56 protein-coding genes, 2 pseudogenes and 1 riboswitch (1 of these 59 cut by a window edge) are annotated in these 55,220 nt (G+C 73.7%); of the genes and pseudogenes, 29 read left to right on the forward strand and 29 right to left on the reverse strand.

Annotated features, from left to right (window positions below; genetic code table 11):
* The coding region (locus ABD241_RS11670; RefSeq protein ID WP_344062348.1) for an HNH endonuclease signature motif containing protein at positions 1-1,142 on the forward strand (1,142 nt) is incomplete at its 5' end.
* A 67-nt stretch (positions 1,143-1,209) separates the two neighbouring features.
* The gene (locus ABD241_RS11675) at positions 1,210-1,923 is read left to right on the forward strand and encodes a VOC family protein (protein WP_344062350.1); all 714 of its coding nucleotides are present in this window, start codon (positions 1,210-1,212) and stop codon (positions 1,921-1,923) included.
* Between the two features lie 15 nt (positions 1,924-1,938).
* On the opposite strand, the gene ABD241_RS11680 is transcribed toward ABD241_RS11675, so the two are convergent.
* Together ABD241_RS11680 and ABD241_RS11685 are read right to left on the reverse strand one after the other, a co-directional pair.
* Positions 1,939-2,433: a CAP domain-containing protein gene (locus tag ABD241_RS11680; protein WP_344062352.1), complete on the reverse strand. Its 495-nt coding sequence runs from the start codon at positions 2,431-2,433 to the stop codon at positions 1,939-1,941.
* A 98-nt stretch (positions 2,434-2,531) separates the two neighbouring features.
* A complete protein-coding gene (locus ABD241_RS11685; RefSeq protein WP_344062354.1) occupies positions 2,532-3,026 on the reverse strand; it encodes a DUF4385 domain-containing protein in 495 nt (164 codons plus the stop codon).
* A 241-nt stretch (positions 3,027-3,267) separates the two neighbouring features.
* Here ABD241_RS11685 and ABD241_RS11690 point away from each other — a divergent pair, with 241 nt between their 5' ends.
* The 3 genes from ABD241_RS11690 to ABD241_RS11700 all read left to right on the forward strand — a co-directional run bounded on the left by ABD241_RS11690 (position 3,268) and on the right by ABD241_RS11700 (position 4,705).
* A complete protein-coding gene (locus ABD241_RS11690; protein WP_344062356.1) occupies positions 3,268-3,459 on the forward strand; it encodes a hypothetical protein in 192 nt (63 codons plus the stop codon).
* Between the two features lie 68 nt (positions 3,460-3,527).
* Entirely contained in the window at positions 3,528-4,121 is a 594-nt protein-coding gene (locus tag ABD241_RS11695) for a GNAT family N-acetyltransferase (protein WP_344062358.1), read from the forward strand.
* The gene (locus tag ABD241_RS11700; protein ID WP_344062361.1) at positions 4,118-4,705 is read left to right on the forward strand and encodes a DNA-3-methyladenine glycosylase I; all 588 of its coding nucleotides are present in this window, start codon (positions 4,118-4,120) and stop codon (positions 4,703-4,705) included. Before ABD241_RS11695 ends, ABD241_RS11700 begins: the two co-directional genes overlap by 4 nt.
* A gap of 7 nt (positions 4,706-4,712) precedes the next feature.
* On the opposite strand, the gene ABD241_RS11705 is transcribed toward ABD241_RS11700, so the two are convergent.
* Both ABD241_RS11705 and ABD241_RS11710 read right to left on the reverse strand, forming a co-directional pair.
* Complete coding sequence (locus ABD241_RS11705; protein WP_344062364.1) at positions 4,713-6,269, reverse strand: phytoene desaturase family protein; 1,557 nt, start codon at positions 6,267-6,269, stop codon at positions 4,713-4,715.
* A 23-nt stretch (positions 6,270-6,292) separates the two neighbouring features.
* The gene (locus tag ABD241_RS11710; RefSeq protein ID WP_344062367.1) at positions 6,293-7,393 is read right to left on the reverse strand and encodes an SGNH/GDSL hydrolase family protein; all 1,101 of its coding nucleotides are present in this window, start codon (positions 7,391-7,393) and stop codon (positions 6,293-6,295) included.
* A gap of 195 nt (positions 7,394-7,588) precedes the next feature.
* Here ABD241_RS11710 and ABD241_RS11715 point away from each other — a divergent pair, with 195 nt between their 5' ends.
* From ABD241_RS11715 to ABD241_RS11725, 3 genes are read left to right on the forward strand one after another with little or no spacing between them, the layout of a single operon-like run.
* Positions 7,589-8,221: a PH domain-containing protein gene (locus tag ABD241_RS11715; protein ID WP_344062371.1), complete on the forward strand. Its 633-nt coding sequence runs from the start codon at positions 7,589-7,591 to the stop codon at positions 8,219-8,221.
* Positions 8,222-8,271: 50 nt separating this feature from the next.
* On the forward strand, positions 8,272-9,753 hold the full coding sequence (locus ABD241_RS11720; protein ID WP_344062374.1) for an MFS transporter: 1,482 nt from the start codon (positions 8,272-8,274) through the stop codon (positions 9,751-9,753).
* A gap of 22 nt (positions 9,754-9,775) precedes the next feature.
* Positions 9,776-11,536 (forward strand): AMP-binding protein, encoded by a 1,761-nt coding sequence (locus ABD241_RS11725; protein WP_344062377.1) that lies wholly within the window; start codon positions 9,776-9,778, stop codon positions 11,534-11,536.
* Here ABD241_RS11725 and ABD241_RS11730 read toward each other — a convergent pair.
* Complete coding sequence (locus ABD241_RS11730) at positions 11,526-13,226, reverse strand: metallophosphoesterase family protein (RefSeq protein WP_344062380.1); 1,701 nt, start codon at positions 13,224-13,226, stop codon at positions 11,526-11,528. The two genes, ABD241_RS11725 and ABD241_RS11730, sit on opposite strands and share 11 nt — an antisense overlap.
* A 99-nt stretch (positions 13,227-13,325) precedes the next feature.
* Between ABD241_RS11730 and ABD241_RS11735 the strand changes: the two genes are divergently transcribed.
* Positions 13,326-13,559 (forward strand): hypothetical protein, encoded by a 234-nt coding sequence (locus ABD241_RS11735; protein WP_344062383.1) that lies wholly within the window; start codon positions 13,326-13,328, stop codon positions 13,557-13,559.
* A 69-nt stretch (positions 13,560-13,628) separates the two neighbouring features.
* Here ABD241_RS11735 and ABD241_RS11740 read toward each other — a convergent pair whose 3' ends face one another.
* From ABD241_RS11740 to ABD241_RS11760, 5 genes are all read right to left on the reverse strand, one after another.
* The gene (locus ABD241_RS11740) at positions 13,629-14,270 is read right to left on the reverse strand and encodes a bacterial proteasome activator family protein (protein ID WP_344062386.1); all 642 of its coding nucleotides are present in this window, start codon (positions 14,268-14,270) and stop codon (positions 13,629-13,631) included.
* Positions 14,271-14,359: 89 nt separating this feature from the next.
* Positions 14,360-15,019 carry a hypothetical protein gene (locus ABD241_RS11745; RefSeq protein WP_344062389.1) on the reverse strand — a complete coding sequence of 220 codons (660 nt, stop codon included), beginning with the start codon at positions 15,017-15,019 and terminating at the stop codon, positions 14,360-14,362.
* Positions 15,020-15,107: 88 nt separating this feature from the next.
* On the reverse strand, positions 15,108-16,085 hold the full coding sequence (locus ABD241_RS11750) for an NAD(P)H-quinone oxidoreductase (protein WP_344062392.1): 978 nt from the start codon (positions 16,083-16,085) through the stop codon (positions 15,108-15,110).
* A gap of 10 nt (positions 16,086-16,095) precedes the next feature.
* Entirely contained in the window at positions 16,096-16,812 is a 717-nt protein-coding gene (locus ABD241_RS11755) for a Type 1 glutamine amidotransferase-like domain-containing protein (RefSeq protein WP_344062395.1), read from the reverse strand.
* 10 nt (positions 16,813-16,822) lie between these two features.
* Positions 16,823-17,629 (reverse strand): IclR family transcriptional regulator, encoded by an 807-nt coding sequence (locus ABD241_RS11760; protein ID WP_344062398.1) that lies wholly within the window; start codon positions 17,627-17,629, stop codon positions 16,823-16,825.
* Between the two features lie 100 nt (positions 17,630-17,729).
* On the opposite strand from ABD241_RS11760, the gene hutH reads away from it, so the two are divergent.
* Both hutH and hutU read left to right on the forward strand, forming a co-directional pair.
* Entirely contained in the window at positions 17,730-19,298 is a 1,569-nt protein-coding gene (hutH, locus tag ABD241_RS11765) for a histidine ammonia-lyase (RefSeq protein WP_344062401.1), read from the forward strand.
* Between the two features lie 44 nt (positions 19,299-19,342).
* Positions 19,343-20,998 (forward strand): urocanate hydratase, encoded by a 1,656-nt coding sequence (gene hutU / locus ABD241_RS11770; protein ID WP_344062404.1) that lies wholly within the window; start codon positions 19,343-19,345, stop codon positions 20,996-20,998.
* A gap of 20 nt (positions 20,999-21,018) precedes the next feature.
* Here hutU and ABD241_RS11775 read toward each other — a convergent pair whose 3' ends face one another.
* Positions 21,019-21,396 (reverse strand): DUF3253 domain-containing protein, encoded by a 378-nt coding sequence (locus ABD241_RS11775; protein ID WP_344062407.1) that lies wholly within the window; start codon positions 21,394-21,396, stop codon positions 21,019-21,021.
* Between the two features lie 139 nt (positions 21,397-21,535).
* Positions 21,536-22,027 carry a YbaK/EbsC family protein gene (locus tag ABD241_RS11780; RefSeq protein ID WP_142219544.1) on the reverse strand — a complete coding sequence of 164 codons (492 nt, stop codon included), beginning with the start codon at positions 22,025-22,027 and terminating at the stop codon, positions 21,536-21,538.
* Between the two features lie 29 nt (positions 22,028-22,056).
* On the opposite strand from ABD241_RS11780, the gene ABD241_RS11785 reads away from it, so the two are divergent.
* Genes ABD241_RS11785 through hutI form a run of 3 tightly spaced genes read left to right on the forward strand, consistent with a single transcriptional unit; the run spans position 22,057 to position 25,891 of the window.
* A complete protein-coding gene (locus ABD241_RS11785) occupies positions 22,057-23,346 on the forward strand; it encodes an allantoate amidohydrolase (protein WP_344062412.1) in 1,290 nt (429 codons plus the stop codon).
* Positions 23,343-24,677 (forward strand): formimidoylglutamate deiminase, encoded by a 1,335-nt coding sequence (locus ABD241_RS11790; protein ID WP_344062414.1) that lies wholly within the window; start codon positions 23,343-23,345, stop codon positions 24,675-24,677. Before ABD241_RS11785 ends, ABD241_RS11790 begins: the two co-directional genes overlap by 4 nt.
* Positions 24,674-25,891 carry an imidazolonepropionase gene (hutI, locus tag ABD241_RS11795; RefSeq protein WP_344062417.1) on the forward strand — a complete coding sequence of 406 codons (1,218 nt, stop codon included), beginning with the start codon at positions 24,674-24,676 and terminating at the stop codon, positions 25,889-25,891. The genes ABD241_RS11790 and hutI overlap by 4 nt, the downstream gene beginning before the upstream one ends.
* 4 nt (positions 25,892-25,895) lie before the next feature.
* Here hutI and ABD241_RS11800 read toward each other — a convergent pair whose 3' ends face one another.
* From ABD241_RS11800 to ABD241_RS11810, 3 genes are all read right to left on the reverse strand, one after another.
* Positions 25,896-26,102, reverse strand: coding sequence for a DUF1918 domain-containing protein (locus tag ABD241_RS11800; RefSeq protein ID WP_344062420.1), 207 nt, complete (start codon positions 26,100-26,102; stop codon positions 25,896-25,898).
* A gap of 75 nt (positions 26,103-26,177) precedes the next feature.
* Entirely contained in the window at positions 26,178-27,560 is a 1,383-nt protein-coding gene (locus ABD241_RS11805; RefSeq protein ID WP_344062423.1) for an MBL fold metallo-hydrolase RNA specificity domain-containing protein, read from the reverse strand.
* A complete protein-coding gene (locus ABD241_RS11810) occupies positions 27,560-28,096 on the reverse strand; it encodes a DUF1918 domain-containing protein (RefSeq protein WP_344062426.1) in 537 nt (178 codons plus the stop codon). Before ABD241_RS11810 ends, ABD241_RS11805 begins: the two co-directional genes overlap by 1 nt.
* Before the next feature lie 181 nt (positions 28,097-28,277).
* Here ABD241_RS11810 and ABD241_RS11815 point away from each other — a divergent pair, with 181 nt between their 5' ends.
* Positions 28,278-29,291, forward strand: a complete 1,014-nt coding sequence (locus ABD241_RS11815) for a zinc-dependent alcohol dehydrogenase family protein (RefSeq protein WP_425580748.1) — start codon at positions 28,278-28,280, stop codon at positions 29,289-29,291.
* A gap of 3 nt (positions 29,292-29,294) precedes the next feature.
* Here ABD241_RS11815 and ppdK read toward each other — a convergent pair whose 3' ends face one another.
* Entirely contained in the window at positions 29,295-32,012 is a 2,718-nt protein-coding gene (ppdK, locus tag ABD241_RS11820; protein ID WP_344062429.1) for a pyruvate, phosphate dikinase, read from the reverse strand.
* A gap of 126 nt (positions 32,013-32,138) precedes the next feature.
* Positions 32,139-32,615 (reverse strand): DUF4235 domain-containing protein, encoded by a 477-nt coding sequence (locus ABD241_RS11825; RefSeq protein ID WP_344062432.1) that lies wholly within the window; start codon positions 32,613-32,615, stop codon positions 32,139-32,141.
* A gap of 72 nt (positions 32,616-32,687) precedes the next feature.
* A riboswitch (TPP riboswitch) is annotated at positions 32,688-32,803 on the forward strand.
* An 88-nt stretch (positions 32,804-32,891) separates the two neighbouring features.
* Between ABD241_RS11825 and ABD241_RS11830 the strand changes: the two genes are divergently transcribed.
* The 7 genes from ABD241_RS11830 to ABD241_RS11860 all read left to right on the forward strand — a co-directional run bounded on the left by ABD241_RS11830 (position 32,892) and on the right by ABD241_RS11860 (position 40,561).
* The gene (locus ABD241_RS11830; protein WP_344062435.1) at positions 32,892-33,509 is read left to right on the forward strand and encodes an ECF transporter S component; all 618 of its coding nucleotides are present in this window, start codon (positions 32,892-32,894) and stop codon (positions 33,507-33,509) included.
* The gene (locus ABD241_RS11835; protein WP_344062438.1) at positions 33,490-35,829 is read left to right on the forward strand and encodes an ATP-binding cassette domain-containing protein; all 2,340 of its coding nucleotides are present in this window, start codon (positions 33,490-33,492) and stop codon (positions 35,827-35,829) included. Before ABD241_RS11830 ends, ABD241_RS11835 begins: the two co-directional genes overlap by 20 nt.
* A 61-nt stretch (positions 35,830-35,890) precedes the next feature.
* The gene (locus ABD241_RS11840) at positions 35,891-36,430 is read left to right on the forward strand and encodes a hypothetical protein (RefSeq protein ID WP_344062441.1); all 540 of its coding nucleotides are present in this window, start codon (positions 35,891-35,893) and stop codon (positions 36,428-36,430) included.
* A gap of 1 nt (position 36,431) precedes the next feature.
* Positions 36,432-37,028: a histidine phosphatase family protein gene (locus ABD241_RS11845; protein WP_344062444.1), complete on the forward strand. Its 597-nt coding sequence runs from the start codon at positions 36,432-36,434 to the stop codon at positions 37,026-37,028.
* On the forward strand, positions 37,021-38,604 hold the full coding sequence (gene mptB / locus ABD241_RS11850) for a polyprenol phosphomannose-dependent alpha 1,6 mannosyltransferase MptB (protein ID WP_344062447.1): 1,584 nt from the start codon (positions 37,021-37,023) through the stop codon (positions 38,602-38,604). Before ABD241_RS11845 ends, mptB begins: the two co-directional genes overlap by 8 nt.
* A gap of 99 nt (positions 38,605-38,703) precedes the next feature.
* Positions 38,704-39,258, forward strand: coding sequence for a hypothetical protein (locus tag ABD241_RS11855; protein ID WP_344062450.1), 555 nt, complete (start codon positions 38,704-38,706; stop codon positions 39,256-39,258).
* An 88-nt stretch (positions 39,259-39,346) separates the two neighbouring features.
* A complete protein-coding gene (locus tag ABD241_RS11860; RefSeq protein ID WP_344062453.1) occupies positions 39,347-40,561 on the forward strand; it encodes a pyridoxal phosphate-dependent aminotransferase in 1,215 nt (404 codons plus the stop codon).
* Between the two features lie 36 nt (positions 40,562-40,597).
* Here the strand turns inward: ABD241_RS11860 and ABD241_RS11865 are convergent, their stop codons facing one another.
* Positions 40,598-40,879, reverse strand: coding sequence for a hypothetical protein (locus tag ABD241_RS11865; protein WP_344062455.1), 282 nt, complete (start codon positions 40,877-40,879; stop codon positions 40,598-40,600).
* Positions 40,880-40,894: 15 nt separating this feature from the next.
* On the opposite strand from ABD241_RS11865, the gene ABD241_RS11870 reads away from it, so the two are divergent.
* Positions 40,895-41,353, forward strand: a complete 459-nt coding sequence (locus tag ABD241_RS11870) for a hypothetical protein (protein WP_344062458.1) — start codon at positions 40,895-40,897, stop codon at positions 41,351-41,353.
* 20 nt (positions 41,354-41,373) lie between these two features.
* On the opposite strand, the gene ABD241_RS11875 is transcribed toward ABD241_RS11870, so the two are convergent.
* Entirely contained in the window at positions 41,374-41,595 is a 222-nt protein-coding gene (locus ABD241_RS11875; protein ID WP_344062461.1) for a hypothetical protein, read from the reverse strand.
* A gap of 156 nt (positions 41,596-41,751) precedes the next feature.
* Between ABD241_RS11875 and ABD241_RS11880 the strand changes: the two genes are divergently transcribed.
* Both ABD241_RS11880 and ABD241_RS11885 read left to right on the forward strand, forming a co-directional pair.
* Complete coding sequence (locus ABD241_RS11880) at positions 41,752-42,765, forward strand: LLM class flavin-dependent oxidoreductase (RefSeq protein ID WP_344062464.1); 1,014 nt, start codon at positions 41,752-41,754, stop codon at positions 42,763-42,765.
* Between the two features lie 31 nt (positions 42,766-42,796).
* Complete coding sequence (locus ABD241_RS11885) at positions 42,797-43,225, forward strand: OsmC family protein (protein WP_142180921.1); 429 nt, start codon at positions 42,797-42,799, stop codon at positions 43,223-43,225.
* A 38-nt stretch (positions 43,226-43,263) separates the two neighbouring features.
* On the opposite strand, the gene ABD241_RS11890 is transcribed toward ABD241_RS11885, so the two are convergent.
* The 4 genes and pseudogenes from ABD241_RS11890 to ABD241_RS11905 form a co-directional block, all read right to left on the reverse strand.
* Positions 43,264-44,475 carry a L,D-transpeptidase family protein gene (locus ABD241_RS11890; RefSeq protein WP_344062470.1) on the reverse strand — a complete coding sequence of 404 codons (1,212 nt, stop codon included), beginning with the start codon at positions 44,473-44,475 and terminating at the stop codon, positions 43,264-43,266.
* 96 nt (positions 44,476-44,571) lie between these two features.
* Entirely contained in the window at positions 44,572-45,396 is an 825-nt protein-coding gene (locus ABD241_RS11895) for a thioesterase family protein (RefSeq protein WP_344062472.1), read from the reverse strand.
* Between the two features lie 54 nt (positions 45,397-45,450).
* Positions 45,451-46,188: a TetR/AcrR family transcriptional regulator gene (locus ABD241_RS11900; protein WP_344062474.1), complete on the reverse strand. Its 738-nt coding sequence runs from the start codon at positions 46,186-46,188 to the stop codon at positions 45,451-45,453.
* A 42-nt stretch (positions 46,189-46,230) separates the two neighbouring features.
* Positions 46,231-47,212: pseudogene (locus tag ABD241_RS11905) on the reverse strand (L-lactate dehydrogenase).
* Positions 47,213-47,455: 243 nt separating this feature from the next.
* Here ABD241_RS11905 and ABD241_RS20680 point away from each other — a divergent pair.
* Positions 47,456-47,725 (forward strand): annotated as a pseudogene (locus ABD241_RS20680) (DUF2071 domain-containing protein); the annotation flags it as partial.
* 110 nt (positions 47,726-47,835) lie between these two features.
* Positions 47,836-48,078, forward strand: a complete 243-nt coding sequence (locus ABD241_RS11910) for a DUF2071 domain-containing protein (protein WP_344063504.1) — start codon at positions 47,836-47,838, stop codon at positions 48,076-48,078.
* Positions 48,079-48,097: 19 nt separating this feature from the next.
* Here ABD241_RS11910 and ABD241_RS11915 read toward each other — a convergent pair whose 3' ends face one another.
* Complete coding sequence (locus ABD241_RS11915; RefSeq protein WP_344062477.1) at positions 48,098-49,468, reverse strand: aspartate aminotransferase family protein; 1,371 nt, start codon at positions 49,466-49,468, stop codon at positions 48,098-48,100.
* Between the two features lie 149 nt (positions 49,469-49,617).
* Between ABD241_RS11915 and ABD241_RS11920 the strand changes: the two genes are divergently transcribed.
* Positions 49,618-51,000, forward strand: a complete 1,383-nt coding sequence (locus tag ABD241_RS11920; protein ID WP_344062480.1) for an NAD(P)/FAD-dependent oxidoreductase — start codon at positions 49,618-49,620, stop codon at positions 50,998-51,000.
* Positions 51,001-51,019: 19 nt separating this feature from the next.
* Here ABD241_RS11920 and ABD241_RS11925 read toward each other — a convergent pair whose 3' ends face one another.
* From ABD241_RS11925 to ABD241_RS11945, 5 genes are all read right to left on the reverse strand, one after another.
* Positions 51,020-51,850, reverse strand: coding sequence for a 2-phosphosulfolactate phosphatase (locus ABD241_RS11925; RefSeq protein ID WP_344062483.1), 831 nt, complete (start codon positions 51,848-51,850; stop codon positions 51,020-51,022).
* Positions 51,851-51,859: 9 nt separating this feature from the next.
* Positions 51,860-52,051 carry a hypothetical protein gene (locus tag ABD241_RS11930; protein WP_344062487.1) on the reverse strand — a complete coding sequence of 64 codons (192 nt, stop codon included), beginning with the start codon at positions 52,049-52,051 and terminating at the stop codon, positions 51,860-51,862.
* A gap of 76 nt (positions 52,052-52,127) precedes the next feature.
* On the reverse strand, positions 52,128-52,559 hold the full coding sequence (locus tag ABD241_RS11935; RefSeq protein ID WP_344062490.1) for an MmcQ/YjbR family DNA-binding protein: 432 nt from the start codon (positions 52,557-52,559) through the stop codon (positions 52,128-52,130).
* A 20-nt stretch (positions 52,560-52,579) separates the two neighbouring features.
* Positions 52,580-53,299, reverse strand: a complete 720-nt coding sequence (locus ABD241_RS11940; protein ID WP_344062493.1) for a DsbA family oxidoreductase — start codon at positions 53,297-53,299, stop codon at positions 52,580-52,582.
* 46 nt (positions 53,300-53,345) lie between these two features.
* Entirely contained in the window at positions 53,346-54,185 is an 840-nt protein-coding gene (locus ABD241_RS11945) for an alpha/beta fold hydrolase (RefSeq protein WP_344062496.1), read from the reverse strand.
* 72 nt (positions 54,186-54,257) lie between these two features.
* On the opposite strand from ABD241_RS11945, the gene ABD241_RS11950 reads away from it, so the two are divergent.
* Positions 54,258-55,220, forward strand: partial view of an alpha/beta hydrolase gene (locus ABD241_RS11950; protein ID WP_344062499.1) — the 5' portion only. 753 nt of this gene lie beyond the right edge of the window; the window shows 963 of its 1,716 coding nt (coding positions 1-963); it begins with the start codon at positions 54,258-54,260; its stop codon lies off the right edge, out of view.

Raw genomic sequence — 55,220 nt, forward strand, 5'->3', positions numbered from 1 at the left:
AGGGGCGGATCAGCCTGGACCAGGCCGCGGTCGTGGCCCGGCACACCCCGGCCGCGTTCGACGCGACGGTCGCCGCGTTCGCGCAGCACGCCACGGTCACCCAGCTGCAGCGCAGCGTCACCCGCTACGACTTCACCCTCCCCGAGCCGGTCGTCAACGCCGCCGGAGAGCTCGTCCCCGAACCGGCCGAGGACACCGAACCGGAGAGCGCCGAACCGGTGGCCGCCCAGCCGGAGCCGGTGGAGCCGGCGCGGCTGTCGATGGGCGTCGACGCGGACGGCCGGTTCCGGCTGCGCTACGACGCCCCCGCCGAGGTCGGCGCGCTCATCGAGGCCGCGCTCACCGAGGCCAAGGACCACCTCTTCCATACCCTGACCGAGCCCGGGACGGAGCCGGACCGGCAGGCCCTCAACGGCGACGTGACCGACCCGAACCGGCGCCCCGCCGACGGCGGCACGCCCCGGGTCACCTGGGCCGACGCCCTGCAGCTGATGGCCACCCGCTCCCTCGACGCCACCGGCACGAGCGCCTCGGGCGGTGCGGCGCGGCGGGCGCGGTACCGGGTGCAGGTGCACCTGGACACCGACGGCGGCTGGCTCACCGGCCGACCCCGCCTCCCGCACCACATCGTCGACGGCCTGACCTGCGACGGCACCCTCACCCCGGTCTGGCAGACCGACGGGCACCCCGTCAACGTCGGCCGCACCCTCCGCGTCGTCCCGCACCGCACCCGCGTCCTGGTGCTGGATCGCGACCGCGGCTGCCGCTTCCCCGGCTGCGGCGCCACCGTCCACCTCGAGGTCCACCACCTGACCCACTGGCGCGACGGCGGCCCCACCGACGTCACCAACCTGCTGGCCCTGTGCCCGTTCCACCATGACGGACACCACCGCGGCGAGTTCGCCATCACCGGCGACCCCACCCGACCCGACGGGCTCGCCTTCACCACCCACACCGGCCTGCACATCGGCCCACCCCAACCCCCACCCCCAGCCACCCTCGCGGCCATCACAGATGCCACCACCGAACCCGACCCGCCGCCCCACAGCCGCGGCAGACCGCCCGCACGCCTCGGCCGCAGCTACCCCGCCCCATCCGGCGGACCACTGCACCTGCACCTCGTCGACTTCACCCCCACGTGACACGGTGCGGCTCGCGCCCACCGATAACGCGTTGAGGAGAAGACAGGCTGCGCCCTAGCGTCGAGCAATGGCCTCTCACCTCGTCGAGCTCTGCCACCGGGCGAACGACCCCGACACGCTCGCCCGCTTCTGGGCCGGACTGCTCCGACGAGAGATCGACGGCGACGGCCGGACGGTGCTGCCGAACGAGGACGTCGAGTTCCCGATCCGCTTCGAGCCCGGCGCCACGCCGAGGACCGGACCCAACCAGGTCCACCTGCACCTGACGAGCGAATCACCCGCCGACCAGCAGGCCACGGTGGCTCGGGCGCTCGAGCTCGGTGGCCGCCACCTCGACGTCGGGCAGAAGCCCGAGGAGGGCCACGTCGTCCTGGCCGACCCCGAGGGCAACGAGTTCTGCGTCATCGAGGCCGGCAACGCGTACCTCGCGGGCTGCGGCTTCCTGGGCGAGCTGGCCTGCGACGGTTCGCAGGAGGTCGGCTACTTCTGGAGGGACGCCCTCGGCTGGCCACTCGTGTGGGACCAGGACCAGGAGACGGCCATCCAGTCCCCGCGAGGGGGCGCGAAGATCGCCTGGGGCGGCCCACCGCTGAGTCCGAGAACCGGCGTCAACCGGATGTATCTCGCCGTCACGCCGGCTGCGGAGGAGGACCTTCGTGCCGAGGTCGAGCGACTCGTCGCCCTGGGCGCGAGCCGGCTGGACACCGACGGTGGGGATGCCTCAGGCGTGACGTTGGCCGACCCGGACGGCAACGAGTTCCGGCTCCTGCCACCCCGCTGAGCGGCCCGCCCGCGGTCAGCCGCCGAAGTCCTGCGTCCAGTAGTAGCGGTAGGGCCCGCCGACGGCGGCGCCGACGCCGATCGCGGTGTAGCGGCAGTTGAGGATGTTGGCCCGGTGGCCGGGGCTCTTCATCCAGGCGTCCATGACCGCCTTCGCCGTGGGCTGGCCCGCCGCGATGTTCTCGCCGAGCCGCGACCCGGTGTAGCCCTGCGCGCGGATGCGCTGCACGAACGTGCGCCCGTCGAGACTCGTGTGCGAGAAGTAGCCGCGCCGGGCCATGTCGACGGAGTGCGCCTGGGCCGCGCGCGACAACCGGGCGTCGGTGACCAGGGCGCGGCAGCCCACCCTGGCCCGCTGCGCGTTGACGAGCTGGACCACCTGCTGCTGCACGGTCGTCGTCGCCGCCTCGGCGGACCCTGACGTGGCCCCGAGGGGCGCCAGGCCGAGCGTCGCGGTCGCAGCCAGCACCAGGACGGCGCGCCGTGCGGTGTGCTTCGTGGTCGTCGTCATGGTTCCTCCGGTGACCGGGCCGTATGCCGTGTCGCCACGGTACGAGGGAGGAGCTGCGAATGCGTGCGAAAACGACAAAACGGTCGCGGAAGCGCCGCTCAGCCGTGCTCGGTTCGATGCCTCGACCGCCAGTCCGTGTACGCGCTGACCTGCTCGACGGCGTCCCAGGCCTCCTTGAACACGCGTGCGGCCTCCGCCTTCTGCGCGTCCTCGGGCCCACGTGGGAGCTCGGCACGCCCGTGGGCGCCGCTCCTCCCGCGCTCCTCCGGCGGCACGGGGCCGTCGTACTTCCGGCCGCCGGGGTGGTTGGCGTAGCGCCGGGCCCGCGTGTAGCCCATCTGCAGGAACTTGCGCGCCATGTCCGCACCCACCAGGTCGCCCGCCGCGAGGTAGTCGTCGAACTTCGCCCGGAGCGCAGCCGCGCTCTCACGGGCGACGTCCGGGGTGCGGAAGCGCCACAGCGGCAGCAGCTCGTCCTTGTAGGGCTGGACCCGCAGCACGCCCTGCTCGCCCCGACCGACGCGGTAGAGCTCGGGCTGGGCGCGCAGGTCGAGCGACTCGAGGTCGAGTCCGGCATACGGGTCGCGGGTCACGGCGCCATTCTGTCCCGTCCAGATCTTCCCGAACTTCGGCCGTCGGCGACTGGGTCGCACCACACTGAACCCGTGACAGGGGAGGCGGGCGTCGGTGCCGTCGTCGGGTGAGCGGGGGCACTCGCGACGAGGTCTCGTCGCGCTATGCCTCCTCGTCACGCTCCTGCTCGCACCTGTCGACTGCTTCGTGCTCGCAGTAGCGGTCGGTTTCGGGCCCAGCGGTTTCGGTGGCGACCGGACCATGACGCGCGCCGAGGTGCTGACCTCCTACCTCGGCCAGACGGCAGGAGTGGTGGCGCTGCTGCTGGCCGTTGCGACCTTCGTCGTCGCGGCTGTGCCGGCCAGTCGCGGGCGTGACCGGAGCCTCGTTGCCGTCGTCGTCGCCCAGGCCGCGGCGGTCGCGGTGCTCGTGGCCTCCCAAGTCAGCATCTGAGGGGATGGGGCTGGTGACCGGGCACGCCGGGTCGACGGCCGGTCGGCACCGATGGCTAGCGTGTGCACATGAACTTCGAGGTGCACCCGGCCACGGCAGAGCGCTTCGCCGACGTCGCGACGATGCTCGGCCCGAAGAACCCCACGTCGACGGTCTGCTGGTGCCTGAGCCACCGGCTGCCGGCCAAGGAGAGCCGCAGCCTGCTCGGACCGGCGCGTGGCGCCTACGTCCGCGAGCTCTGCGGGCGGGACGTGGCCCCCGGTGTCCTCGCCTACGACGGCGATGAGGTCGTCGGCTGGGCAGCCGTCGCACCCCGGGCCGAGCTGCCGTTCGCGCGGTCCCGGAAGATCCCGCACGTCGACGACCTGCCGGTGTGGTCGGCGTGGTGTGTGCGCGTCCGCCCCGGGCACCGTGGCCGCGGGATCACCCTCCCGCTCCTCGAGGGCGCCGTCCGCTACGCCGGTGAGAACGGCGCACCGGCGGTGGAGGGCTACCCCGTCGACAACCGCGGGGCGAAGGTCGACCTGACCATGGCGTACGTCGGCACCCGAGCCCTGTTCGAGCGTGCCGGCTTCACCAAGGTCGCCGACACCGACAGCATCTCCGGCGGCTTCCCCCGCGTCGTGATGCGTCGACTGCTGACCGCGGACTCCGCAGCATGACCGTCGTCGGCGCTGACGGGCTCTCCCGCCCCACCTGGGCGTCCGTGGACCCCCTCCTCATGCACTACTACGACACCGAGTGGGGCATGCCCGTCCGGGACGAGCGCGGGCTCTACGAGCGGATCTGCCTCGAGGGCTTCCAGTCCGGGCTGTCCTGGGCCACCATCCTGCGCAAGCGCCCCAACTTCCGCGCGGCCTTCGCCGACTTCGACCCCGACGTCGTCGCGACCTTCACCGACGACGACGTCGAGCGGCTGCTCGGCGACGCCGGCATCATCCGCCACCGCGGCAAGATCCAGGCCACCATCACCAACGCCCGCGCGACGGTCGCGCTGCGCGAGGAGGGCGGACTCGTCGACTTCGTGTGGAGCTTTCAGCCCACCGAGACCCCGCGGCCCGAGTCCCACGCAGACGTGCCGACCGTATCCGCCGAGAGCAAGGCGCTCTCGAAGGCCTTGCGCAAGAAGGGGTTTGCCTTCGTCGGCCCGACGACGATGTATGCCCTCATGGAGGCCGTCGGCATCATCGACACCCACCTGCTCGGCAGCCATCGGCGCGGCAGCTCGGGGGTGTGGCCGGGCTGACGGCCGCTCAGCCGAGGATCGCCGCGGCGGCGTTGTGGCCGGGGATCGCGCTGACGCCGCCCCCACGACGCGCCCCCGCCCCGGCGAGCAGGACGTTGCCGTATGCCGTCTCGACGCCCCAGGTGCCCACCTCGGAGTCGCCCTCGGCCCAGGGCCACTGCAGCGAGCGGTGGAAGATGTTGCCGCCCGGCAGTCCGACCGACTGCTCGAGGTCGACGGGGCTCTTGACCTCGATGCACGGCTTGCCGTCCGCGTCGCGGGCCAGCACCGACTCGATCGGCTCGCCCAGCACCGAGTCGAGGGAGCGCAGGGTCGCCTCGAGCGCCTCCTGCGTCGCCTTCTCGTTGTCGGCCCGGAAGAGCCGCGCCGGCAGGTGCAGGCCGAAGAGCGTCAGCGTCTGCGCGTCCGTCGCGGCGAGGTCCGCGCCCAGGATCGAGCGGTCGGACAGGGTGTGGCAGTAGATCTCGCACGGCGGCAGCTCGGGGATGCGTCCGTCGCGCGCGGCGGCATACGCCTGCTCGAGCTGGGCGTAGCCCTCGTTGATGTGGAAGGTGCCGGCGAAGGCGGCGGCCGGGTCGACGGACGCGTCGCGCAGCCGGGGCAGGCGGGTCAGGAGCATGTTGACCTTGAGCTGCGCGCCCTCGACGTCGGCCTCGGTGTCGACGGGCTCGGCGCCGGCCGCCGCGAGGAGCCGGTTCAGCACCGCCGGCGCGCACCCGGCGACGAGGGTGCCACCGTGGGCGCTGCCGCTGCCGGCACTCCCGCCGGACCACCGCACCTCGCCCGACGACGGGTCGACCGACGTCACCTCTGCTCCGGTCAGGACGGTCGCGCCGGCCGAGGCCGCCGCTGCCGCAAGGGAGTCGGTCAGGGCGCCCATGCCGCCGACCGGGACGTCCCAGTCGCCGGTGCCGCCGCCGATGAGGTGGTAGAGGAAGCAGACGTTCTGGCGCAGGTCGCTCTCGCCGAGCGAGGCGAACGTGCCGATGAGGGCGTCGGTGGCGATGATGCCTCGCAGGGTGTCGTCGTCGGTCACCGACTCGACGAGCTCGCCGAGCGGCCGCGTCGTCAGGGCGTCGAAGAGGTCCTCGTCACCCGAGAGCGCCCGCACCTGCTCGCGAGACCGCAGCGGCTCGAGGACCGTGGGGAAGACCCGGCCGGCCACGGCGGTCATGCGGCCGTAGAAGTCGGTCCACCCGGCATACGCGTCGTCGCCTCCGGTGAGGGACCGGAAGGCGGCGCGCGTCGCGGCCTCGTCGGCGTTGTCCACGAGCAGCCCACGGGCGGGGTCGGACGGGACCGGCGTGTAGGAGGAGAACCGCCGGCGGATGAGGCGCAGGTCGAGGTCGAGGTCGGTCAGCACCTGGCGCGGCAGGAGCGAGACGAGGTAGGAGTAGCGCGACAGCCGCGCGTCGACGCCGGCGAACGCGCGGGCCGAGACGGCCGCACCGCCCACGTGGTCGAGCCGCTCGAGCACGAGGACGCTGCGGCCGGCTCGGGCGAGGTAGGCGGCGGCCGTCAGGCCGTTGTGACCGGCCCCGATGATGATGTCGTCGTAGCGCACGGGGCCACCCTAGGCGGGCGCGGTCAGCGGCGGGCGGCCTCCTGCCGCTCGGCGTCCTGCCGTGCCGACCACAGTCGGTCGGCTGCGTCGATGCTCGCGCGGCTGCTGAGGTCCACCCCGGCGCGGGCCGCCGCCGCGCGCATCGCGGGGCTGTGCAGGTCGGGAGCGACGAAGCGCTCGGGGGTGATCGTGCGGTCGACGGCGGCATACCTGCTCGCGTCGCGGGCCAGCGAGTCGGCGGAGGCGACCGCCTTGGCCTCGGCCCGGGTCGGGGAGAGCGTCGCGGTGATGCCGAAGGCCGGCTTGGTCAGGACGGCATAGCCGTCGCGGTGGCCGGCGATGTTGGGGTGGTAGCTCTCGGTCGTCGGACTCGACAGGCCGTTGAGCCACTCGACGTTGTCGCAGACGGCGTGCCCGACGAACTTCGAGGTCGGGTTGACGAACGTGAAGCCGGCGCCCGCCGCGGCCGTGGCCGTCTTGGAGTTGAGCAGGTCGGCGGTGGCGTTGAGGCGCGACTCCTCGGTGGGGGAGAACCACGTCAGGGCGTTGCAGTCCTCGCCGTTGAAGATGCGGGGGTAGCCGACGACCATGACACGGGCGTTGGGTGCTTTGGCGCGGATCGAGGAGTAGAGCGTCGCCAGGCGCCCCGGGAGCGTGTTGGTGATGATGCCCTGCGCGGTGTCGATGGCGCCGTTGCAGTTGCTGGCCCAGCTCGGCTGCGCGCACGTCGTCAGCACGCTCGCGAAGCCGGCGTCGTTGCCGCCGACCGAGATGGTCACGTATGCCGTGCCGGTCGACAGCGCGGTCAGCTGGGTGTTCGTGACGTCGGCGACGGTCGCGCCGGAGCACGCGCGGAAGGTGAGGGTGAGCCCGAGCGCCGACGCGTCGAGCGAGGGGTAGGCGTAGACCGAGCGCTGGCAGGAGGTGCCGTCACTGATGTAGCTGCGGGTGCCGGTGCCCGAGGAGTAGGAGTCGCCGAGAGCGACGTAGCTCGCGCCGGCTGCGGCGGCCGGCGAGCCGAGGGCCAGGGCGGCGCCGAGACCGGCGACGGCGGAGAGGCCGGCCGCGAGAGCCCGGCGGCGACGGGACGAGGTGGGACCGGGCATGCGGGACCTGCTCTTCACGACACACTCCTTTGTGAGTGGAAGACGGTGGGAGACGAACGACGCTTCGGGCACGAGTCCCGATTCGGACATTAGGGGCGCTTCGTCTCACCCGCGAGTCGAACCGTGCGGCGCTCGCGTGGGCACCCGCTTCCTGTCAGGCTGAGGTGCACGCGAGTGCGAGACGGCGACAGGCAGGGCGACAGGAGGACGACCGTGGGGTTCCCGGAGAACGTGCTGGCCAGGGGAGAGCGGGTGGAGCGGGACCTGCACCCGCACTGGCTCACCGTCGTGGTCCCGACGCTGCTCGGGCTGCTGCTGTCCGCCGCGTGCGTGTGGATCGCCGTCGTGACGCCGGACGACGACACCGGCAACCGGATCCAGTGGGTCGCCGTCGCGGTCCTCGTCGTCGTCGCCATCCCGGCCGTCGTCGTGCCCTACCTGCGCTGGCGCACGACGCACTACGTCGTCACGAGCCACCGGGTCATGGTCCGCCGCGGCATCCTCACCAAGACCGGCAAGGACATCACGCTGTCGAAGATCACCGACGTGAGCTTCCAGCAGACGCTGCTCGACCGGATGATCGGGTCGGGGTCGCTGCACATCGAGTCAGCCGGTGACAGCCCCGACGAGGACCTGGCCAACATCCCGCACAGCAACGAGGTGCAGCAGCTCGTCAACCGGCTCATCGACGAGGACGACCTGCGCCGACGCAGCCACGTCCGGGAGGACTTCGCCGTCGACGAGGACGAGGAGCTCCTGCCCCCCGAGCCGCCGGACCGGCCCGTGCTCGCCGAGGAGCGGCGCCGGCCCCGCCGGCTCGATGACGGGAGCGACCAGCCCCTCTGAGGACCGCGGGGCTTGACCTCAAGCGGGCTTGAGCCTGCACGCTGTCGCCCGTGACCCTCGATGCACCCGCAGACACCGTCTCGCCCCGGCTCCTCTCCCGCGCCAACGCGCCGCTCGCCCTCGGCGTCGTCGCCCTGGTGACCCTCGGCGCCTTCGAGAACCGGGCGATCTCGACGGCCCTGCCGACGATGCTCGGTGACCTCGACGCGGTGACGAGCTTCGGCGTCGTCACCGCCGCCCCGCTCGCCGCGTACCTCGTGTCGCTGGCGACGGCCGGCTGGTGGGCCGACCGGCGCGGTCCGGCGCCGGTGCTCCGCGCCGGAGCCGTGACCTTCCTCGCCGGCATGCTCGCCACCGCCGGCGCCGTCGCCCTGCCGGTGCTCGTCGCAGGCCGGCTGCTCGGCGGCCTCGCCGAGGGACTGCTCGACGTGGGGGTGACGGTGCTCGTCGCCCGCGTGCTCGACCTCCGCCTGCGGCCCCGCGTCATGGCGCTCTTCGCTGCGGCCTGGGTGCTGCCTTCGGTCCTCGGTCCGGTGCTGACCGGCGCCGTCACCGAGGCGGTCGGCTGGCGCTGGGTCTTCGCCGCAGGCCCGGTCGTGCTCGTGCCGGTCTGGCTCGCCCTCCGGCCGGCGGTCGCGTCGGCCGGTACGTCGGCCGGTACGTCGGCCGGTACGTCGGCCGGTACGTCGGCCGGTACGTCGGCCGGTACGTCGGCCGTCGAGAGCCCGGTGGATGCGCGCTCGCTGCGGGACGTCCTGCCGTGGGCCGCCGTCGCCGCCGCGGCGCTGGTGGCGCTCAGTGTCGTCGCCGACCGCCCGACCGGTTCCGGCGCCCACGGTCTCGGCGGAGGACTGGCCGGTCCGGTCTCCCTGGGCATCGTGCTCGCCGCGTCACTGGTGGCCCTCACCCTCTCCGCGCGACGACTGCTGCCGGAGGGGTCGCTGCGCGCCGCGTGCGGGCTCGGCGGCGTCGTGGCGCTCCGCGGGCTGCTCAGCGCGAGCTTCATGGGGGTCGGGGCGTTCCTGCCGCTCGTGCTCACGGTGCTGCGCCACCACGGCCCGCTCACCGCGGGCATCAGCCTCAGCATCACCGGCGTCACGTGGTCGGCCGGTTCGGCGCTGCAGTCCCGGCTGGCCCATCGGCCGATGCTCCTGCTGCGCCTGGGTTTCGGGCTGCTGACGGCAGGGCTGGCCACGACGAGCCTCCTCGTCTGGGTCGACGCCCCGACCGCGCTCGGCCTGACCGGCTGGGCCCTCGCCGGCCTCGGCATCGGCATGACCTCGAGCACCCTGTCGGTGTTGACGATGGCCGCTTCCGGCGAGGCGGAACAGGGCCGCAACAACGCCGGCGGCCAGATGGCTGCCTCCATGGCGAGCGCCGTCTTCCTCGCCGTGGCCGGTGGTGTGCTCGCCGGGTTCGGCGCACCGAGCCGCGCCGCCTTCGGGGTCGTGTGCGGCCTGGCCGTGTCGCTCGCGCTCGTGGCCTTCCTCGTCACCGGGCGCGCCCGTTGCGCAGTCGTTCCCGGGCCGTGATGGCGTGTGGCAAGGTCGGGACATGACCACCACTGTCGACGAAGCCGGTGCCACCGCGTCGTACCGAGCCGCCCGTGACCAGCTCCTCGCCCTGCGGGGCGACCACGACCGTGCGGTGCGGGAGTTCGCCTGGCCCGACCTCGGCGACCGGTGGAACTGGGGCATCGACTGGTTCGACGCCGTGGCCCGTGGCAACGACCGCCCGTGCCTCACGATCGTCGAGCAGGACGAGTCTGCGCGTTCGTACACGTGGGACGACATGGCGCGCCGCTCCGACCAGGTCGCCGCCCACCTCGCGGCCCTCGGCATCGGCCGCGGCGACTCGGTCATCCTCATGCTGGGCAACCAGGTCGAGCTGTGGGAGTCGATGCTCGCCGTCATCAAGCTCGGCGCCGTCGTCATGCCGACGACGACCGCAGTCGGCCCCGGCGACCTCGTCGACCGGATGGAGCGCGGCGCCGCCCGCGCCGTCATCACGAACGCCTCCGAGGTGCACAAGCTCGACGACGTGCCGGGCGACTACGTCCGCGTCGCCGTCGGTGGCGCCGACCCGGCAGGCACGGGCACGGACGGGTGGGCGGACCACGCGGCGGCATACGACCTCGACCCGACGCCGACCGAGCACCCGGGCACCGGCCCGGACGACCGGATGCTGCTGTACTTCACGTCCGGGACGACGAGCCGGCCCAAGCTCGTCGAGCACACCCAGCGCTCCTATCCCGTCGGGCACCTTTCGACGATGTACTGGATCGGGCTGCGACCCGGCGACGTCCACCTCAACATCAGCAGCCCCGGCTGGGCCAAGCACGCGTGGTCGTCGTTCTTCGCGCCGTGGGCGGCTGAGGCCACGGCGTTCGTCTACAACTACAGCCGCTTCGACCCGGCCGCGCTGCTCCGGGTGCTGCACACGCACGAGGTCACCTCCATCTGCGCGCCGCCCACCGTGTGGCGCATGCTCATCAACAGCGACCTCTCCGCGGGGCCCGGCTCCCTCCGCGAGGTGATCGGCGCCGGCGAGCCGCTCAACCCCGAGGTCATCGCGCAGGTGCAGAAGGCCTGGGGGCTGACGATCCGCGACGGCTACGGCCAGACCGAGATGACGGCCGCCGTCGGCAACACCCCCGGCTCGACGGTCAAGCCCGGCTCGATGGGACGCCCGCTGCCCGGCTGCCCCGTCGTCGTGGTCGACCCCGTCACCAACGAGCGCGTCGAGCCCGACCCCAACGGCGAGCACGAGGGCGAGATCTGCCTCGACCTCTCGCAGCACCCGGTGCCGCTCATGACCGGCTACCAGGGCGACGAGCAGCGCAACGCCGACGCCATGGCCGGCGGTTTCTACCACACGGGCGACGTCGCCTCCGTCGACCCCGACGGCTACATCTCCTTCATCGGGCGCACCGACGACGTGTTCAAGGCGAGCGACTACAAGATCAGCCCGTTCGAGGTCGAGTCGGTGCTCATCGAGCACCCGGCCGTCGCGGAGGCCGCCGTCGTGCCCGCCCCCGACCCCGTGCGCCTGGCCGTGCCCAAGGCGTACATCGCCCTCGCTCCCGGCCACGAGCCGGGAGAGGAGACGGCGCGCTCGATCCTCGCGCACGCCCGCGAGAAGCTCGCGCCCTGGCAGCGGGTGCGGCGCATCGAGTTCTTCGAGCTGCCCAAGACGATCTCGGGCAAGATCCGCCGGGTCGAGCTGCGCGGCCGGGAGAAGGAGCTCGACGCGACGGGCGCCGGCCGCCCCGAGAACGAGTGGCGCGACGACCAGTTCCCCGAGCTCAGGGGATGACGCGGGGCGGCACCGCCACCGTCGAGGTGGTCGGCGTCGGGGTCGCCGGCGTGGCGCTGCCGCCCGAGGTCGACGTGGGGCTGCCCTGCGGCGCCGGCGCAGGAAGGGTGCGCAGCGTCGTCTCCTCGACGGCGCCGCACGTGCGCTTGGGCGCGGGGGTGTCGCCCGGCTGGGCCTGGGTGCGGTCGGGTTCGTAGGGGTCGATGCGGGCGCCGCTGATGACCTCGACGCTGTCGTACGCCGGGCGCCCCTCGAGCAGGTTGCGGAAGGTGTAGCGGGTCAGCGAGTTGAGCTCGCACGCGTTGCCGAACGCGAGGATGTCGAACGCGTACGGCTGCCCGTTGAGCTCCTGGCCCGGTCCCTCGGCGTAGTGGGCGACGACGCCGCCTCCGGTGAAGGTGCCGACCTGGATCCGGTTGCCGTCGAGCTTGGGCGTGTGCATGTGGCCGTTGACGAGGATCCGGCCCTTGTCGATGCCTTGGGTGGCGTAGGGCTCGTGCGCGACCACCACGTCGGGCTCGGGCTGGTCGGCCATCGTCGCCTCGTAGCGGTCGACGGCCGGCTTCTCCTTCGCGGTGGGGTCCTGGTTGTCGTCGCCGAACCACCGGGGGTCGTTGAAGCCGGTGATGCGCAGGCCGTGGAACGACAGCTCGCGCAGCGCGCCCTGCGCGTCCTCGAGGAGCACGACGTTGCGGATGCGGCCGAGGCGGGCCACGAGGGCGCGGTCGGTGGCGGAGGACTGGTCGTGGTTGCCGCTGACGAAGACGTACGGCACCCCGAGCCCCTCGATCGAGCGGAAGATCCCGGCCGCCTCGGCCTCCTGCACCCGGCCGAAGTTGATGAGGTCGCCGGTGTCGATGACGGCGTCGATGTCCTCCTCGGCGATGATCGTGCGCATCAGGGCGTACTGGTTGGCGCCGTGGATGTCGGAGACGAGCAGGATGCGCGCCGACACCGGCTCGTTGACCGAGCCCTGGACGTACTTCTGCTGGAGGGCCTGGGTGACGGCGAGCAGGTTGCGGAAGTACGGCGTGACCTGCGCGGCCCGCGCCTCGACGTCGGCGAGCAGGCCGGCGTTGCGCTGGACGACGCCGAGCACGCCGCTCGTGCGGTACTCGGCGAAGCGGCTCGGCTGGTAGGTCAGGGCGATGCCGCCGAACGTCCCGGCCGTCGCGACCACCATGGCCGAGGCGACGAACGCGACGTGGTGCCCGCGGGTGGTGCGCTGGCGGATGTAGTGCGAGGCCAGCGCCAGGAGCACCGCGATGGCGGCCGCCCCGAGGAGGAAGCGCACGCCGACCCCCACGGCGGCGTCGGTGATGGCGCCGGATAGCTCGTCGGACGAGGGCTGGAGGGAGCGGATGTCGACGTTCGGGCGGGTGAAGAGGTTGGTGATCTCCTCGCGCACGGCCACCTGCACGTCGAGCCCCGGCGCGAGGATCGGCGAGGCGAAGGCCACGTCGACGTCACCGATGATGGTCGGCGAGTGCAACACCGGCGTGTGCCTCGGGATCGGGTCGAGTCGCAGCACCGCGCGGTACTGCGAGGTCTCCGCGACCGTCGGCGCGAGGTTGGTCGCCGCGACCCCGCCGAGGTAGCAGGCCACCAGGATGGCCAGCCACTTGAGCACGTGCGAGGCAAGGCGCAGCCAGCGGTTGTCACCGCCCAGCAGCTCCCGCACGCGTGGCACCGCCTCACCCTAACCGGATGGGCAGGCGCCACCCGGGCGGCACCGTCCGTTCACCTGCGCCTGTTGCCATGGGTCGGTCAGCCGTAACGAGGAGGGGTGATGGGGTCGGCTCACCGGCGCAGGACCGTCGTCGTCACGTCGCTGATGGCGTATGCCGTCCTGCTCGCCCTCGGGCCGCGCGTGCTCGGCGGGTGGGCCGGGGCGGTGATCCTCGTGGCGAGCTACGCGGTCGGGTTCGCGTGCCTGCTGCTGGTCGTCGCGCCATGGGCCGTCCGTGGCCGGGGTCGGCGGTCGCGCAAGAACGCGCCACATGGCGGCCTGCCGCGGGTGTGAGGCCGGTTCGGCCGCGACAACCCACCACGTGGCGGCCTGCCGAGGCGCGCCGGGCGGAGGCGGGCCGCGTCAGAGGTACTGACCGGTCGGGCCGCTCTCACCCGGGTGGTGCTCACCGGGCGGCATCCCGGGCGGCGTGCCGTAGGACGCACCGGGTCCCGGCGGCAGCGCCCGCATCTGCTGCAGCTGCTGCTGGGCCGCCATCTGCTGCGCGACCAGCGCGGTCTGGATGCCGTGGAAGAGGCCCTCGAGCCAGCCGACGAGCTGGGCCTGGGCGATGCGCAGCTCGGCGTCGCTCGGGGACTCGTCGCGGAAGGGCAGGGCGATCCGGTCGAGCTCGGCGACCAGCTCGGGGGCCAGGCCGTCCTTGAGCTCCTCGAGCGAGCGGTGGTGCACGTCGGCGAGGCGGCGGCGACCGGCCTCGTCGAGCGGTGCGTTGCGGACCTCCTCGAGCAGCTGCTTGATCATCGAGCCGATGCGCATGACCTTGGCCGGCTCCTCGACGAGGTCGGCCGGGTTGGTGCGCTCGCGCGGCTCCGGGTGCTCCTGCCCGTCCCCCCGGCGCTCGCCGTCGCCCCCCTCGCGGTCGGACCCGGCGTCGTGGTTGGAGCTCGACACGCCCATCCCGTCCTGGGTCACGACCACGATGCGCGGCTCGTCGCGCGTCGAGTCGGTGCTGCCCGGTCCCTGTCGGCTCGCGTCGTCAGTCATGGCCCCCATCCTGCCTCACGGGCAGGCGGGCGTGACGGACGGTCGAGCGACCGGGACCGGGCTGCGGCTCGGCCCTGCGCCGTCGCGCCTCAGCGGGCGCCGGCCGTGGCGAACCAGGGGTGATGCAGGTCGTGGTAGCTCACGTCCTGCATCGCCGAGGACATCTCGTCCATCATCTGCTGGGCGTCGGGTGGGGGCGCCTGCTGCTCGCCCTCCCGGGCCGCGTCCTCCGTGGTGAACGCCATCGTCTGGGTGAAGAAGCCGTCCTCGTCGATGGCGATCGTGCCGCCGATGATCTCCGGGCGCACCTGGCGCAGCAGGTCCATCGGCTGCTCCATCGCGTGCTTGAAGCGGTCGGCATCGCTGAGCCGGCCCTGGATGACCTGCACGAAGCCGGCCTCGTCGCTGCCGCCGTCGAGCATCATCATCACGTCGTCGCAGTCGTGGAAGGTGACCTCGCCGTCGAAGCAGCGGGACGCCTCCTCCCACCACGCACCCTGCTCGGGTCTCGCGGAGTTCGCCTCCGCGGCCTCGCGTGAGTCGAAGCGCACGACCCCGACGAACTCGCCGTCGTCGGTGATGCCGTAGGTCCCGCCGAGGAAGCCGGCCGCTCCCGGCTCGAGCTCTTCGCGCCACCGGTCCATCTGCCGGTGGAGGGCGTCGGCGTCGCTGCACCGACCCTGGATGACCTGGATGAACACGCTGAACCTCCCGTTGCCGTGAGGCCCCTCCGAGCCGAAGAGGCCCATCGCGCAACGGTATGGCGGTCCGCCGGGCCTGTCAGCGGACGAGTCCGACACGGCCCGAAACTCCCGACGCGGCGGAGCCGGCCGCCCCTCAGGTCGTGAGCAGGATCTTGCCGATGTGGCCGGAAGCCTCCATCTCGCGGTGCGCCTCGGCCGCCTGCTCGAGCGGGCGGCGGCTGTGGATGACGGGACGCACGCTGCCGTCCTCGATCAGCGGCCAGACGTGCTCGCGCACGGCGGCGACGATGGCGGCCTTCTCGGCCACCGGACGCGCCCGCAGCGACGTCGCGATGACGGCGGCGCGCTTGGCCAGCAGCTTGCCCATGTCGAGCTCGCCCTTGCGGCCGCCCATGAGCCCGATGGTCACGAGGCGCCCGCTCGTCGCGAGGGCGTCGACGTTGCGGGCGAGGTACTTGGCGCCCATGTTGTCGAGGATGACGTCGGCGCCGTGGCCCTTCGTCAGCTCACGGATGCGTTCGACGAAGTCCTCCTCGCGGTAGTTCACGAGCATCTCGGCGCCGAGCTCACGGCATACGTCGAGCTTGGCCTGGCTGCCGGCGGTGACGGCGACGTGGGCGCCCACCGCCTTGCCCAGCTGGATCGCCATGGTGCCGATGCCGGAGCTGCCGCCGTGGACCAGGAGCACCTGGCCGGGCTGGATGTTGGCGACCATGAAGACGTTGGACCACACGGTGCACGCCACCTCCGGCAGGCCGGCGGCGTCGACGAGCGGGACGCCGCTCGGCACCGGGAGCAGCTGCTCGGCGGGGACGGCGACGCGCTCGGCGTAGCCGCCGCCGTCGAGGAGGGCGCACACCTCGTCGCCGACCTGCCAGCCCTCGACACCCTCGCCGAGCGCGGCGATGCGGCCGCTCACCTCGAGGCCCGGGTACTCCGACGCCCCGGGCGGCGGCGGGTAGTGGCCCAGCCGCTGCATCACGTCGGCGCGGTTGACGCCCGCGGCGACGACGTCGACGAGCACCTGGCCGGCCTGCACCTCGGGGTCGGGCACATCCGCGAGGACGAGGCTGTCGGCGTCTCCGGGCTGGGGGATCGTGATGGCGCGCATGGCCCCGAGCCTATTGAGCCGCCCCCTGCGGGCGCACAAGGGCACCGCCCGGCTGGGAATGGTCGGGCGTGACGTGCCAGACGCGGCCCGAGCCGACGACCGCGCCGTCGGCGCCGAGCCGGGTGCCCTCGTCGATGGCGACCGCCCGGGGCGCGAGCCCGGCGGCGACCACGGCCAGCGCCCGGGAGACGTTGCCCCACTGGGCTGCGTGGACGTCGACCGCGCCCTCCACGAGGCCGAGGCCCTCGACGACCGTCACGGGGTCGAGGTCCTCGTTGCTGTCCTCGGGGCACACCGGGGCGCCGTCGATGCGCCAGCCGCCGATGACGGCGTGGGAGCCCGCGATGGCAGCGCCGGCGGAGAAGCCGGCATACGGCATGCCGGCCCCGACCAGTGCGCGGATGCGGGGGTAGGCGCCCGCGAGGGACGCGTGGTACTCCGGCGTCGGCCCGCCGCCGACGAAGAGGCCGTCGACCCCCTCGAGGGCCGCCGGGTCGAACGGCGTGCCCTCGGCGACGCGTTCGACGACGAGCTCGTGGCCGCCGACAAGGCCCAGGGTGTGGAGGTACTTCTCGTGGTACTCGAGCGAGTCGGGGTCGGTGCCCATGACGACGAGCAGGATGCGCGGAGTGGCGCCGGCGCGTCGGGCGGCCGCCGCGACGAAGTCGCCGTAGAGCGTGGGGGCGATGGCGTCGTCCCAGCCGCCGCCGACGAGGTGCAGGTCCATGACGGGCACCCTAGGAGACGGGGGCCTCCTTGGTCGGTCGATTTCGGGGAGACGACGCCGGGCTGGGACTGAGCCGTCGGGCGATGTCCGCGGCGGCGAGCCGGGCGCGTCCGACGAGGTCGGTGACGTGCTCGGGGCTTGCGTCGGCGGTGCGCAGGGTCAGCGCGATGGCCGCGAGCGGCCGGCCGGCCCGGTCGAGGACCGGTACGGCGACCGACGACAGGTCCACCGTGACGGTGCCCTCCTCGCGGGCGTGCCCGTCGGTGCGGGTCCGGGCCAAGAGGCTGCGCAGCTCCGCGAGCGAGCTGGGCCCGGCGCCGTTGCGCTGCACGAACGCGGACCGGTCGGGGTAGAGCGCGCGGACCTGCGGCGCGGGGAGGGCGGACAGCATGGCCAGGCCGCTCGCGGTCAGGTGCGCGGGCAGGCGCACGCCGACGTCGGTGACGAGCATCGGCTGGCCGGGCGCGCGCTCCTCGAGGAGGTAGATGACGTCGCGCCCGTCGAGGGTGGCGAAGTGGGCGTTGCGGCCACACTGGTCGACGAGCCGCCGCATCGGGGCGCGGGCCACGCGCGCCAGCGGCGCCTGCCGCTGGTACGCCGACCCGAGCTCGTAGGCGGCCTGGCCGAGGCCGAAACGACGTTCCTCGACGTAGTGGGTGACGTAGCCACGGCCGTGCAGCACCTTGAGCAGGTGGTAGACGGAGCTGCGGGGCAGCCCGAGGTCGCGGGCGATGGACGCGGCAGGGAGGGGCTCCGCGTGGCGGGAGAGGTGCTCGAGCACGTCGAGCGCGTTGGCTGCGGCGGGGGCGTTGGACACCGGTGGCCCCTTCCTGTGCGATCGGCGACGTCTCGCATGCGAGACAATTGTCCCGCATGACGGACCTCGGCGCCACCCCTGCCGCGGTTCGATGGGAGCCATGAACCAACTCGCCCCCGCCACCGACGTGTCGGCCGTGACCGTCGGCACCGGGCCCCTCACGATCGACGACGTCGTGGCCGTCGCCCGCCACGGCGCGCGCGTCGAGCTGTCCGCCGAGGCGGAGTCCGAGATCGCCCGCAGCCGCGCCGTCATCGAGGCCCTGGCCGACGACACGGTGCCCCACTACGGCGTCTCCACCGGCTTCGGTGCCCTCGCCACCCGCCACATCCCCACGCCCCTGCGGGCGCAGCTGCAGCGCTCGCTCGTCCGCTCGCACGCCGCCGGCACCGGCCCCGAGGTCGAGCGCGAGGTCGTGCGCGCCCTCATGCTGCTGCGCCTGTCGACCCTGGCCACCGGCCGCACGGGGGTGCGCCTCGAGACGGCGAGGGCGTATGCCGCCCTGCTCAGTGCCGGGATCACCCCGGTCGTGCACGAGTTCGGCTCCCTCGGCTGCTCGGGCGACCTCGCGCCGCTGTCGCACTGCGCGCTCGCCGTCATGGGCGAGGGGCCCGTGCGCCTCGCCGACGGCACGTTGACCGACGCCGCAACCGCACTGCGGGACAACGGGATCGAACCGGTCGTCCTCGCCGAGAAGGAGGGTCTGGCCCTCATCAACGGCACCGACGGCATGCTCGGGATGCTGGCCCTGGCCATCCACGACCTTCGCCACCTGCTCAAGGTCGCCGACGTCTCGGCCGCGATGAGTGTCGAGGGCCTGCTCGGCACCGACGACGTCTTCGCCGCCGACCTGCACGCCCTGCGCCCGCAGCCCGGACAGGCTGCCTCGGCCGCGAACATCCTTGCGATCATGGCGGGCTCGCCGATCCGTGAGTCGCACCGGACCGACCAGTGCACCCGCGTGCAGGACGCCTACTCGCTGCGCTGCGCGCCGCAGGTGCACGGCGGCGCCCGCGACACCGTCGAGCACGCCACCCGGGTCGCCGACGCCGAGCTCGCCTCCGCCGTCGACAACCCCGTCGTGACGCCCGACGGCCGCGTGGAGTCCAACGGCAACTTCCACGGCGCGCCCGTCGCCTACGTGCTCGACTTCCTCGCCATCGTCGCGGCCGACGTCGCGTCCATGGCCGAGCGTCGCACCGACCGGTTCCTCGACCAGGCCCGCAACCACGGGCTGCCGCCGTTCCTCGCCGACGACCCCGGCGTCGACTCCGGGCTCATGATCGCCCAGTACACCCAGGCCGCGATGGTCTCCGAGCTCAAGCGCCTCGCCGTGCCGGCCTCGGTCGACTCCATCCCCAGCTCGGCCATGCAGGAGGACCACGTCTCGATGGGCTGGTCCGGGGCCCGCAAGCTGCGCCGGTCCGTCGACGCGCTGGGCAGGGTGCTCGCCATCGAGCTGCTGACCGCAGCACGCGGCATACGGCTGCGGGCGCCGCTCGAGCCCGCGCCCGCCACGGGCGCCGTCATCGCGGCGCTGCACAAGCGTGCCGACGTCACCCCGGGGCCCGACCGGTTCCTGGCACCCGACATCGAGGGCGCCTACGCCGCGGTGACGGGGGGCGACGTCCTCGCCGCCGTCGAGTCCGTCACCGGACCGCTGCGCTGAACCACACGGCATACCAACGTTTTTCGCACTCGAAGGAGAGTGGCATGGAAGGTGCACGACCCGTCCGCGCCCCGCGCGGGACGCAGCTGACGGCGCAGTCGTGGGCCACCGAGGCCCCGCTGCGGATGCTCATGAACAACCTCGACCCCGAGGTGGCCGAGCGCCCCGACGACCTCGTCGTCTACGGCGGCACCGGGCGCGCCGCCCGCGACTGGAAGTCGTTCGACGCGATGGTGCGCACGCTGACGACGCTCAAGCAGGACGAGACGATGCTCGTGCAGTCCGGCCGTCCGGTCGGCGTCATGCAGACCCACGAGTGGGCCCCGCGCGTCCTCATCGCCAACAGCAACCTCGTCGGCGACTGGGCCACGTGGCCGGAGTTCCGCCGGCTCGAGCACCTGGGCCTGACGATGTACGGCCAGATGACCGCCGGGTCGTGGATCTACATCGGCACCCAGGGCATCGTCCAGGGCACCTACGAGACGTTCGCCGCGGTCGCCGAGAAGCGGTTCGGCGGCACGCTCGCGGGCACCCTGACCCTGACCGGCGGCTGCGGCGGCATGGGCGGTGCGCAGCCGCTCGCCGTCACCCTCAACGACGGCGCCTGCCTCATCGTCGACGTCGACCCGGCGCGGCTGCACCGGCGCGTCGAGCACCGCTACCTCGACGAGGTGGCCGGGTCGCTGGACGAGGCGGTCGAGAAGGCCCTGGCCGCCAAGCGCGAGCGGCGCGGCTGGTCGGTCGGCGTCGTCGGCAACGCCGCCGAGGTCTTCCCCGAGCTGCTGCGCCGCGGCGTCGACATCGACATCGTCACCGACCAGACGTCGGCGCACGACCCGCTCAGCTACCTGCCCGAGGGCGTCGACCTCGCCGACTGGCACGACTACGCCGAGAAGAAGCCCGAGGACTTCACCGACCGGGCCCGCGCCTCGATGGCCAAGCACGTCAAGGCGATGGTCGAGTTCCAGGACGCCGGCGCCGAGGTCTTCGACTACGGCAACTCCATCCGCGACGAGGCGCGCCTCGGCGGCTACGACCGGGCGTTCGACTTCCCCGGCTTCGTGCCCGCCTACATCCGGCCGCTGTTCTGCGAGGGCAAGGGTCCGTTCCGCTGGGCCGCGCTCTCGGGCGACCCGCGAGACATCGCCGCGACCGACAGGGCCGTGCTCGACCTCTTCCCCGACAATGACCGTCTGCACAAGTGGATCCGCGGCGCCCAGGAGCGAATCGCCTTCCAGGGCCTGCCTGCCCGCATCTGCTGGCTCGGCTACGGCGAGCGCGACAAGGCCGGCCTGGCCTTCAACGAGCTCGTCCGGACCGGCGAGGTCAGCGCCCCGATCGTCATCGGGCGCGACCACCTCGACTCGGGTTCGGTCGCGAGCCCCTACCGCGAGACGGAGGCCATGGCCGACGGCTCCGACGCCATCGCCGACTGGCCGCTGCTCAACGCCCTCGTCAACACGAGCTCGGGCGCGAGCTGGGTCTCGATCCACCACGGCGGCGGCGTCGGCATCGGCCGCAGCCTCCATGCCGGCCAGGTGTCCTTGGCCGACGGGACCGACCTCGCGGCGCAGAAGCTGGCGCGGGTGCTGACCAACGACCCGGGGATGGGCGTCATCCGCCACGTCGACGCCGGCTACGACATCGCCGACCGGGTCGCGCACGAGCGCGGCGTCCGCATCCCCATGCAGGAGGGCTGAGGGCGTATGCCGTCGGGCGGTCAGCGGGGGCGGCGGACCCGGATCGGGCCCTTGGCGTGGTCCGGGTCGACGACCCGGCCGCCCTGCGTGATCTCGGCGCGCCCGTCGGCCACGAGCCGGCGCGCCGCCGAGCGGGCCGGCTCCATGAGCTCGCGCCAGTCGTTGCCACCGACGGCCCGCGCGGCCTCGCTCGGGCACACCGACGCGTCACGGGCGCGCGCGTCCAGCAGCGACTCGAGAGAGTCCTGCAGGTCCAGGTCGACTTGGCGCAGGCCGTGCTTGCGGCAGCTGTCGGAGCACCAGCGCACCGAGTCCCAGTCGCGCTCCCACGCCTTGCGCCACGTGATGGTGCGGCCGCAGCGGGCGCACGGCTTGGTCGGGAGCGGGGTGCGGGACATGGTGCCCAGTCTGCGCCATCGTGGCCTCTCGACCGGTGCGAGGCGGCCCATCGTGGCCACTCGACGGGTCGGGACCGGCACGTCGTGGCCTCTCGACGGGTGGGGACCGGCACGACGTGGCCTCTCGACGGGGGAGGGGTCAGGGGGACGTGTGCGTCTCCTCGTCGGAGATGTCGGCGACCGTCGCGTCGAAGACCCGGATGACGTCGTCGCCCTCGAGGGTCAGGCCCACGCCGTGCGCCCCGCCGCCGATCGAGATGCGGCGGCCGACGAGGTGGCTGTCGGCGATGACCGGCAGGCGCGTGCGCGACCCGAAGGGCGTGATCGTGCCGCGTTCGTAGCCGGTGACCGCCAGGGCGGCGTCGGCGTCGGGCATCGAGATCCGGTTCGTGCCGAGCAGGGCCCGGACCTTGGCCCACGAGAACGTGCGGTCGCCCGGCACGAGGACGAAGACGTGGTCGTCCTCCGCGCGCCGCACGACGAGCGTCTTGATGAGGTCACGCGGCTCGATGCCACGGGCGGCCGCCGCCTCCGCGAGGCTGCTGACGCGACCGTGGCGGGTCGCCGTGAAGGGGATGCCCGCGGCGCGCGCCGCCTCGACCGCCGGCGTGCTGATCTCTTCGGATGGCATGGGCGCCAGCCTAGTTTCGACACCGGCCCATGCGGCCGGCAGAGCGAGGAGTGGACGTGACGACGACCTTCGAGAGCTTCGACCGCATGTGGGCCGAGCTCGAGCCCATCGGCCGGGCGCCCGAGACCGGCGGCTACCGGCGCCACGCCTGGACCCGCACCGACCACGACCTGCGCGAGTGGTTCGCAGCGCAGTGCGCCGCCCGAGGGCTCGACCTCGTGGAGGACCGCGCCGGCAACCAGTGGGGCTGGTGGGGCGACCCCGACACCACGCCCGGGGTCGTCATCGGCTCGCACCTGGACTCCGTGCCCGACGGCGGCGCGTTCGACGGCCCGCTCGGCGTCGTCAGCGCCCTCGCCGCCCTCGACGCGCTGCGCGCCGCGGGCGTCGAGCCCGCCGTGCCGGTCGGCGTCGTGAGCTTCGTCGACGAGGAGGGCGCCCGGTTCGGCATCGCCTGCGCCGGCTCCCGCATCATCACCGGCGCGCTGCACGCCGACCGGGCCCGCGCCCTCACCGACGGCGACGGCGTGTCCATGGCCGAGGCGTGGCGCCGGGCCGGGCGCGACCCCCGCACGCTCGGGCCCGACGAGGAGGCCCTGCGCCGCGTCGGCCACTTCGTCGAGCTGCACGTCGAGCAGGGCAAGGCGCTGGCGGTCGCCCCCGACGGCGGCGACGACCTCACCGACCCGACCCGGGCCGTCGCGATCGGCACCGACATCTGGCCGCACGGCCGCTGGCGCATCGACCTCCCCGGAGAGGCCAACCACGCGGGCACCACCCGCATGGCCGACCGCCACGACGCGATGCTGGGCCTCGCCACGGTGGTCCAGTCGGCCCGCTCGTATGCCGTCGCGCTCGGCTGCGTGGCCACCGTCGGCAAGGTGGACGTGGTCCCGGGCGGCGTCAACGCCATCCCCAGCCACGTCACGGCCTGGCTCGACGCCCGGGGCGAGCGCGAGGAGGCCGTGCGCGCCGCCGTCGACGCCGTCGCCGAGGAGGCCGGCCGGTTCGGGGCGATCACCGCGGAGGAGTCGTGGACGCCCACGACGACCTTCGACACCGGCCTCGTCGACCGGCTGCACGGCATACTCCCCGACGCGCCGCTGCTCGGCACGGGGGCCGGCCACGACGCCGGCATCCTCGCCACGCACGGGGTGCCGAGCGGCATGCTCTTCGTGCGCAACCCCACCGGCGTTTCGCACTCGCCCAGCGAGTCGGCGAGCGTCGCGGACTGCCACCATGGGGTCATGGCCCTCACCGCAGTCGTGACCGACCTCTGCACGGTGCAGGACGCCGAGCCGACGGGGGGCAACGGATGACGACGTTCTGGTGCGAGAGTGCCTGGCTGACAGGGGGGTTCGCCGACCGCGTCAGGCTCGTCACCCAGGACGGGCTCTTCAGGGACGTCCAGGTCGACGCCGACCCGGAGCCCGACGACATCCGTCTGGCCGGGGTCACGTTGCCGGGCATGGCCAACGCCCACAGCCACGCCTTCCACCGCGCGCTGCGCGGGCGCGCCAACGGTGGGGGCGGCAACTTCTGGAGCTGGCGCGAGCAGATGTATGCCGCCGCGGAGCAGCTCAACCCCGACACGTACTTCGCGCTCGCGCGGGCCGTGTTCGCCGAGATGGTGCTGGCCGGGATCACCGTGGTGGGGGAGTTCCACTACGTGCACCACCGACCCGGCGGCCAGCCCTACCGCGACCCCAACGCGATGGGCCTCGCGGTACGCCAGGCCGCCGACGAGGCAGGCATCCGCCTCACCCTGCTCGACACCTGCTACCTCGAGGGCGGCCTCAACGGCGGCGGCCACGTCGAGCTGCACCCCGGGCAGCGCCGGTTCAGCGACGGCACGGTGGACGCCTGGGCAGCGCGCATGTCGGCCCGCCGGCCGGGCACCGACCGCGTGCGCCTCGGCGCCGCCATCCACTCGGTGCGCGCCGTGCGGCGCGAGGACCTGCCCAAGGTCGTCGAGGCCGCGGGTGGCCTGCCGCTGCACGTGCACCTGTCGGAGCAGCACGGCGAGAACCTCGCCTGCCAGATGTACTACGGCGCCACCCCGACGCAGCTGCTCGACGAGGCCGGCGCGCTGGGCGCGCACTCCACGGCCGTGCACGCCACGCACCTCGAGGACCACGACATCGAGCTCCTCGGCGGCACCGGCACCGGCGCGTGCTTCTGCCCGACGACCGAGCGCGACCTCGCCGACGGCATCGGCCCGGCCCGGGCGCTGCACGACGCGGGCAGCCCGCTCTCGCTCGGCTCGGACCAGCACGTCGTGATCGACCCCTTCGAGGAGCTGCGCGGCATGGAGATGCACGAGCGCCTCGTCACCAACGAGCGCGACCGGTTCTCCGCCAACGACCTGCTCCTCGCGGCCTCCTTCAACGGCTACCGCGCCCTCGGCTGGTCCGACGGCGGCCACCTGAGCAAGGGGGCCCTCGCCGACTTCGTCACCGTGCGCACCGACACCGTCAACACCGCCGGGGCTGCGCGCGACCAGATCATCTACGCGTGCGTGGCCTCCGACGTGTCGACCGTCGTCGTCGGGGGAGAGGTCGTCGTCAGCGACGGCCACCACCGGATGGGCGACGTGGGCCGGATGCTCGTCGGCGCCATCGACCGGCTCTCGGTGGGTGCCCCGGCGTGAGCCTGCTCCTCACCGGCATCGCCGAGCTGACGACCAACGACCCCACTCACGCGGACGGTCACGTCGCCACTCGTTCCGACCCCGGCGACGCCCTCCTCGGCGTCGTCCGGGAGGCAGCCCTCGTCGTCTCGGACGACGGCGTCATCGAGTGGGTCGGGCCGGCGAGCGAGGCCCCGGCGGCCGACGCACGGCGCGACCTGGGCGGTCGCGCCGTCATCCCCGGGTTCGTCGACTCCCACTCGCACCTCGTCTTCGCCGGGGACCGCTCCGCGGAGTTCGCGGCACGGATGACGGGCACGCCCTACGACGGCGGCGGCATCGCCGTCTCGGTCGCCGCCACGCGCGCCGCGAGCGACGACGAGCTGCGCCGGCTCGTGGCCGGCCGGGTCGCCGAGATGCGGGCGCAGGGCACGACGACGGTCGAGATCAAGAGCGGCTACGGCCTGACGCTCGAGGACGAGCTGCGCTCGCTGAGGATCGCCCGCGAGCTCACCCCGCACACGACGTTCCTCGGCGCGCACGTCGTGCCACCGGAGTACGCGGCCGACCGGGCGGCCTACGTCGAGCTCGTCACCGGTCCCATGCTCGACGCGGTCGTCGCCGACGGGCCCACCGCGCTCGCCGAGAGCATCGACGTCTTCTGCGAGCCGCACTCGGCGCACGCCTTCGACGGCGACGAGGCCCGCACGGTGCTCGAGGCCGGACGCGCGGCCGGCCTGGCGCTGCGCGTTCACGGCAACCAGCTCGGCCACGGCCCCGGTGTGCAGCTGGCGTGCGAGCTCGGTGCCCGCAGCGTCGACCACTGCACCTTCCTCGGCGACGAGGACGTCGACGCGCTCGTGGCCGCCCGCGGCACGACGGTCGCCACGCTGCTGCCGGGCGTCGAGTTCTCGACCCGCTCGCCCTACCCGGACGCGCGCCGGCTCGTCGACGCCGGCGTCGACGTGGCGCTCGCGAGCGACTGCAACCCGGGCACGTGCTACTCGTCGTCGATCCCCTTCGCGATCGCCCTGGCGGTGCGCGAGATGGGCCTGACCCCCGCCGAGGCGCTGCACGCCGCGACGGCCGTCTCGGCCCGCTCCCTCGGCCTCGACCGGAGGGTCGCCCCGGGGCAGCCCGCCGAGCTGGCGGTGCTCGACGCGCCGACCCACCTGCACCTCGCCTACCGCGCCGGGGTCCCCATCGTCCGGGCCCTCGACCTGCCGAAGGCCTGACGGACTACGAGCCGGCCGTCTCGTCGGCGTGCTCGCAGCGCAGCACCGAACCGGGGCCGGGGTGGATCAGGCCGGTGTGGCCGTCGGACCACTCGACCACGTAGGGCGGCCCACCGTCTGTGCCCTTGACCTCCCGGATCGTGCCCTCGCGGGTCGACTGGCCGACGTGCTCGGCCGCCATCGTGATGCGGTCACCCACCCGTGCCTCCATGGCACACCTCCTCGCGTCGGGGTCTCCTCCTAGGAGACCACTCCGGCGCGCCCGGTGGCGAGGGTTTGCCGGCCCTCAGTCCAGCAGCACCCGCTCGCCGTAGCGTGGCACCGAGACGGCGCAGTCGAACCGCTCGCGTATGCCGTCCGCCAGGGCCCGCGCGGCCGCCGGCTCCCCGTGGACGACGTGGACGCTCTCCGGCGGCTCCGGCAGCTCACCGAGCCAGGCGAGCAGCTCGTCCGCGTCGGCGTGCACCGAGAAGTCGTCGAGCGTGACGACCTCGGCGCGCACCGGCACGTAGCGGCCCGCCATCTTCAGCTCGCGGGCGCCCTCCTGCAGGTCCCGGCCACGGGTCCCGACCGCCTGGTAGCCGGTCAGCAGCACCGTGTTGCGCGCCTGTGGCAGCAGGTACCGCAGGTGGTGCACGACCCGGCCGCCGGTCGCCATGCCCGAGGCCGACACGATGATGCACGGCGTGCCCGGGGTGTTGAGGCGGATCGACTCCTCGGCGGTGTGCGCGGTGCGCAGTCCCGGCAGCCGCCGCAGCCGGGACAGCGCCTCGGGACGCACCTCGTCGGCATGGGCGGGGTCGGCGTAGATGTCGAGCGCGGCGAGCGCCATCGGGCTGTCCACCCAGACCGGGACGTCGGGGATCGCACCGCTCTCGACGAGGTCGGCGATGGCGAGCAGCACCACCTCGGTGCGGTCGACGGCGAAGGCGGGGACGACGACGCTGCCACCGCGCCGGACGGTGCGGCGGATCGCGTCGGCCATGACGCGGTGCTCCGGATCCACCTCCGGGTGCGCGCGGTCGCCGTAGGTCGACTCGACGACCACCGTGCGCGCCGCCGGCGGACGAGCCCGGGGCCGCAGCACCGGGTGGTCCGGCCGGCCGAGGTCGCCGGAGAAGAGGACGGAGCGTCCACCGGTCTCGACGAGGACGCTCGAGGCGCCGAGGATGTGCCCGGCGGGCACGAAGGTCACGGTGGCCCCCGTCGCGCCGTCGACGCGTACGGCAGGGTCCTCGCCCAGCGGGCGCAGCGCCGCGACCGCCGCGTCGGCGTCGGCCACGGTGTAGAGCGGCAGCGGCGGGTCGTGCCGGGACCAGCCGCCGCGCCGCGCGCCCTCGGCCTCCTCCTCCTGGAGGTGGGCGCTGTCGCGCAGGATCACGGCGGCGAGTGCGGCGGTGCCCGCGGTCGCGTGCACCGGTCCCGTGAACCCCGCGCGGACGAGCGCCGGCAGGTAGCCGCAGTGGTCGAGGTGCGCGTGCGTCAGCGCGACGGCGTCGAGAGTCGCCGGGTCGACGGGCGGAGCCTCCCAGTTCAGCGCCCGCCAGCGCCGCTCGCCCTGGTAGAGCCCGCAGTCGACGAGCAGCCGGGTGCCGCCGCTCTCGACGAGGAACTTGCTGCCGGTGACGGTCCCCGCGGCGCCGAGGAACGTCAGCGCCGGTGCGGCCATCACGTCACCCGGACGTGCGCCTCCTCGCCGGTGCGCCTCGCGATGGTGCGCTCGGCGTGCTCGATGAGCTCGTCGGCGAGGTGGCGCAGGGCCCGGGCCACGGCGACCTCGTCACCGATCTCGTGCTCGGCGGTGTCGTCGGCCGAGCGGTGGCTCGACCCGCGGGCCCTCAGCCGGTCCGGGGAGTCGGCGACGAGGACCACCGTGGCCGTCGTGTCGTCGCCGGCCTCGACGAGGGAGACCCGGACCTGCCACTCGCGGAAGTGGACCGGCTCCGCCGGCTGCGGCTCCTCGGCGTGCTGCTGCTCGCCGGCCGGTGCCGACGGCACGGTGACCAGCTCCTCCTGCCCCGGCGCCCCGACGCGCAGCACCGAGCCGGGCCCGGGGTAGATCAGGCCGGTGTGCCCGTCGCCCCACCGGACGACGTAGGGCGGCCCGCCGTCGGGCCCGCGGACCTCGAGGACCTCACCGTCGCGGGTGGGCTCGTCGATGTGCTCTGCCGCCAGGATGATGCGGTCTCCTACCTGGGCTCTCACGGTGGCCTCCTCGGGCGCGGTGGATCGGTCCGAGACCAGCACAGCACCGTCCGGCACCCCCTGCGAAGGGCCGGAAGGTACCCGGCGAGGGGACCTTGGGCCCTTGCCGCGGACCGGACGGAGCGGTGCAATCGGGTCAGGTGCGCCGTAGGCGCCGCAGTCGTGCGCCGGAGGGAGAGCCATGAGGTCGATGCAGGGGTGGGTCGTCGAGGAACCGGGACCTCTGCGTCGACACCCGCTCGTGCGGGCCGAGCTGCCGGTCCCGGAGCCGGGCCCCGGGGAGGTGCTCGTCCGCGTCCGGGCCTGCGGCGTGTGCCGCACCGACCTGCACGTCGTCACCGGCGACCTACCGCGGCACCGGCACCGGGTCGTGCCCGGCCACGAGGTCGTCGGCGAGGTCGCCCTCCTCGGCGACGGGGCGCACCGCTTCCAGCCCGGGGACCGGGTGGGCGTCGCGTGGCTGCGGTCGACGTGCGGCTCCTGCCGGTGGTGCCGGTCGGGCCGCGAGAACCTGTGCCCGTCCTCCCGCTACACCGGCTGGGACGCCGACGGCGGCTACGCCCCGTGGACCGTCGTCCCGGAGGCGTACGCGTACCGCGTGCCCGCGTCGTTCTCCGACGCCGACGCGGCGCCGCTGCTCTGCGCCGGGATCATCGGCTACCGGTCCCTGCGCCGGGCCGAGCTGCCGCCCGGCGGCCGGCTCGGCATCTACGGCTTCGGGGCCAGCGCGCACCTGACCGCCCAGGTCGCGATCGCCCAGGGGGCCGAGGTGCACGTGCTGACCCGCGGGGCCGCGGCACGGGCCCTGGCGCAGGACCTGGGTGCGGCCTCGGTCGGGGAGGCGCACGACGCGCCGCCGGTGCCGCTGGACGCCGCCATCCTCTTCGCCCCCGCAGGTGAGCTGGTGCCGACCGCGCTCGAGGCGCTCGGCCCCGGCGGCACCCTGGCCCTGGCCGGCATCCACCTGAGCGACGTGCCGGTGCTCGACTACCAGCGCCACCTCTTCCGCGAGCGCAGCCTGCGCAGCGTCACGAGCAACACCCGGCAGGACGGCGAGGAGTTCCTCGTCCTCGCCGAGCGCCTGCACCTGCAGGTGACGACGACCCCGATGCCCCTGGACGAGGCCGACCGGGCGCTCGAGGACCTCGAGGCCGGCCGCGTGAGGGGCGCTGCGGTGCTCGTGCCTTCGGAGTAGGGCTCAGCGGGTGTCGGACGTCGTGCGCGAGGGCGCGGCGAGGAGCACGGCCTGGCGTCCCGCCTCGAGACGCACGACGGGGATCCGCGGGGGCGAGCACGACAGGTAGTCGATGCCCACCCGGGCGAAGAAGGCGACCGACGCGGGGTCGCCGGCGTGCTCGCCGCAGGCGCCGAGCCCCAGCTCGGGGCAGGTGCGGCGGCCGTCGCGGGCGGCGAGCTCCACCAGCGCCCCCACGCCCACCTCGTCGATGGTCTTGAACGGGTCGGTCGCCAGGATGCCGGCGTCGCGGTAGGCGGCGAGGAAGTTGGCCTCGGCGTCGTCGCGCGAGATGCCCCACGTGGTCTGGGTGAGGTCGTTGGTGCCGAAGGAGAAGAAGTCCGCGTGCTGCGCCAGCTCGGCCGCCGTCAGCGCGGCCCGGGGCAGCTCGACCATGACACCGATCGGCAGGTGCAGCGACGCCCCGTGGGCGCGGCCGACGTCCGCGACGATGCCCTCCATCCGCGCCCGGGCCGCCACCAGCTCGGCGACGTCCGCGACGAGCGGCACCATGAGCTCGGGCCGCACGTCGTGGCCGGCGTCGCGCAGCTCGACGGTCGCCTCCGCGAGCGCCCGCACCTGCGCGTCGATGATCTGCGGGAGCACCGTGAGGAGCCGGACCCCGCGCAGCCCCAGCATCGGGTTGGACTCGTGCCACCGCCGGGTGGTCGCCAGGCGACGCTCGAGCGCGGGCTCCACACCGCCGCGCTCCTCTGCGCGCGCCACCTCGACCGAGAGCTCCACGAGGTCGGGCAGGAACTCGTGCAGCGGCGGGTCGAGCAGCCGCACCACGACCGGCAGGCCCTCCATCGTCTCGAGCAGCGACGTGAACTCGGCGTGGGCGAGCTGCTCGATCTCGGCCAGGGCGCCCTCGCGGTCCTCGTCGGTGACGAGGCGCTCGACGAGCACCCGTCGCTCGCCGAGCAGCATGTGCTCGGTGCGGCACAGGCCGATGCCCTCGGCCCCGAAGCGCCGTGCCGCGCGTGCCTCCTCGGGCGTCTCGGCGTTGGCCAGGACGCCGAGCCGGCGCCGCGCGTCCGCGTGGGCCAGCAGGGTCAGCACGGCCCGGACGGTCGGGTCCTCGCTGTGCGTGTCGCCTGCCTCGACGGCGGTGGCGACGGGGCTGGGCTGGATCTCGCGCTGCCCGGCATACAGCTCGCCCGCGGTGCCGTCGACCGACACGACCGTCCCCTCCGGGAGGGTGACGCCGCCCGGGAGCGTGGCGAGGCGGTCGACGGGGTCGACGACCAGCCCCTCCACGCCGGTGACGCAGGTGCGTCCGAGGCCGCGGGCCACGACGGCCGCGTGGGACGTCAGGCCGCCCCGTGAGGTGATGACGGCCCGCGCTGCCAGCAGGCCGCCGAAGTCGTCGGGGCTCGTCTCGGGACGGGCCAGGACGACCTGCCGACCGAGCGCCGTCCACTCCATCGCCGTGGCGGAGTCGAAGACGAGCTGGCCGTATGCCGCGCCGGGGCTTGCCGGCAGGCCGGTGGCCAGCGGCCTGACGTCCTCGCGGGCGGCGAACGTCGGGTGCAGCAGCGTCTGCAGCTGTGTGCCGTCCACGCGGGTGAGGGCCTCGTCGAGGTCGATGACGCCCTCCTCGGCCAGCTCGACGGCGATCCGGAAGGCGGCGGCCGGGCTGCGCTTGCCCAGCCGGGTCTGCAGGATCCACAGGCGTCCGCGCTCGACCGTGAACTCGACGTCGCACAGGTCCCGGTAGTGGGTCTCCAGGGTGCGCAGGTGCTCGCTGAGCTCGTGGTGCAGCCCCGGTTCACGACGCGCCAGCTCGGAGAGGTCCATCGGGCTGCGGCTGCCGCTCACGACGTCCTCGCCCTGGGCGTCGGGCAGGTAGTCGCCGAAGGCGCCCGGCGCCCCGCTCACCGGGTCGCGGGTGAAGCAGACGCCGCTTCCGGAGCGCTCGCCGCGGTTGCCGAAGACCATCTGGACGATGTTGACCGCCGTGCCGAGGTCGTCGGGGATCCCCTCGTGCGCGCGGTAGAGCCGCGCCCGCTCGCCGTTCCACGAGGCGAACACGGCGACGACCGCGTGGCGCAGCTGCTCGCGTGGCTCCTGCGGCAGGTCGGCGCCGGTGTGCTCGACGACGATCCGACGGAACTCGCCGGTCAGCCGCTGGAGGGCGGCCGCGTCGAGGTGGGCGTCGCTCGTGGCGCCCAGCTCGGTGCGCAGGCCCATCAGCTGCGCGTCGAAGAGGCCGCCGTCGATGCCGAGCACCGTCCGGCCGTACATCTGCACGAGCCGGCGGTAGCTGTCCCAGGCGAACCTCGCCTCGCCGCGGGCCACGAGCGCGGCCGCGACGGCGTCGGTCATGCCGACGTCGAGGACGGTCTCCATCATCCCGGGCATCGAGAAGCGGGCCCCCGAGCGCACCGACACGAGCAGCGGAGCAGCCGGGTCGCCGAAGCGCAGGCCGGAGCGGCGCTCCAGGTCGGTCAGGGCCGACTCGACCTGGTCCCACAGGCCGTCGGGCTCGCCACCGCCCGAGAGCCAGGCGCGGCAGGCCTCGGTCGTCACGATGAAGCCGGGCGGCACCGGAAGTCCCAGCCGTGACATCTCGGCGAGCCCGGCGCCCTTGCCGCCGAGCAGTGCCGCCATCGTGCGGTCGCCTTCGTGCAGCTCGAGCACGAGAGGGCCTCGTACGGCTGGCTCGGACGTCGTGGTCATCGCTCCTCCAGTGCCCGCAGCCGCTTCCCGGACAGGGCGGTGGCGCGGGCACGCCACGGCCCTCCGTCTCGAGCGTGCGGCCGGAGCTGCCCCGAGCGACAGGGGCTTAGGTCCCGGCGGGGAGGTTCAGCGGCGGCCGCTGGCCTTGTCGATCGCCTTCTGCAGGGCCCGCTCCGACTTCGCGGACGCCTTCGCCTTGGCCTTGGCCACCTTGCGAGCGGCCTTCTGGTCCTCGGGCGAGACCTTGTCGTCCTCGAGCGCCTTGGGCAGGTGGCCGGTGGAGCGGCGGTAGTAGGTCGCGGCGCCGCGCTCGGCGGCGACCCTCGCGGCTGCGACCGCCATCGAGGACAGCGCCGTGAAGAGGATGACGTCGCGGGTGCGCTCCCGCTCGAAGTCGCCCTTGACGGGCACGTTGCGGCCCGTCGCGAGCTTCCAGCCCTTCTGGGCCAGGTCGGTCGCGACCTTCGTCGCGATGATCGTGGTGCCGACGCTGAGGATCTTCCAGACCGGACCGCCGGCGGGGGTGTGCTGCGTCGTGCCGGCCTTGGCCGAAGCCTTGTCGGACGCCTTCGCGAGCGCCTTCTTCGTGTCCTTGGAAGCCATGCGCTGACTGTACCCACGCCGCCCCCAGCGCTCACGAGTAGAGTGCCGTCGACAACTGAACAGCACCACCACCCATCACGACAGGGGAGCGCGACACGCGCTGAGAGTGCGGCAGCCCGAAGGCAGAGCCGCAGACCCTCGAACCTGCTCCGGTTAGCACCGGCGAAGGAAGTCGGTATTTCTCAGGCCACCGCACGGCATACGTCATCGACGTGTCCGGGCGGGCGGCTTCCCCCAGGTATCCACTTGCCACCACTGGAACCCGGGAGACCCACCATGTCCAGAACCATCACCGCGAGCGGGCCGCTGACCCGCTGGCGCACCATCGACCTGCTCACCTGCGCCTTCCTCGGTGTCGCGTTCGGCGTCGCCTACTGGGCCTGGGCGCTGGCCTACACCGTCCCCTCGAACTTCGTGTCCGCCGGCTTCCCGCCGCTCGGCGCCCTGCTCAACTGGCCCTGGCTCGTCGCCGGCATCGTGGGGATGCTCGTCATCCGGCGCCCCGGCGCGGCCGTCTTCACCGAGCTGCTCGCCGCCGTCGTGGAGGCGCTCATCGGCAACCAGTGGGGTGGCGCGGCGACCCTGCTCTCGGGGTTCCTCCAGGGCTTCGGCGTCGAGATCGGCTTCGCCGTCTTCGGGTATGCCGTCTTCAGCTGGGCGCCGCTGCTCATCGGTGGCTTCCTCGGCGGAGCGTTCGAGGCCGTGTACGAGTGGTACTCGTACTGGACCGACTGGGGCTGGGGCTACAAGATCTCCTACCTCTTCCTGCTCGGCGGGTCGGTCGCGATCTTCGGTTCGCTCCTGGCCGTGGGCCTGACGAGGCTGCTCGCCAACGCGGGCGCCCTCAACCCGTTCCCGCCGGGGCAGGAGGTCCGTGAGCAGCGCGCCGTCTGACCGCGCCGGGGTCGCGCGCCCGGGTCCCGTCGTGGCCGGGGGCGCCGAGGTGCGGGTGCAGGACCTGACGTGGCGACCGTTCGGTCGCTCACGTGCGGTCCTCGCCGGCCTGGACCTCGTCGTCCAGCCCGGCGAGCGGGTGCTGCTCGCCGGGCCGAGCGGCTCGGGCAAGTCCACGCTCCTGCGGGCCGTCGCGGGGCTGCTCCTGACGGCGGACTCCGGCGAGCTGTCGGGCTCCGTGACGGTGGGCGGCCATGCGCCGCAGGAGGTTCCGGGCGAGGTCGGCCTCGTGCTGCAGGACCCGGGCGCCGGTGTCGTGGCCTCGAGCATCGAGCGTGACGTCGCCTTCGGCCTGGAGAACGTGTCGCTGCCGCGCGAGCAGATGCGCCCCCGGGCCGAGGCGGCGCTGCGGGAGGTCGGCCTGACCATGTCGCCCGACAGCTCCCCGACGACGTTGAGCGGCGGCGAGTCCCAACGGCTCGCGCTGGCCGGGGCCCTCGCGATGGAGCCCTCGGTCCTGCTCCTCGACGAGCCGACCGCGATGCTCGACGCGACCACGGCGGCCGAGGTGCGCGGCGTCGTGGCCGCCGTCGCGGCGCGTCGGGGCCTCACCCTGGTCGTCGTCGAGCACCGGCTCGAGGGCTGGCTCGACCTCGTCGACCGGCTCGTCGTGCTCGACGCGGCCGGGTCGGTCGTGGCCGACGGCGAGCCGCGGCAGGTTCTCGCCGAGCAGGGCCAGGCCCTTGCGGTGCAGGGCATCTGGGTGCCGGGGGTGCCCGACCCGGAGCCCCTCTCGATGGCGCTCGAGCCCGTGCCCGGAGCCACCGCCGGGACGGTCGACCGGGGTCGGGTCGTCGCCGGCGCCACCGGCCTGCGGGTCGAGCACCGCAGCCGCCGGCTCGGGCAGCGCTCGCGCACCACGCTGGCGGCCGACGGCGCGGACCTCGAGGCCAGGGCCGGGCGCACGCTCGCCCTCGTGGGGCCGAGCGGGGCCGGGAAGTCCTCCCTCATGGCGGCGCTCGGTGGCCTGCTCCCACCGGCGCGAGGTGCGGTGGAGGTCGCGCTGCCGCTCACGCCCGCCGAGGCAGGCGGCGGCGGCCCTGCGCGCGAGCGCCTCACCCCGCCGCACGAGTGGTCCTCCCACGACCTGGCCCGTGTCGTCGCCTGGGTGCCGCAGCGGGCCGCCACCGCACTCGTCGGCAGGACGGTCCGCGACGACGTGCTGACGACACCACGGGCGCTCGGCCAGGACCGTGTGGTCGCGGAACGCCGCGCCGACGCCCTGCTCTCAGCGCTGGGCCTCGCCCACCTCGCCGACGCCGATCCACGGCAGCTCTCCGGAGGCGAGCAGCGACGCCTCGCGATGGCGTCGGCCGTGGCGCACGGCCCTGCGCTCGTGCTCGCCGACGAGCCGACGGTCGGGCAGGACCGGCTCACCTGGGCTGCCGTCTCGGGGGTGCTCGCGGCGGCGCGCGAGGAGGGGGCCGCCGTGGTGGTCACCACCCACGACCCGGGAGTGGTCGACGACGCCGACCGTGTCGTCCACGTCACGGCACCGGTCCAGCCGGCTCCCGACCCCGAGCCGGAGCGGCGCCCGCTGCTCGCACGCGTCGGTCCTCTCGCCCTGCTCGCTGCGGCCTTCTGCGTCCTGCCCCTCCCGGGACTGCTCGACACGTGGCGGCAGGGGCTGGTGGTCCTCGCGGCGGAGGTGGCGCTCGGCCTCGTCGGGCTGCTCGCGCCCGGGCACGGTCGGGCCCCCCAGGGGCGGCTGAGGGGCGTGCTCACCCGCCTGGCGCCCGCTGCGCTGGCCGTGGCCGGTGTCGCCTGGTCGGCCTGGCTCCTCGGCGGGCGTGACCTCGAGGTGGCCTCGGCCGCGGCGCTGCGCGTGCTCTGCCTCATCGTGCCCTCGGCCGTCGTCTTCGGCTTCATCGAGCCCGAGGCCCTGGGCGACCACCTCGCCCAGCGGCTCCGGCTCCCGGCCCGCCCCGTCGTCGCCGCCACCGCGGCCCTCCAGCGGCTCCAGGCCTTCGACGCCCTGTGGGGTGAGCTCATGGCGACGCGCCGGGTGCGCGGCATCCGGGCCGACCGGGGTGCCGTCGCCCGTGCGCGCGAGGCGGTCGTCGTCACCGGCGGCCTGCTGGTCGGCGCGCTCGGACAGGCTTCCGCCCTCGCGCTCGCGATGGACGCCCGGGGCTTCGCCGAGGCGCGACGACGCACGTGGGCCGGACCGGCCCCCTGGCGCCTACCCGACACGGTGGCGCTCGGGGCGGGGCTGCTCGTCGTCGCCGTGGCCGTCGCGGCCCGGCTGCTGCTGCCCTGAGCACCCCGCGGGGCACAATGGGCGGCGCACACCTCGCGACAGGAAGGGGCCGCACGTGCCCATGCCAGGCCGACCCCGCCCAGCCACCAGCGCCAGCCGCGCCGGGTCGGGCTCACCCCGGGCGTATGCCGTCCCGCCCGTCGTGCTGGGCGTCTCCGCCTCGCTCGTGCTCGCACTGTCCGCGTGCGGGCAGCCCACCCCCCAGTCCCCGGACGACTCGGTGGCACCGACCGTGAGCGTGCCGGTCCAGCCGACGATCACCCGGGACACCCCCGACGACCTGCCGGCCCCGACCGACACGACGGGCGCGAGCGGCGGCGGCCTCTTCGACGCGTCGTCGAGCCTCAGCGGCACCACGTGCGCGCCCAGCGGTGACTCGTGGAGCTTCTCCGGCACGCTGAAGAACTCCGACACGCAGGAGCACACCTTCACGGTGGCCGTCTTCCTCGTGAAGACCTCCGACGGCTCCGACGTCGCGAGCAAGGAGGTCGACGTGAAGCTGGCCGCCGGCGCCACCGCGCCCGTGACCATCGCGGACTTCCACACCGGCCCCAAGGCCGGGGTCGAGTGCCTGAGCGGCGTCACGGTGAAGGGGCTCTGAGGTGCGGCTGTTCCTCGTGCGCCACGGGCAGACCCACGCCAACGTCGCGCGGCAGCTCGACACGGCTGTGCCGGGCCTCGACCTGACCGACGAGGGGCACGCGCAGGCCCGGGCGCTCGCCGACCGCCTGCGCGGCGAGGACCTCGGCGCCATCTACACCTCCGACCTCGTGCGCACGCAGCAGACCGCCCGGCCGCTCGCCGACCTGCTGGGCCTCGAGATGGTGGTGCTGCCCGGCCTCCGCGAGATCCAGGCCGGTGACTACGAGATGTCGACCGACTGGCAGCCCTACATCGACGCGGTCGCACGCTGGCGCGAGGACCCGACGCACGCCATCCCCGGCGGTGACACCGGCGCCGGCTTCCTCGTGCGCTACGAGGAGGCCATCGCCCGGATCGCCTCCGACGGGCACGAGTCGGCCGTGGCCGTGAGCCACGGTGCGGCCATGCGGGTGTGGTGCTCGATGTCCCTCGGCCTGCCGCCGGAGTTCTTCGACACCCGCCGCCTCGACAACACGCACGTCGTGACGATGGAGGGCGACCCGGAGGAGGGATGGCGGCTGCTCGCGTGGGGTGACGAGCCGGTCACCCATGGCTGAGGCGGCCGGCGCACCCACCACCTGGCGTTGGGTGGGCGGTGCCGGCGGTGTGCTGCTCGCTGCCGCCTCGTGGGGCTCGGGGGCGCTGCCGCGGCCCAACCGGCACGTGCTGTGGCCGGGGGTCGCCTGGCGGTCGGCGAGTGGCGGCTCGCCACTGCTGGCGAGCGTCGCGGTGGTCTCGATGGCGCTGCTCGTCCTCGCCTGGTGGCGGCTGCGCGACGCACCGGTCTCGGTCCGGTGGTGGTGGGCCACGGTGGCGCTGTGGTTCGCCCCGCTCGTCGTGGCCATGCCGCTCTACAGCCGCGACGTCTACTCGTACGCCGCCCAGGGCCTGCTCTGGGACCAGGGCCTCAGCCCCTACGACCACGCCGTGCGCGAGCTCGACTCGCCGTGGCGGGCGTCGACCGCACCCACGTGGCTCGACAGCGCCACGCCCTACGGGCCCGTGTGGCTCCTGCTCGCCCGGGCCGTCGCGTCGGTGTCGGGGGAGCTGTGGGTGGCGCTCCTGCTGCTCCGGCTCCTGGCGGTCGCCGGCGTCGCCGTGCTGGCCTGGGCCGTCCCCGACGTCGCGGGGCGGCTCGGGTGGTCTCCCGTGCGCGCGACCTGGCTCGGCGTCGCCGTGCCGCTCGTCGGGGCGCACTTCGTCGGCGGGGCGCACAACGACGCCGTCATGGTGGGCGCCCTCCTGGCAGGGCTCGCGGTCGCGCTGCGCGGGCGGTTCGTCACCGCGTGCGTCGTGATCGCCCTCGCCGCCATGGTCAAGGTCACCGCGGTCGTCGCGCTGCCCTTCGTGGCGCTGCTGTGGGCGCGCCACCTCGGAACCCGGGACGGGGCCGGGACGGGCGGGACGGCATACGCCCGCTGGCCGGGGCTGCTACGAGCGGGAGCGCTGACGGCCGTCTGTGCCGGGGTGCCGATGGTGCTCGGCGGCGTCGTGACCGGACTCGGGTTCTCGTGGCTCAACCCGTCGGGGACACCGGGCAAGAACGAGCAGTGGACGTCGCTGGCCACCGCGGTCGGCATCGCGGTCGGCGCGGTCGGGCACGTCCTCGGCCACGACGAGTGGCGGGAGCAGGGAATCGCGACCGCACGTGCCATCGCCCTCGCGGTCCTCGCGCTGCTCCTCGTGCTGGTCTGGCTCGCTGCTGCGAAGCCGGCGGACGTGGGTGGGGTGGATGACGACGTCGCGACCGAGGAGGCGCGCCTGCGGCCGGTGCGCGGCATCGCGTGGGCCCTGCTCGCCGTCGTGGTGACCGCCCCGGTCTTCCTCGGGTGGTACTACCTCTGGGTGCTGCCCCTCTTCGCGGTGTCCCTGGGACGCCTGTGGCAGGGCCGGCTCGAGCGACCCCTGGCCGTGGTGGCCTCGGTGGTCTGCTTCGCCACCCTGCCCGAGGGCTACAGCCTCGGGCTCACCACGACCGCGGTCGGAGTGCCCGTCGCGCTGGCCGTGCTCGGGTGGCTCCTGCGCCGCGGCTGGCGCACCGCCCGGCGCACCGACTGGCGCCACCTGCTCGACCTGCAGCGACCGCTCGTGGCGGCCCCTGCACCCGACGCCCTCTCCTCCAGCTCGCGTTGAGCCGCGCGCTGCGCCGGTGCGCGCACCGCTGGATCACGGATCGGCGACACTTGCCTGTGTCGGTCCCGGGCGTGGCGGCGGGTGTCCCAGACTGTCCCGGTGAGTGACTCCGGCTTCGTGGACGAGGCGCCCAGCGGCCGCGAGCCGGCTCGGCACGCTGCGCCGAACCACGTGCCGGCGACCGCCCCGACGCCCGAGCCCGAAAGACGGCGCCGCCGCCGCAGCGTGCCCGGCCTGCTCTTCGCGCTCCTCGTGGTGGGGCTCGTCGGCTTCGGGCTCTGGGCCTGGTCGTCGCGGGTGCACGCCGACGACGTCGCGGCGTACCGAGCGCTCGTGACGCAGATCGACGTGATGGACCGGACGCTGGTGCCGCTGGGGCACGGGGAGATGCCCCCGTGCCAGGAGGCGGGAGACGGGGTCGTCACCCGGACCTATCCGGAGTCGACGGGGCCCCAGGCCGCCGAGCTGATCGGCTTCCTCACCGGCAACGGCTGGACCCGGGAGGACTCGGCATCGCCCGCGCTCGCCGTCCTCGAGCGGACCGTCGACGGCCACACGCTGACCATCAGCGTCGCGGCCCCGAGCGAGAACGCGCTCGTCGAGTCCCTGACGGGCCACAGCCCCGCGAGCTCCTTCGGCTGCCTGCTGCGCTGACGCCGGCGCAGGGGACGAGACCCACGACACGGGCCACATCGTGGGAATGGCGGCGCCCACGGCATACGGGGATGGGACGCTGGTCGGCATGCGCGCGGTGACCCAGAGCAAGAAGCTGCAGAACGTCTGCTACGAGATCCGTGGTCCCGTGCTGGCCGAGGCCAAGCGGCTCGAGGACGAGGGGCACCGCATCCTCAAGCTCAACATCGGCAACCCGGCGCCGTTCGGGTTCGAGGCGCCCGAGGACATCCTCGTCGACGTCATCCAGGAGCTGCCGACGGCGCAGGGCTACAGCGACAGCAAGGGCATCCTCTCGGCTCGGCGCGCCGTCAAGCAGCACTACGAGGTGCGTGACTTCCCGCCGCTCGGGGTCGAGGACATCTACCTCGGCAACGGCGTCAGCGAGCTCATCGTCATGGCCATGCAGGGCCTGCTCGACAACGGCGACGAGGTGCTCATCCCGGCACCCGACTACCCGCTGTGGACCGCGGCCGCGAGCCTCGCGGGCGGCACCGCCGTCCACTACGTGTGCGACGAGCAGGCCGGGTGGGCGCCCGACATCGACGACATCCGCAGCAAGATCACCGACCGCACCCGGGCCGTCGTCGTCATCAACCCGAACAACCCGACCGGCGCCGTCTACCCCCGCGAGGTGCTCGAGGCCATCGCCCAGGTCGCGCGTGAGCACGAGCTGATCGTCATGGCCGACGAGATCTACGACAAGATCCTCTACGACGGCGCCGCCCACACCTCGATCGCCTCGCTGGCGCCCGACCTGCTGTGCCTGACCTTCAACGGGCTCTCCAAGGCCTACCGGGTCGCGGGTTTCCGCTCGGGATGGCTCGCGATCACCGGGCCCAAGGAGCACGCGCGCAACTACCTCGAGGGCCTCGACATCCTCGCCAACATGCGCCTGTGCGCCAACGTGCCCGCGCAGCACGCGATCCAGGTGGCGCTCGGCGGCTACCAGTCCATCAACGAGCTGATCCTCCCCGGGGGGCGGCTGCTCGAGCAGCGCAACGTCGCCTGGGAGATGCTCAACGCGATCCCGGGGGTGTCGGTGACCAAGCCGGAAGGGGCGCTCTACCTCTTCCCGCGCCTCGACCCCAAGGTCCACGACATCCGCGACGACGAGCGCTTCGCCCTCGACCTGCTGCGCGAGCAGAAGATGCTGGTGGTGCACGGCACGGGGTTCAACTGGGCGACGACCGACCACTTCCGGCTCGTCTTCCTGCCGCGGGTCGAGGACCTCGAGGACGCCGTCGGACGGCTCGAGAAGTTCCTGTCGACCTACTCCCAGTAGGCCGTCGTGGCCCAGGTCGCGTCGCAGTGGTGCGGGTCAGCGGGAGGTGGCCCACCACTTGAGCAGCAGCCCCAGCACCACGCCCCAGACGACCGTGAGCACGAGGCTGATGCCGATGGCGAGCAGCGCCGGTGCGCGGCCGCCCCGTTCGCGGCGCGCGAGGCTGAGGCCGGCCAGCGCCAGGCCGATCAGCTGCGGCAGGAACACGAACCCGAAGACGACCGCGGACAGCGACGCCACCACCGCTCCGCGGGCCAGCGGCGCCTCGGTGGCCAGCCGCGGCAGCATGACGTCGCGGGGACGATCGGGCTCGCTCACGCGTTCAGCGTAGCGATGAACGCGACCTCTCCCGCTCCAGCACCGCGTCCGTATGCCGTCCGCCCTGCCTCGCGCCGTGCGCTCGCCGCCGGTGGGGGCCTCCTCGCCGTCGTCGCCCTCACGACGCTGGCCGGATGCGGCGGCTCCGACCCGAAGCTGTCCGACCTGCCCTCGGACGTGGCGAGCGCACGCCCGACCATCTCGGCGGAGGAGGCGACGTTCGTCCTCGCCGCCGAGAAGCTCGGTGCCACGGTGACGGGGGCCTCGGTGGACGACGACATCCAGACCGGGACCACGACGTGCTGGGCCCTGAAGAACAGTGGCGTGCAGCTCGCCCAGATCGCCGTCGACGGCGACAACCGGCCGCTGCCCAACAGCGGGGACGGGCTGCGGACCAAGCAGCTCATGGCGGCCGGCGTCCAGGCGTTCTGCCCCGACTACGACGACCAGGTCTCTCAGCTGAAGCTGCCCTGAGGGGTCGCCGGAGGGCCGGGCTAGAGGAGGTGCTTGGGCTCCGTCGTCCAGTGGCCCCACTCGCTGAGCCGGTAGTGGAGGGTCGCCTCCTTGATCACGGCCTCCGCGTTCTCCTCGGGGGTCTGGCAGGAGGGGCAGCAGACCTCGACGAGGAGGCCCCCGTCGAAGATGCCGTTCCAGTCGCCCCGGTTCGATCCGGTGGTGTGGCAGCGCGTGCAGGTGTACGTGGGTGCTTTGCCCATGGCGCACCACGGTAGTCCCAGATGGGCTGCGATCCGATGGTCGGTCACGTTTCGGGACGGAGGACGGGTGCACGCCGGGACGATCACGGACAAAGCGCCGAAGGCGGACAGGACACGGTCGGAATACCCGGTCCCGTCCCGCCCGTTGGCACCCTCGTGAGTCCTGCCGCCAGAGCCCAGCTGAACATCCTCGACCTCGTGCCCGTCCTCGACGGGGGCACCGCCGGTGAGGCCATCGCCTCCACCGTCGAGATCGCCCGCCACGTGGAGAAGTGGGGCTACCAGCGCTACTGGATGGCCGAGCACCACAACATGCGCGGTGTGGCCTCGAGCTCGACCGCAGTGCTCATCGGGCACGTCGCCGACCACACCGAGACCATCCGCGTGGGCGCCGGCGGCATCATGCTGCCCAACCACGCCCCGTACGTCGTGGCCGAGCAGTTCGGCACGCTCGCCACGATGCATCCCGGCCGCATCGACCTGGGCCTCGGCCGCGCTCCCGGCACCGACCCGTTCACCACCCGCGCCCTGCGCCGCAACGAGGCCGCCGCGATGAACTTCGCCGGCGAGGTCGAGGAGCTCATCGGCTACCTCGGCGACCCGGACCCGGACGCGAAGGTGCGGGCCGTCCCCGGTGAGGGCACGCACGTGCCGATCTGGATCCTCGGCTCGAGCCACGGCGGCGCGCAGGTCGCCGCGGCCCTCGGCCTGCCGTACTCCTTCGCCTCGCACTTCGCCCCCGCCGCGCTGATGAGCGCGCTCGAGGTCTACCGCTCGCGGTTCACGCCGTCCACCGAGCCGGGCGGGCTCGACGCACCGCGCACCATGGCGGGGATGAACGTCATGGTCGCCGACACGCAGGCCGAGGCCGAGCGCCTCTACACGAGCGTGCTCGCACGCTTCCACAGCATCGTCACCGGTCGACGGGGTGGCGTCACGAAGCCGGTGGGCGACATCGACAGCCTTCTCTCCCAGTGGAGCCCGGCGGAGCGTCAGGCCGTCGCCGACATGACGCGGGTCTCGCTCGTCGGCACGCCCGACACCGTGCGCGAGGGCCTGGCCGGTTTCGTCGAGGCGACCGGGGTCGACGAGGTCATCGTCACCTGCGGGGCCTACGACACCGCCGACCGGCTGCGCACCTACGAGCTGCTCGCCGACGCCTGGCTCTGATCCACCCCCACACCTCTGAGAGGCTGCAGCCATGAGCGAGAGAGACCCCCAGGACCTGCGCCGCGTCACCCTGACCCGCGACAGCGTCGGCCGCTACACGGTCCGCAACGACCGCGGCGGCTCCATCACCACGAGCTCGGGCACCGACGAGCTCTCGCCGGTGGAGCTGCTCCTCGCCGGCATCGCGGGGTGCACGGCCGTCGACGTCGACACGGTGACGACCCGCCGCGCCGAGCCCGAGCAGTTCGAGGTGGAGGTGACGGCCGACAAGGTGCGTGACGAGCACGGCAACCACCTGCAGGAGATCGAGGTGCGCTTCCGCGTGCGCTTCCCGGAGGGCGACGGCGGTGACGCAGCGCGCGAGATGCTGCCGAAGCTGGTCCAGCGCTCGCACGACGAGTGGTGCACCGTCAGCCGCACCGTCGAGCTCGGCCAGAAGGTCACCACCACCATCGAGTGACCTTCCGACCGGCTCTGGTCGGCGTCGGGGCGTGCGGGTCAGTGGCGCACGACGACCTTGTCGCCGACGCGGACCTGGGAGAAGAGCGACCTGAGCTGCTCGAGGTCGGCGATGTTGACGCAGCCGTGGCTGGCGCTCGCGTAGCCGAGACGGGCGAAGTTCGACGAGTAGTGCACGGCCTGACCGCCGGAGAAGAACATCGAGTACGGCATCGGCGTGAAGTAGAGGTTGGAGATCACGTACGCGTACATGCGGGACACGCGGAAGGTGCCCTCGCGCGTCTCCAGCCCGGGACGGCCGAACCGCGCCCACATGACCATGCGTGGCCTGCCGTCGACGACCCACGTCAGGGTGCGGGTCGCCTTGTCGACGCACATGACTCGGCCGGTGCGGCAGCGGCTGTCCAGCGACGACGCGGCCGGGAGCAGCGGACGCAGGCCGGCCTCGAACCGGTACCTGTCGAAGGTGCCCGGCCGGTACGTCAGGGCCCGCAGCGCCGCCCACGTGCGCGCGTCCACCACACCGGACTGGGGCAGGTTGCGCTGCTGCTGGAAGGCGAGCACCGAGCGGTCGAGCGCGGACCAGTAGATGCCCGTGATGGCGTAGCGCCACGCGCCGATCGCCCGCAGCCGCAGCTGCAGCTCACGGACCTGCGCGGCACCGGCCGTGCGGGGCACCGTCGTGGGGGTCGCGGTCAGCGAGCGCAGGCGGTCCCACGTGCGCTGGTCGACGACCCCGCTCTGTGGGAGCCTCTGCGACTGCTGGAAGGCGAGCACGGCGTGGTCCACGGCATACCAGTAGATGCCGGTGATGGCGTACGTGAAGCGGCCGACGAGCTTGAGCCGGACCTGCAGGTCCTTGATCCGCAGCGTCGATGCCGTTCGGGCGATGACGGCCGGGGGCGGCACGGGCTTCGGGCTCGTGGTGGTCGGCGGCGGCGTGGTCGCCGGTGTCGTGGTGGTCGGCGGCGTGGTCGACGGCGTGGTCGCCAGTGTCGTGGTGGTCGTCGGTGCCGGGGTGGTCGGCTCCGTCGTGACGCTCCCCGTGGCCGTGGTGGTCTCGGCGACGGTCGTCGTCTCGGTCGACGTGCCCTCGGCCGCGACGCCCGCCGAGGTGCTGGTGACCGGCGGTGTCGGTGTGCCCGTCAGGTCGTCGGCCCGGGCGGCGGGCGTCATCGCGGTGAGCGCGACGAGCACCAGCCCGGCCGTCGCACCCCCGACGGCCTTCCGGTCCATGCGGATCGTCCTCATGGTGTTCCCCTGTGTCCGGCCGCGGAGGCGGCGGTGGTGGCGCGAGCGCGCGCTTCATTGTGGCAGGGGAACGCCGTTTTCGCCCGGTTTGCGCCCTCAGTCGCCGGGCAGCTGTCGCACCGTGAGGATCTGCTCTGCGCGGCCCACCGGCCCCCGCTCGTCGTGCAGGGTCGTCGACGTGATCCCGAGGCCGGTCGGGCCCATGGTCACGGAGGTGTCGAAGCCCACCCAGCCGCGTACGGGCTCTCGGAAGAGGTGGACGGTGAGGTCGACGTTGGGGAACATCCACTCACGTGGGGAGACGCGCACGGCGATGCCGTTGGCGGTGTCGGCGAGGCGCACGAGATCCGCTGTGGGAGAGCAGGACTCGCCGTCGACAAGCGGGTTGCGGGCGCGGATCCACGCGCGGGTGCGACCGGGCCGCCGCTCCGGGTCGACGCGGAAGTCGAGGCCCTCGATGTAGCCGCCCTCCCAGGTCTCGGCGCCGCTCCACGGCTCCAGCTCGTCGGGGCCGGGGATCGGTGCTAGCTCGACGCCGGCGACCTCCTGGGAGTCGTGGGCCGCGAGCCGCCAGGCGTGGGCGCGCACGACGGCGCGGTCGTCGACGAGCATCGTGGCCTCGACGAGCTCGATGGTGCGCCCGGGACGGGTGGTGCGCACCTCGACCCGGCTGGGACGCGCCGGGATCATGCCGAGGATGTCGAAGGAGATGCGCGCGAGCTGCATGCCCTCGCGCGGCTCGTGGAGGTCGATCTCGTGGGCCAGGATGCCGCTGACCGGCGCCATGTGCTGCTCGTCGTCGCGCCACGCGCCCTGGACGTGCACGGTCGGTGCGTAGAGCCCGGGGCCGAGCCGCCGGTAGAAGGCGGCGGTGTCGCGGTCGAGGTCGAGGGCGGTGCGGTTGCCGGTGTCGCTGGTCACCAGCCCACCCTAGGAGCTGGCGTGCGGAGGCCGGACGGGTGCCGCCCGGGCCCGTCACTCCTCGTGCGTGCCGGCGCCGTCGGAGAGCCGGAGCCCGACGTCGACCATCCGCACGAGGCGCGGGGCCAGCTCGTCGACCGCCCCGGGCGGCAGGTCCCGCAACGGTCCCTCGAGCGCGAGCATCGCCAACCCGTGCACGGCCGACCAGGCGAGCAGCTCCGCGCCCGGCCGCTCCTGCGGCGACAGCACCCCGGCCTCGAGCATCGCGTCCAGCGAGTCGGACAGCAGCTGGAACGGCGTGCGCCCGCATCGGCCGGCTGCCTCCGTGGACGCAGCCCGGCTGAGGTCGACGGGGACGGCGAAGGCGGTGCGGAACAGGCCCGGCTCGTCCATGGCGAACCGCAGGTAGCCTACGCCCACGGCGCGGAACCGGGCCCGCGCGCGGGCAGCCGGGTCGAGGTCGTCGGGGACGGCGTCCATGGTCGTGCTGATCACGTCGGCTGCGCGCGCCTGGGCCCGCGACACGACCTCGCCGAGCAGGGCGTCCCGGTCGGTGAAGTGCCGGTAGGCCGCGTTGGCCGAGACGCCCACGCGGCGCGTGGCCTCGCGCAGGACGACCTTGTCGGGACCGCCCTCGCCGGCGAGCTCGAGGCCGGCGTCCAGCAGGGCCCGGCGCAGGTCCCCGTGGTGGTACGTCCCCCGGGCCGGGGGCGCCCCCCCAGCGGCCGCCGTCGCAGCCGCGGTCGAGGCGTCCGACGCGGTGTCGGGCTCGCTGGCGGCGGACGGGGTCACAGGGCCATCATCCTCCGCTGTCGCCCGCGCCCGCCGGCGCGCTCAGAAGCCGAAACGTCGTGCCGTCTCGCGCACGGCGTCGGCCGAGGCGCGCAGGCCGGCGAGCTCGGCGTCGGTCATCGGCGCCCGCACGCGGTCGCCGACCCCGCCCGCGTGCACGATCGCCGGCACCGACAAGCACACGTCGCTGATCCCGTGGTAGTCGTCGAGCAGCGACGAGACCGGCAGGATGCGCCGCTCGTCGTAGAGCACGGCCTCGACGATGCGTGTGGCGGCCAGCCCGATCGCGTAGTTCGTCGCCCTTGCCCTCGATCACCCGGTAGGCCGACTGCACCACGTCGGTGGCGATGCGGTCGCGCGCCTCCTCGTCCAGGGCGATCCGCCCGTCGGAGGTGCGCCACTGCAGCAGCGGCACCGAGCCGATCGAGGCGGAGGACCACAGCGGCAGCTCGGAGTCCCCGTGCTCGCCGACGACGTACGCGTGCACGCTCTGGGCCGCGACGCCGGTGTGCTCGGCGAGCAGGAACCGCAGCCGTGAAGAGTCGAGCACGGTGCCGGAGCCGAAGAGCTGCTCGGGAGGCAGGCCGGAGACCTTGAGCGCGGCATACGTCACGACGTCGACGGGGTTGGTGACCATGAGCTGGACCGCGTCGGGCGCCACCTCGACGAGGCGCGGCAGGATCGCGCGGACGATGCCGATCGTCGACTCGGCCAGGTCGAGGCGCGACTGGCCCGGCTTCTGCTTGGCGCCGGCGGTGAAGACGATGACGTCCGAGTCGGCGAGCACGCCGACGTCGTCGGATCCCTCGACGTGCGCCATCGGCACGAACTGGATGCCGTGGCTGAGGTCGAGCGCCTCGGCGTGCACCTTGGCGGCGTTGACGTCGAAGAGCGAGACGGTCTGGGCGACGCCACGCATCAGGGCGGCATACGCGAGGGTGGCGCCGACGGCCCCCGCGCCGACGATGCCGAGCTTGGTGCGCCGGCGGCGACGGGTGTCCTCGGCGAGTGCCTCGACGGTCATGGTGCGGCGCTCCTCAACTGGGCGGCTCGGCTCGGCGGCTGGTGGGGCCACGGTAGCGGGGGGCCGGCTGTCGAGGGTCCGCCACGCGCTGCGTGTGACGATGGTGTCGTGGACCTCCCCGCGGATGCCGTCCCGTCCCTCGAGGGCTATCCGGTGCTCCCGCCCGTGCTGCGGCCGCCGGTCGTCTTCGACCAGGTCTGGCGCGACGTGACCTTCGTGCACTGGCCGGTCGACCCCGGCTCCGTGCGGCACCTCTTCCCGGCCGGCACCCGTCCCGACGTCTTCGCCGACGGCCTCACCTACGTCGCGCTCGTGCCGTTCGTCATGGACGGCCTCCGCCTCGGTCGGGCGCCCTCGCCCCGGCTGCCGTGGGTCGGCACGTTCCTCGAGACGAACATCCGCCTCTACTCCCTCGACGGCGACGGCCGCCATGGCGTGCTCTTCCGCTCGCTCGAGACCGAGCGGGCCCTCGTGGTCGCCGGGGCACGCGCGGCGCTCGGCATCCCCTACACGTGGGCGCGGATGCGGATGCGGCGCGAGCGTGACCTCGTCACCTACACGAGCCTGCGCCGGGCCCCCGCGCGCGGGCTGCGCAGCGCCTCACCGTCCGGGTCGGCGACCCCATCACGCCGACACCGCTCGAGACGTGGCTCACGGCACGCTGGGGCGCCCACACCCGGGTCGCGGGGCGCACGCTCTGGGTGCCCAACGAGCACGCCCCGTGGCCGTTGCAGGCCGCCGAGGTCGTCGAGCTCGCGGACGACCTCCTCGGGGCGAGCGGGGTCACCGCTGCCGAGCCGCCGCTGCGGGCCCTGTGGTCCCCCGGTGTCGCCACCCGCTTCGGCCGACCGACCCGGGTGGTCTGAGCCTCAGCCGCACGTCCCCTCAGCCGGTGGCGTCGGTGCCGAAGAGCTCGTGCAGGCACTCCTTGAACATCGTGGTGTGGGCCTCGACGTCGGCGTCCGTCGTCGCCGGGCTCATCAGCGCCATGTTGTGGAACGGGGTGAGCAGGATGCCGCGGTTGAGCGCGTAGAGGTGGAGGTACTGCTGCAGCTCGAAGTCGTCGGCGTCGTGGGCCTCCTGCCCGTCGTGGGAGGGGCGGGCCGAGAAGTTGTACTCCGCCCTGGCGCCGAGCCGCGTCACGTGCCAGTCGGCGCCGACGGCGTCGATGCCGGCCTGCACGCCGTCGGCCCACGCGTCGGCGAGGGGAACCATGTGCTCGAACGCCTCGGCGGTCATCACCTGCTCGAGCGTCGCCTTCATCGCCGCCATCGACAGGCCGTTGCCGGCGAGGGTGCCGCCGATGCCGCCCACGTCGATGTCCTCGAGCTCGACCGACCTGGCGATGCGGTCGGCGATGTCCTGGCTGAAGCCGAAGGTGCCGCACGGCACGCCGCCGCCGATGGACTTGCCGATGACGAGCAGGTCCGGCTCGAGGCCGTGGGCACCGGTGTAGCCGCCGGGGCCGGCGCAGATGGTGTGGGTCTCGTCGTTGACGAGCAGCGCGCCGTAGCGGGTGGCGAGCTCGCGGATGCCCTCGTTGTAGCCGGGGTCGGGCAGCACGATGCCGATGTTGGTCAGGGCCGGCTCCACGAGGATCGCCGCGACGTCCCCGTGGGCGAGCGCTCGCTCCAGTGCCTCGAGGTCGTTGAACTCGACGACCCTCGTCGTCTCGGCGGTGTGGACGGGCGCGCCGATGTTGCTGCGCCGGTTGACGGTCGAGCCGCCCGGGCCCAGCGTCGCGAAGGCCTCGTCGACGGAGCCGTGGTAGCACCAGTTGTGCACGACGACCTTGCTGCGGCCGGTCAGGTGCCGGGCATAGCGGATGGCGTGACGGTTGGCGTCGGTGGCGGTCAGCGTGAACTGCCAGTAGGGCAGTCCGAACCGCTCGGCGAGGCCGGCCGAGACGGCGATGGCGTCCTCGGTGGGCAGCATCGTCGTGATGCCGCGGGAGAGCTGGCGGGTGACCGCCTCGACGGTCGGGGCGGGGGAGTGGCCCATCATCGCGCCGGTGTCGCCGAGGCAGAGGTCGACGTGGTCGATGCCGTCGACGCACGTGAAGTGGGCGCCCTCGGCGTGCTCGACGAAGACCGGGAAGTCGCCGGGCCACTTGACCATCCAGCTCATGGGCACGCCGCCGGGCATGTGGGCGGCGGCCCGCTCCGCCAGGGCCCGGGACCGGGGTCGGGCAGCGGTGAAGGCGGCGCGCTCGCGGGCGTGCAGCTCGGCGAGGCGGGCGCGGTCGACGGTGCTCATGAGCCGATCATGCCCTGAGCGGCAGGACAGCGGAAGTGGTTGTCAGAAGTCGCTTCGACCACGGATTCCGAAGGTGTTGGAAGGTCGTTCCAATGAAATGGCACCATCTCGGGTCGTCGGCGACAGGTGGAAGTGGCATGATCCCCGCCATGCCCCCGAGCGGTTACCGCGGCCTCAGCCTCTGGCACGACACGATCGGCGACATCGAGCCGCGCCCCGGCCTGGACGGTGATGTCGAGGTCGACGTGGCGGTGGTCGGCGCCGGCTACACCGGCCTGTGGACGGCATACCACCTCGTTCGAGCCGACCCGACGATCCGCGTCGCGGTCCTCGACAAGGAGGTTGCGGGCTTCGGCGCCTCCGGGCGCAACGGCGGCTGGTGCTCGGCGCTCTTCCCGGCCTCGCTCAAGCGGATGGCTGCCGAGCGCGGCCGTGACGCGGCGGTGCGGATGCAGCGGGTGCTGCACGAGACGGTCGCCGACGTGGGCCGGCTCGCCGGCGAGGAGGGCATCGACTGCCACTTCGACCAGGGCGGCTACCTCTCCGTCGCGCGCAACCCCGCGCAGCTCGAGCGGATCCGCGCGGAGGTCGCCGACCACCGCGCTTGGGGGTTCGGCGAGGGGGACCACCGGCTCCTCGACGCCCACGAGGTCACGGCGGTCGCCGGGATCAGCGAGGCGCTCGGCGGCTCCTTCACGCCGCACTGCGCGGCGATCCACCCGGCCCGGCTCGTGCGCGGCCTCGCCGACGCGGTCGAGCGGCGCGGCGTCCGCATCTACGAGGGCACCACGGCCGTCGACGTGCGCAGCCGTCGTGTCGTCACGGCCGCCGGCACCGTGCGCGCGGAGCACGTCGTGCTCGCCACCGAGGGCTACACGCCGACCGTCTCGGGGCGCCGGCGCGCCATCGCGCCGGTCTACTCGCTCATGACCGCGACCGAGCCGCTGCCCGACGACACGTGGGCGCAGCTCGGGCTCGAGAAGCGCACGACCTTCGCCGACAACCGGCACCTGACGATCTACGGCCAGCGCACCCGCGACGGCCGGATCGCCTTCGGCGGCAGGGGCGCTCCCTACCACTACGCCTCCAAGGTGTCGCCGCGCTACGACAGGGACGAGCGCGTGCACGCCACCCTGCGCCGCATCCTCGTCGAGCTCTTCCCCGTCCTCGACGGCGTCACCTTCACGCACGAGTGGGGCGGCAACCTCGGCGTGCCCCGCGACTGGTTCCCGTCGGTGCGGCACGACCGGCACACCGGTCTCGCCTTCGCCGGCGGCTACGTCGGCGACGGGGTCGCGACGTCGGCGCTCGCCGGCCGCACCCTCGCGGCGATGATCCGCGACGACGACCCCGCGGACCTCACGGGGCTGCCATGGGCCGGCCGCACGTCGCGCGCCTGGGAGCCGGAGCCCCTGCGCTGGCTCGGCGTCAACGCCGTCACGGCCCTGATGACGTCGGCCGACTGGTCGGAGCGGCGCACGGGGCACCCCTCGCGGGCGGCCTCCACCTTCTGGTCCGTGCTCGGGCAGTAGCCCCCGAGGACGTATGCCGTCAGCCGCGGGACCCGGTGAAGGCGCCGTCGGCCAGCACGGGCACCCCCTGCGAGCCGTCGAGCTCCGCGGCGATCTCCACGTCACTGGCCCAGCCCTGCTCGATGAGCTCGCGTCCGCTGGCGCAGTCGTGCAGCGCTTCGCCGACCCGCTCCTCGACGGCGAGCCACGCGGCGCCCGCGGCCTCCGCCTCGGGGCTGAGCAGCAACGGGCCGGCCCGGTGCCCGAGCGCGGCAGCCAGGGCCGCGACCACCGCGCCGGCGCCCCAGAGGTCCTCGACCGCAGGGCGCAGCGACCCGTCCGGCCAGCGCTCACCGGAGGGGACGACGATGACCGCTGGGGGTGCGCTGCCACGGGGAGCCGACTCCAGCCAGCCGATGAGCCAGCGGGCCACGGCCGAGCGGTTGCGCAGCGACGCCGCGACGACCTCGGCGCCCGCACCGGCCAGCAGCGCGCTCGTCGTCGACCCGTTCGGCGACGGGAGGACGAGGTCGCGGAGGGAGCCGCCGGAACCGCTCGAGCCGGCTGCCCGGATCGAGGCGGGCGACAGGCTCACCCCGCCGCTGCGCCGCGTGGCCGACCGGGCCTGCGCCAACGTGGCGCCGAGCGACTCGGCGAACCTCTCGGCCGACTCGTCCTTCCAGCGGTAGGGGTGCACCCGGATGTCGGCATCGACGGCGACCGACACGCACGTGGTGAAGCTGAGGACGTCGACGACGACCGCGCACACGCGCGAGCCGGCGTCGACGGCATACGTGCTCAGCGACTCGGCGGCGCCGGGACCCCAGTCGAGGCGCACGACAAAGCGGTCCTGTGAGTGCCACGGCTGCATGGGACCAACCTACGGACCCGAGGTGGTGGGGCGCGCCGTCGTCGAGACGGACGGCGAGGGTGGTGTCGCGTGGCCGAGGCGGAGGCTGCCGGCCGAGTGGAGGATCACGAGACCGCCGACGAGCAGGAGCAGCGACACCACGAGGGTCAGCACCACGGCGCGGCGCGACCCGAGGTCCGCGCGCCTGCTCCCCTGTCCCATGTGCACCTTTCGTCGTCTCGGCGAGGCGTACCCTACGCGCTCACCGCGCGTGCAGCACGGCCAAACGGCCGACCGCCTAGGTGTTGCCCGACCCTGGGCCCGGTCGGTCGTCGAGGGACCTGACGAGGCGGGCGGGCGCCGTGCGGCGGTAGGAGGTGTCGACGAGCTCGCCGACCTCGTCCCAGTCGACGCCCTCCACGCCGCGCGGGTTGCGCAGGTCGAGCATGAGCCAGCCGTAGGGTCCGTAGTAGCCGGGGACGACGAACCGCTCGTCCTCGAGGAGGGCGGGCCGGTCGGCCTCGTCGGGCAGCACGATGAGCGCCTGGCGGTACGGCTCCGGGTCGTGGTCGCCCTTGATGACGCCGCCGTAGATCGCGAAGACCTTGCGGGTGAAGAAGTTCGGCCGTCCGTGCGAGACCTTCTCGTCCGCTTCCGGCAGGGCGAGGCAGATGGCGCGGACCCGCTCGAGGTAGGGGTCCGCGCCGTCGAACATCGTCGGGTGCGTCATCCCGTCACGGTAGGCGAGGATCAGGCGCCGCAGGCGCCTCCGCAGCCACCGGCGCCGCAGCCTCCGCCGCACCCGCCGCCGACGGCGACGGGCTCGGGCACCTCGTGCCGGTGCTCCCACGCCGTCTCCAGGGCCTGGGTGAACACCTCGGGCGGCTGCGCGCCCGAGACGCCGTACTTGCGGTCGAAGACGAAGAACGGCACGGACTCGATCCCCAGCATCTTGGCCGTGGCCTCGTCGCTGCGGACGTGGTTGCCGTAGTCCTCCGACTCGAGCATCGAGCGCACCTCGTCGCCGTCCAGGCCGATCTCCGCCGCGAGCCGCACCAGCACGTCGCGGTCGCCGACGGCGAGACCGTCGGTGAAGTAGGCGCGCATCAGCCGCTCGTGGGCGGCGTCGGCGAGTCCGTGCTCGGCGGCGAGGTGCACGACGCGGTGGGCATCGAAGGTGTTGCCGTAGCGCGCCTGCTCCCAGTTGAACTCGAGCCCGAGCTCCGCGGCGGCCGCTGCCATCGAGTGGTGCTGGGCGACGGCCTGCTCACGGGTGGTGCCGTACTTCGCGGCGATGAGGTCGACGAGCGACGACCGGGACACCCGCTCGGCGCCGCGGTCCAGCTCGAAGCTGTGCCACGTCACCTCCACCTCGTCGGCGTGCTCGAACCGCTCGAGGGCGGTCTCGAGGCGGCGCTTGCCGAGATAGCAGAACGGGCACACGATGTCGGACCAGATGTCGATCTTCACGGTCGTGCAACCTACCCGCAGATGGCTGTGTTCCCGGCGTGTGCCCTCAGCTGTCCCCGGCGACCCGGCGCAGGATCGCTGCGGCGGACTCGGCGTGGCGGGTCTCGGGGAGCCAGTGCCCGGCGTCGAGCTCGACGAACTCGTAGTCGGCGCCGACGTGCTCGCGGGTCAGCTCGGCGGCGGTCCGGCCGAGGAACGGGTCGCGTGAGCCCCAGACGTACGTGGCCGGCACCTCGACGCGGTGGGCGCCGAGGTGCGAGCTGCGGGCGGCGCGGTACCAGTCGATCGGCCCGGCGAGCGCGTCGGCGCGGGCCAGCCGGGCGGCATACCTGCGCCGGTCCTCGGCGGGCAGGCCCGAGCGGGTGAGCAGCGAGTTGAAGCCGGCCGCGAAGGTGTGCTCGGGGAGCCACGGCAGCTGGAAGGCCGCCATGTACCAGGACTTGCGCTTCTGCTCGAGGGTCGCCTTGAGCGCGCGCGACATCGCGGCCGGGTGCGGCGTCGACAGGACGGTGACGGTGGCGACGCGGTCGGGGTGGTTGCCGGCGACGAGCCACGCGATCGCACCGCCCCAGTCGTGGCCGACGACGTGCACCCGCTCGTGGCCCGAGGCGTCGACGAGCGCGAGGACGTCGGCGACGAGCTCCTCGAGGCGGTACGCCTCCCGCTCGCTGGGGCTCGCTCCCGGCGAGTAGCCGCGCTGGTCCGGGGCGAGGGTGCGCAGGCCGGCCTCGTGCAGGCGCGGGGAGACACGGTCCCAGCTCGTCCGGTCGGTGGGGAAGCCGTGGAGCAGGACCACGACGTCACCGCCCGGCGGGCCGCCGTCCGTGACGTCGAAGCGCAGCCCGTCGCGGCTGAAGGTCGTGATGCGCTGGTTCGGGTCCGGCATGCCCCCATCCTGCCCGGTCCGTCTCTGCCAACCCGGCAGCGGCAGCACACCGACGCGACCTACTGTGGTGGCATGCCCGACGTGCCGGTGCCGCAGCTGTCAGGCGCCCGCAGCCGGCTGCGGGCGCCTCGTCCGTGGTGGCACCTCTCCCGCACCGGCCTGCTCTTCGGCGCCGCCTGGTTCCTCACCTCTATGGCGCCGAGCCTGCTGCCGCGCACGTGGTACTACCAGGGCCTCATCAGCGGCCTCTGCGCCGCCGTCGGCTACGGGTTCGGCGCGCTCGTCTCGTGGGTCGTGCGCCAGGTCGCCCGCCTCGTCGACCTGCACGTGACGGTGAGCGGGGAGGCGCGCCACTGGCTCCTCGTCGCCGCGCCCGTCTTCGGCGCCGTCGCCGTGCTCGGGCTGACCGTCTCCAACGTCCGGTCCCAGGCCCGCACGGCCGCCGTCGTGCACCTGGACCCGCTCGACCCCGTGGACTGGGCCATGGCCCTCGCGCTGGCCGCCTCCATCGCCGTCCTGTTCCTCGTGGTGGCCCGGGGACTGCGCGGCGCGACGCACCAGCTGGCCGAGGCCGCGCGCCACGTGCTGCCGCGGACCGCCGCCACGGCCGTGGCGGTGGTCGTGGTCGCGCTCGCGGCCGTCTGGGTCACCGACAGCCTGCTCTTCCACCGCACCATGCAGGCCTTCGCCGGCGTCGCCGCGCAGGTCAACACGTCACCGAGCGGCAGGCCGGCCCCCGCCTCGCCCTTGAGGTCGGGCGGGCCGGGGTCGCTCGAGCCCTTCGGCAGCCTGGGCTACCAGGGCCAGATGTTCGTCACGAGCGCCCCCACGCCCGCGCAGATCTCGGCGGCGACCGGGCGCGCCGCGGTCGAGCCGATCCGGGTGTACGCCGGGCGCACCGGCGACCGGACCGTCTCGGACGTCGCCGACGCCGTCGTCGCGGAGCTGCAGCGGACCCGCGCCTTCGACCGCCGGGTCCTCGCGGTCATCACGACGACGGGCACCGGGTGGGTCGACGACTGGTCGGCGCAGTCG

The sequence above is a fragment of the Terrabacter lapilli genome (genome assembly GCF_039531305.1).
Lineage (GTDB): Bacteria > Actinomycetota > Actinomycetes > Actinomycetales > Dermatophilaceae > Terrabacter > Terrabacter lapilli.

Bases quoted from the DNA above. Each gene is read 5' to 3' on its own strand.
- ppdK (WP_344062429.1), bottom strand. From the start codon at position 32,012: ATGACCACGACGTCCGAGCCAGCCGTACGAGGCCCTCTCGTGCTCGAG.
- ABD241_RS11775 (WP_344062407.1), bottom strand. From the start codon at position 21,396: ATGTCCCGCACCCCGCTCCCGACCAAGCCGTGCGCCCGCTGCGGCCGC.
- ABD241_RS11735 (WP_344062383.1), top strand. From the start codon at position 13,326: ATGGGGTCGGCTCACCGGCGCAGGACCGTCGTCGTCACGTCGCTGATG.
- ABD241_RS11860 (WP_344062453.1), top strand. From the start codon at position 39,347: ATGCGCGCGGTGACCCAGAGCAAGAAGCTGCAGAACGTCTGCTACGAG.
- ABD241_RS11800 (WP_344062420.1), bottom strand. From the start codon at position 26,102: ATGGAGGCACGGGTGGGTGACCGCATCACGATGGCGGCCGAGCACGTC.
- ABD241_RS11830 (WP_344062435.1), top strand. From the start codon at position 32,892: ATGTCCAGAACCATCACCGCGAGCGGGCCGCTGACCCGCTGGCGCACC.
- ABD241_RS11790 (WP_344062414.1), top strand. From the start codon at position 23,343: ATGACGACGTTCTGGTGCGAGAGTGCCTGGCTGACAGGGGGGTTCGCC.
- ABD241_RS11925 (WP_344062483.1), bottom strand. From the start codon at position 51,850: ATGCAGCCGTGGCACTCACAGGACCGCTTTGTCGTGCGCCTCGACTGG.
- hutU (WP_344062404.1), top strand. From the start codon at position 19,343: ATGGAAGGTGCACGACCCGTCCGCGCCCCGCGCGGGACGCAGCTGACG.
- ABD241_RS11785 (WP_344062412.1), top strand. From the start codon at position 22,057: ATGCGGCCGGCAGAGCGAGGAGTGGACGTGACGACGACCTTCGAGAGC.
- ABD241_RS11825 (WP_344062432.1), bottom strand. From the start codon at position 32,615: ATGGCTTCCAAGGACACGAAGAAGGCGCTCGCGAAGGCGTCCGACAAG.
- ABD241_RS11870 (WP_344062458.1), top strand. From the start codon at position 40,895: ATGAACGCGACCTCTCCCGCTCCAGCACCGCGTCCGTATGCCGTCCGC.
- ABD241_RS11725 (WP_344062377.1), top strand. From the start codon at position 9,776: ATGACCACCACTGTCGACGAAGCCGGTGCCACCGCGTCGTACCGAGCC.
- ABD241_RS11805 (WP_344062423.1), bottom strand. From the start codon at position 27,560: ATGGCCGCACCGGCGCTGACGTTCCTCGGCGCCGCGGGGACCGTCACC.
- ABD241_RS11840 (WP_344062441.1), top strand. From the start codon at position 35,891: ATGCCAGGCCGACCCCGCCCAGCCACCAGCGCCAGCCGCGCCGGGTCG.
- ABD241_RS11690 (WP_344062356.1), top strand. From the start codon at position 3,268: ATGACGCGCGCCGAGGTGCTGACCTCCTACCTCGGCCAGACGGCAGGA.
- ABD241_RS11700 (WP_344062361.1), top strand. From the start codon at position 4,118: ATGACCGTCGTCGGCGCTGACGGGCTCTCCCGCCCCACCTGGGCGTCC.
- ABD241_RS11945 (WP_344062496.1), bottom strand. From the start codon at position 54,185: ATGCCGGACCCGAACCAGCGCATCACGACCTTCAGCCGCGACGGGCTG.
- ABD241_RS11780 (WP_142219544.1), bottom strand. From the start codon at position 22,027: ATGCCATCCGAAGAGATCAGCACGCCGGCGGTCGAGGCGGCGCGCGCC.
- ABD241_RS11745 (WP_344062389.1), bottom strand. From the start codon at position 15,019: ATGGGCCTCTTCGGCTCGGAGGGGCCTCACGGCAACGGGAGGTTCAGC.
- ABD241_RS11750 (WP_344062392.1), bottom strand. From the start codon at position 16,085: ATGCGCGCCATCACGATCCCCCAGCCCGGAGACGCCGACAGCCTCGTC.
- ABD241_RS11675 (WP_344062350.1), top strand. From the start codon at position 1,210: ATGGCCTCTCACCTCGTCGAGCTCTGCCACCGGGCGAACGACCCCGAC.
- ABD241_RS11930 (WP_344062487.1), bottom strand. From the start codon at position 52,051: ATGGGACAGGGGAGCAGGCGCGCGGACCTCGGGTCGCGCCGCGCCGTG.
- ABD241_RS11755 (WP_344062395.1), bottom strand. From the start codon at position 16,812: ATGGACCTGCACCTCGTCGGCGGCGGCTGGGACGACGCCATCGCCCCC.
- ABD241_RS11875 (WP_344062461.1), bottom strand. From the start codon at position 41,595: ATGGGCAAAGCACCCACGTACACCTGCACGCGCTGCCACACCACCGGA.
- ABD241_RS11915 (WP_344062477.1), bottom strand. From the start codon at position 49,468: ATGAGCACCGTCGACCGCGCCCGCCTCGCCGAGCTGCACGCCCGCGAG.
- mptB (WP_344062447.1), top strand. From the start codon at position 37,021: ATGGCTGAGGCGGCCGGCGCACCCACCACCTGGCGTTGGGTGGGCGGT.
- hutH (WP_344062401.1), top strand. From the start codon at position 17,730: ATGAACCAACTCGCCCCCGCCACCGACGTGTCGGCCGTGACCGTCGGC.
- ABD241_RS11740 (WP_344062386.1), bottom strand. From the start codon at position 14,270: ATGACTGACGACGCGAGCCGACAGGGACCGGGCAGCACCGACTCGACG.
- ABD241_RS11920 (WP_344062480.1), top strand. From the start codon at position 49,618: ATGCCCCCGAGCGGTTACCGCGGCCTCAGCCTCTGGCACGACACGATC.
- ABD241_RS11935 (WP_344062490.1), bottom strand. From the start codon at position 52,559: ATGACGCACCCGACGATGTTCGACGGCGCGGACCCCTACCTCGAGCGG.
- ABD241_RS11695 (WP_344062358.1), top strand. From the start codon at position 3,528: ATGAACTTCGAGGTGCACCCGGCCACGGCAGAGCGCTTCGCCGACGTC.
- ABD241_RS11815 (WP_425580748.1), top strand. From the start codon at position 28,278: ATGAGGTCGATGCAGGGGTGGGTCGTCGAGGAACCGGGACCTCTGCGT.
- ABD241_RS11885 (WP_142180921.1), top strand. From the start codon at position 42,797: ATGAGCGAGAGAGACCCCCAGGACCTGCGCCGCGTCACCCTGACCCGC.
- ABD241_RS11890 (WP_344062470.1), bottom strand. From the start codon at position 44,475: ATGAGGACGATCCGCATGGACCGGAAGGCCGTCGGGGGTGCGACGGCC.
- ABD241_RS11680 (WP_344062352.1), bottom strand. From the start codon at position 2,433: ATGACGACGACCACGAAGCACACCGCACGGCGCGCCGTCCTGGTGCTG.